42 protein-coding genes, 3 tRNA genes and 1 pseudogene (2 of these 46 only partly in view) are annotated in these 57671 nt (G+C 60.0%); 26 read left to right on the top strand and 20 right to left on the bottom strand.

Going from position 1 to position 57671, the window contains the following annotated elements; translation table 11 throughout:
• A protein-coding gene (folD, locus tag EC919_RS22860; protein WP_133776580.1) for a bifunctional methylenetetrahydrofolate dehydrogenase/methenyltetrahydrofolate cyclohydrolase FolD crosses the window boundary here: on the bottom strand, positions 1-829 show its 5' portion. 26 nt of this gene lie to the left of the window's left edge; only the first 829 of its 855 coding nucleotides appear in the window; the start codon lies at positions 827-829; its stop codon lies off the left edge, out of view.
• 310 nt (positions 830-1139) lie between these two features.
• Between folD and EC919_RS22855 the strand changes: the two genes are divergently transcribed.
• The 9 genes from EC919_RS22855 to EC919_RS22815 all read left to right on the top strand — a co-directional run bounded on the left by EC919_RS22855 (position 1140) and on the right by EC919_RS22815 (position 10426).
• Positions 1140-1216 (top strand) — tRNA-Arg (locus tag EC919_RS22855).
• A 60-nt stretch (positions 1217-1276) separates the two neighbouring features.
• Positions 1277-1352: transfer RNA gene (locus tag EC919_RS22850), tRNA-His, on the top strand.
• Between the two features lie 57 nt (positions 1353-1409).
• Positions 1410-1494 (top strand) — tRNA-Leu (locus tag EC919_RS22845).
• A gap of 373 nt (positions 1495-1867) precedes the next feature.
• The gene (gene tig / locus EC919_RS22840) at positions 1868-3178 is read left to right on the top strand and encodes a trigger factor (RefSeq protein ID WP_133776579.1); all 1311 of its coding nucleotides are present in this window, start codon (positions 1868-1870) and stop codon (positions 3176-3178) included.
• 91 nt (positions 3179-3269) lie between these two features.
• Complete coding sequence (gene clpP / locus EC919_RS22835; protein ID WP_133776578.1) at positions 3270-3911, top strand: ATP-dependent Clp endopeptidase proteolytic subunit ClpP; 642 nt, start codon at positions 3270-3272, stop codon at positions 3909-3911.
• 115 nt (positions 3912-4026) lie between these two features.
• The gene (gene clpX, locus EC919_RS22830; protein ID WP_037013640.1) at positions 4027-5310 is read left to right on the top strand and encodes an ATP-dependent Clp protease ATP-binding subunit ClpX; all 1284 of its coding nucleotides are present in this window, start codon (positions 4027-4029) and stop codon (positions 5308-5310) included.
• 197 nt (positions 5311-5507) lie between these two features.
• Positions 5508-7904 (top strand): endopeptidase La, encoded by a 2397-nt coding sequence (lon, locus tag EC919_RS22825; protein WP_133776577.1) that lies wholly within the window; start codon positions 5508-5510, stop codon positions 7902-7904.
• 135 nt (positions 7905-8039) lie between these two features.
• Entirely contained in the window at positions 8040-8312 is a 273-nt protein-coding gene (locus tag EC919_RS22820) for an HU family DNA-binding protein (protein ID WP_003183171.1), read from the top strand.
• A gap of 239 nt (positions 8313-8551) precedes the next feature.
• A complete protein-coding gene (locus tag EC919_RS22815; RefSeq protein ID WP_133776576.1) occupies positions 8552-10426 on the top strand; it encodes a SurA N-terminal domain-containing protein in 1875 nt (624 codons plus the stop codon).
• Between the two features lie 1080 nt (positions 10427-11506).
• Here EC919_RS22815 and fabI read toward each other — a convergent pair.
• The 9 genes and pseudogenes from fabI to gloB all read right to left on the bottom strand — a co-directional run bounded on the left by fabI (position 11507) and on the right by gloB (position 22456).
• The gene (gene fabI / locus EC919_RS22810) at positions 11507-12301 is read right to left on the bottom strand and encodes an enoyl-ACP reductase FabI (protein WP_108121389.1); all 795 of its coding nucleotides are present in this window, start codon (positions 12299-12301) and stop codon (positions 11507-11509) included.
• 19 nt (positions 12302-12320) lie between these two features.
• On the bottom strand, positions 12321-13931 hold the full coding sequence (locus EC919_RS22805; protein ID WP_133776575.1) for an ABC transporter ATP-binding protein: 1611 nt from the start codon (positions 13929-13931) through the stop codon (positions 12321-12323).
• Position 13932: 1 nt separating this feature from the next.
• Entirely contained in the window at positions 13933-14952 is a 1020-nt protein-coding gene (locus tag EC919_RS22800) for an ABC transporter permease (RefSeq protein WP_074891214.1), read from the bottom strand.
• Between the two features lies 1 nt (position 14953).
• Complete coding sequence (locus tag EC919_RS22795) at positions 14954-16027, bottom strand: microcin C ABC transporter permease YejB (RefSeq protein ID WP_133776574.1); 1074 nt, start codon at positions 16025-16027, stop codon at positions 14954-14956.
• Between the two features lies 1 nt (position 16028).
• Complete coding sequence (locus EC919_RS22790) at positions 16029-17924, bottom strand: extracellular solute-binding protein (protein WP_133776573.1); 1896 nt, start codon at positions 17922-17924, stop codon at positions 16029-16031.
• Positions 17921-19750 carry an extracellular solute-binding protein gene (locus EC919_RS22785; RefSeq protein WP_133776572.1) on the bottom strand — a complete coding sequence of 610 codons (1830 nt, stop codon included), beginning with the start codon at positions 19748-19750 and terminating at the stop codon, positions 17921-17923. The genes EC919_RS22790 and EC919_RS22785 overlap by 4 nt, the downstream gene beginning before the upstream one ends.
• 213 nt (positions 19751-19963) lie before the next feature.
• A complete protein-coding gene (locus tag EC919_RS22780; protein ID WP_432213840.1) occupies positions 19964-21400 on the bottom strand; it encodes a LysM peptidoglycan-binding domain-containing protein in 1437 nt (478 codons plus the stop codon).
• Positions 21401-21468: 68 nt separating this feature from the next.
• Positions 21469-21577, bottom strand: a pseudogene (locus EC919_RS27955) (lytic transglycosylase domain-containing protein); the annotation flags it as partial.
• A 99-nt stretch (positions 21578-21676) separates the two neighbouring features.
• Positions 21677-22456, bottom strand: coding sequence for a hydroxyacylglutathione hydrolase (gene gloB, locus EC919_RS22775; protein WP_133776570.1), 780 nt, complete (start codon positions 22454-22456; stop codon positions 21677-21679).
• A 99-nt stretch (positions 22457-22555) separates the two neighbouring features.
• On the opposite strand from gloB, the gene EC919_RS22770 reads away from it, so the two are divergent.
• From EC919_RS22770 to EC919_RS22755, 4 genes are all read left to right on the top strand, one after another.
• On the top strand, positions 22556-23314 hold the full coding sequence (locus EC919_RS22770; RefSeq protein WP_065986459.1) for a class I SAM-dependent methyltransferase: 759 nt from the start codon (positions 22556-22558) through the stop codon (positions 23312-23314).
• Positions 23315-23359: 45 nt separating this feature from the next.
• The gene (gene rnhA / locus EC919_RS22765) at positions 23360-23812 is read left to right on the top strand and encodes a ribonuclease HI (RefSeq protein ID WP_133776569.1); all 453 of its coding nucleotides are present in this window, start codon (positions 23360-23362) and stop codon (positions 23810-23812) included.
• A 241-nt stretch (positions 23813-24053) separates the two neighbouring features.
• The gene (dnaQ, locus tag EC919_RS22760) at positions 24054-24800 is read left to right on the top strand and encodes a DNA polymerase III subunit epsilon (RefSeq protein ID WP_133776595.1); all 747 of its coding nucleotides are present in this window, start codon (positions 24054-24056) and stop codon (positions 24798-24800) included.
• 90 nt (positions 24801-24890) lie between these two features.
• On the top strand, positions 24891-25460 hold the full coding sequence (locus EC919_RS22755) for a GNAT family N-acetyltransferase (RefSeq protein ID WP_133776568.1): 570 nt from the start codon (positions 24891-24893) through the stop codon (positions 25458-25460).
• Between the two features lie 78 nt (positions 25461-25538).
• Here EC919_RS22755 and EC919_RS22750 read toward each other — a convergent pair whose 3' ends face one another.
• Positions 25539-25751, bottom strand: coding sequence for a hypothetical protein (locus EC919_RS22750; protein ID WP_083232993.1), 213 nt, complete (start codon positions 25749-25751; stop codon positions 25539-25541).
• 340 nt (positions 25752-26091) lie between these two features.
• Between EC919_RS22750 and EC919_RS22745 the strand changes: the two genes are divergently transcribed.
• Positions 26092-26655, top strand: coding sequence for an NADPH-dependent FMN reductase (locus EC919_RS22745; RefSeq protein ID WP_133776567.1), 564 nt, complete (start codon positions 26092-26094; stop codon positions 26653-26655).
• A 174-nt stretch (positions 26656-26829) separates the two neighbouring features.
• Entirely contained in the window at positions 26830-32109 is a 5280-nt protein-coding gene (locus EC919_RS22740; RefSeq protein WP_133776566.1) for a dermonecrotic toxin domain-containing protein, read from the top strand.
• A gap of 63 nt (positions 32110-32172) precedes the next feature.
• On the opposite strand, the gene EC919_RS22735 is transcribed toward EC919_RS22740, so the two are convergent.
• The 3 genes from EC919_RS22735 to egtB form a co-directional block, all read right to left on the bottom strand.
• Positions 32173-33324 (bottom strand): acyl-CoA dehydrogenase family protein, encoded by a 1152-nt coding sequence (locus EC919_RS22735; RefSeq protein ID WP_133776565.1) that lies wholly within the window; start codon positions 33322-33324, stop codon positions 32173-32175.
• A gap of 3 nt (positions 33325-33327) precedes the next feature.
• On the bottom strand, positions 33328-34425 hold the full coding sequence (locus EC919_RS22730) for an enoyl-CoA hydratase/isomerase family protein (RefSeq protein ID WP_133776564.1): 1098 nt from the start codon (positions 34423-34425) through the stop codon (positions 33328-33330).
• A gap of 340 nt (positions 34426-34765) precedes the next feature.
• Entirely contained in the window at positions 34766-36913 is a 2148-nt protein-coding gene (egtB, locus tag EC919_RS22725) for an ergothioneine biosynthesis protein EgtB (protein WP_133776563.1), read from the bottom strand.
• Between the two features lie 468 nt (positions 36914-37381).
• On the opposite strand from egtB, the gene EC919_RS22720 reads away from it, so the two are divergent.
• The 3 genes from EC919_RS22720 to EC919_RS22710 all read left to right on the top strand — a co-directional run bounded on the left by EC919_RS22720 (position 37382) and on the right by EC919_RS22710 (position 41562).
• Complete coding sequence (locus tag EC919_RS22720; RefSeq protein WP_133776562.1) at positions 37382-38554, top strand: XdhC family protein; 1173 nt, start codon at positions 37382-37384, stop codon at positions 38552-38554.
• A 93-nt stretch (positions 38555-38647) separates the two neighbouring features.
• Positions 38648-40327 carry an MFS transporter gene (locus EC919_RS22715; RefSeq protein ID WP_133776561.1) on the top strand — a complete coding sequence of 560 codons (1680 nt, stop codon included), beginning with the start codon at positions 38648-38650 and terminating at the stop codon, positions 40325-40327.
• A gap of 119 nt (positions 40328-40446) precedes the next feature.
• Positions 40447-41562, top strand: coding sequence for an HlyD family secretion protein (locus EC919_RS22710; RefSeq protein WP_133776594.1), 1116 nt, complete (start codon positions 40447-40449; stop codon positions 41560-41562).
• Positions 41563-41618: 56 nt separating this feature from the next.
• On the opposite strand, the gene EC919_RS22705 is transcribed toward EC919_RS22710, so the two are convergent.
• Positions 41619-42161 (bottom strand): cytochrome b, encoded by a 543-nt coding sequence (locus tag EC919_RS22705; protein WP_133776560.1) that lies wholly within the window; start codon positions 42159-42161, stop codon positions 41619-41621.
• Positions 42162-42834: 673 nt separating this feature from the next.
• Between EC919_RS22705 and EC919_RS22700 the strand changes: the two genes are divergently transcribed.
• Genes EC919_RS22700 through cysC form a run of 7 tightly spaced genes read left to right on the top strand, consistent with a single transcriptional unit; the run spans position 42835 to position 48032 of the window.
• On the top strand, positions 42835-43938 hold the full coding sequence (locus EC919_RS22700; RefSeq protein ID WP_166650611.1) for a transaldolase family protein: 1104 nt from the start codon (positions 42835-42837) through the stop codon (positions 43936-43938).
• Positions 43935-44672 carry a sulfotransferase family protein gene (locus EC919_RS22695; RefSeq protein WP_133776558.1) on the top strand — a complete coding sequence of 246 codons (738 nt, stop codon included), beginning with the start codon at positions 43935-43937 and terminating at the stop codon, positions 44670-44672. Before EC919_RS22700 ends, EC919_RS22695 begins: the two co-directional genes overlap by 4 nt.
• Positions 44669-45400, top strand: coding sequence for an SDR family NAD(P)-dependent oxidoreductase (locus EC919_RS22690; protein ID WP_133776557.1), 732 nt, complete (start codon positions 44669-44671; stop codon positions 45398-45400). Before EC919_RS22695 ends, EC919_RS22690 begins: the two co-directional genes overlap by 4 nt.
• Before the next feature lie 44 nt (positions 45401-45444).
• On the top strand, positions 45445-45825 hold the full coding sequence (locus tag EC919_RS27670; protein ID WP_347876991.1) for a hypothetical protein: 381 nt from the start codon (positions 45445-45447) through the stop codon (positions 45823-45825).
• A 6-nt stretch (positions 45826-45831) separates the two neighbouring features.
• Positions 45832-46650 (top strand): hypothetical protein, encoded by an 819-nt coding sequence (locus EC919_RS22685; protein ID WP_347876990.1) that lies wholly within the window; start codon positions 45832-45834, stop codon positions 46648-46650.
• Entirely contained in the window at positions 46619-47401 is a 783-nt protein-coding gene (locus EC919_RS22680; RefSeq protein ID WP_133776556.1) for a class I SAM-dependent methyltransferase, read from the top strand. Before EC919_RS22685 ends, EC919_RS22680 begins: the two co-directional genes overlap by 32 nt.
• A gap of 25 nt (positions 47402-47426) precedes the next feature.
• On the top strand, positions 47427-48032 hold the full coding sequence (gene cysC, locus EC919_RS22675; protein ID WP_432213839.1) for an adenylyl-sulfate kinase: 606 nt from the start codon (positions 47427-47429) through the stop codon (positions 48030-48032).
• A 156-nt stretch (positions 48033-48188) separates the two neighbouring features.
• On the opposite strand, the gene glgX is transcribed toward cysC, so the two are convergent.
• Positions 48189-50408, bottom strand: coding sequence for a glycogen debranching protein GlgX (gene glgX / locus EC919_RS22670; protein ID WP_133776555.1), 2220 nt, complete (start codon positions 50406-50408; stop codon positions 48189-48191).
• A gap of 312 nt (positions 50409-50720) precedes the next feature.
• Here glgX and EC919_RS22665 point away from each other — a divergent pair, with 312 nt between their 5' ends.
• Positions 50721-51965: a porin gene (locus tag EC919_RS22665; RefSeq protein WP_133776554.1), complete on the top strand. Its 1245-nt coding sequence runs from the start codon at positions 50721-50723 to the stop codon at positions 51963-51965.
• A gap of 327 nt (positions 51966-52292) precedes the next feature.
• On the opposite strand, the gene EC919_RS22660 is transcribed toward EC919_RS22665, so the two are convergent.
• From EC919_RS22660 to EC919_RS22645, 4 genes are all read right to left on the bottom strand, one after another.
• Entirely contained in the window at positions 52293-53276 is a 984-nt protein-coding gene (locus tag EC919_RS22660) for a magnesium and cobalt transport protein CorA (RefSeq protein ID WP_133776553.1), read from the bottom strand.
• A gap of 84 nt (positions 53277-53360) precedes the next feature.
• A complete protein-coding gene (locus EC919_RS22655; protein WP_133776592.1) occupies positions 53361-55202 on the bottom strand; it encodes a potassium transporter Kup in 1842 nt (613 codons plus the stop codon).
• 403 nt (positions 55203-55605) lie between these two features.
• A complete protein-coding gene (locus tag EC919_RS22650; protein ID WP_133776552.1) occupies positions 55606-57225 on the bottom strand; it encodes a methyl-accepting chemotaxis protein in 1620 nt (539 codons plus the stop codon).
• Between the two features lie 64 nt (positions 57226-57289).
• A protein-coding gene (locus tag EC919_RS22645; RefSeq protein WP_133776551.1) for a sensor domain-containing diguanylate cyclase crosses the window boundary here: on the bottom strand, positions 57290-57671 show its end. The gene runs 1187 nt beyond the window's last position; the window shows 382 of its 1569 coding nt (coding positions 1188-1569); the start codon falls outside the window, past its right edge — the gene reads right to left on this strand; its stop codon occupies positions 57290-57292.

Raw genomic sequence — 57671 nt, 5'->3', positions numbered from 1 at the left:
ACAGCGTGTTTTCCAGCAGGCAGGCGCGGGTCATGGGGCCGACGCCGCCTGGCACCGGCGTGATCCAGCCGGCGCGGGGCAGGGCGGTTTCGTACACCACATCGCCTACCAGCTTGCCGTCATCCTGACGGTTGATGCCGACGTCGATGACGATGGCGCCTTCCTTGATCCACTCGCCCTTGACCAGACCCGGCTTGCCCGCCGCCACGACCACCAGATCGGCACGACCGACGTGTCCGGCCAGATCCTGGGTGAAGCGATGGGTCACGGTCACGGTGCAGCCGGCCAGCAGCAGCTCCATCGCCATCGGACGACCGACGATGTTGGACGCACCCACCACGACCGCGTCCTTGCCGTACAGATCGACACCGGTGCTTTCCAGCAGGGTCATGATGCCCTTGGGGGTGCACGGGCGCAGCAGTGGAATGCGCTGGGCCAGGCGACCCACGTTGTAGGGGTGGAAGCCGTCGACGTCTTTATCCGGACGGATGCGCTCCAGCAGACTGGAGGATTCCAGATGCTCCGGCAGCGGCAGTTGCAGCAGGATGCCGTCGATGGCCGGGTCGTCGTTGAGGCGATCGATCAGATCGGTCAGTTCGGTCTGGGTGGTTTCACTGGGCAGGTCATAGGCCTGGGAGATGAAGCCGACCTCTTCGCAGTCTTTGCGTTTGTGCGAGACGTAAACCTGAGAGGCGGGGTCGCTGCCGACCAGAATCACCGCGAGGCCGGGCGTGCGCAGGCCTTGCTCGCGACGCTGGGCGACTCGTTGAGCGATCTGCTGGCGCAGGTTGGCTGCGATCGCTTTGCCGTCTATTAGTTTTGCAGTCATTACGCGTGATTAACCATCGGAGGGGGAGGGAAAAAGAGCGCGCATTCTCGCATGACCTGACGCAAGGGCAAAGACGGTTGGTCCGCTTAATAAGCTAACCCCTTTAATTAACTGAATTTTTTTGAAAAAAGTGTTGACGACCTTTTGGGCCGTCTATAAGATTCGTCGCACTTGTCGGGCACAACCCCACACAGGATTAGCCGGAAGCGGCAAATCAGGTCGAAAGGTTGAATAAGTCAGGTAGAGTTAAGATCTGCTCAGCGTGATTGAAAGCTCTTAATTTGCAGTCTCACGAAGGCAAATGAAATAAGTGCCCGTAGCTCAGCTGGATAGAGCATCCGCCTTCTAAGCGGATGGTCGCAGGTTCGAGTCCTGCCGGGTGCGCCATTTAGGCAGCTTTGGCACAAGTAGCATTCAATTTGAATGCGTCGGTTACAACGCGATATGGTGGGCGTAGCTCAGTTGGTAGAGCACGGGATTGTGACTCCCGTTGTCGAGGGTTCGATCCCCTTCGTCCACCCCATATTCGAAAAGGCGCCAGATTCATAATCTGGCGCCTTTGCTTTAAGCGCTTCAAAACGCGGATGTGGTGGAATTGGTAGACACACTGGATTTAGGTTCCAGCGCCGCAAGGTGTGAGAGTTCGAGTCTCTCCGTCCGCACCAGTTAAAAGTCTCGCAACACTTCGGGTGTTGAGGGATGAAAGAAAGCCGCCTTGTGCGGCTTTTTTTGTTTCAACGTGCTGCGTTTTAACGCGGTGCGAGCTTGATGGGTCCATGACACAGGGCTCGTTCGGTGTGCTTCCAGGGACTGGATCATGTTTCGGTCGTCCTTTTGCTTCCTTTATACAGGGGCGTATCAGGTGCGTTCCAGACACCTCCCGCAGGCTGAAACATTCATCTGCGATTCCCGGGCTGCATGCTACCTAATTTACCCTTGTTCAGTAGGGTGACTTCTTGAGTTTGACCCACTAGAATGCTTGCCCTTGATTCTGGGGTCGGAAACGGCCGGCTAACGTCTGTGCAACGAGGAATATCAATGCAAGTTTCTGTTGAAAACACTTCCGCTCTCGAGCGCCGCATGACCATTGGCGTGCCCGCTGAGCGCATCGAGTCTGAAGTCAACAAGCGTCTGCAGCAGACCGCACGTAAAGCCAAGATCCCGGGCTTCCGCCCAGGCAAAGTGCCTATGAGCGTGATCCGCCAGCGTTACGAAGACGGTGCTCGTCAAGAAGCATTAGGCGATCTGATCCAGGCGACCTTCTACGAAGCAGTCGTCGAGCAAAAGCTGAACCCGGCTGGCGCACCTTCCGTCGAGCCTAAAACCTTCGAAAAGGGCAAGGACCTCGAGTACATCGCTACGTTCGAAGTATTCCCTGAATTCACCGTTGCCGGTTTCGAGTCCATTTCCGTCGAGCGTCTGTCGGCTGACGTCGCTGATTCCGATCTGGACAACATGCTGGAAATCCTGCGCAAGCAGAACGTCAGCTTTGAAGTTGCTGACCGCGCTGCGCAAAACGAAGACCAGCTGAACATCGACTTCGTCGGTAAAATCGACGGTGAAGCGTTCGCTGGCGGTTCGGCCACCGGTACTCAGCTGGTGTTGGGTTCGGGTCGCATGATCCCGGGTTTCGAAGACGGTCTGGTTGGCGCCAAAGCCGGCGAAGAGCGCGTTCTGAACCTGACTTTCCCAGAGGATTACCAGAATCTGGAACTGGCTGGCAAAACCGCCGAGTTCACCGTCACCGTCAACACTGTGTCGGCACCGACCCTGCCTGAGCTGAACGAAACGTTTTTCAAGCAGTTCGGCATCAAGGAAACCAACATCGAAGGCTTCCGCACCGAAGTTCGCAAGAACATGGAGCGCGAGCTGCGTCAGGCCATCAAGTCCAAGGTCAAGAATCAGGTAATGGACGGTCTGCTGGCCGCCAACCCGATCGAAGTGCCTAAAGCGCTGCTGGAAAACGAAGTCAACCGTCTGCGCGTTCAGGCTGTTCAGCAGTTCGGCGGCAACATCAAGCCTGACCAACTGCCGGCAGAGCTGTTCGAAGAGCAGGCCAAGCGCCGCGTTGAACTGGGTCTGATCGTGGCTGAAGTCGTCAAGCAATTCGACCTCAAGCCTGACGACACCCGCGTTCGCGAGCTGATTCAGGAAATGGCTTCCGCCTACCAGGAGCCAGAGCAGGTTGTGGCGTGGTACTACAAGAACGAACAGCAAATGAACGAAGTTCGTTCGGTTGTGCTGGAAGAACAAGTTGTGGATACTGTTTTGCAGAAAGCGAGCGTGACCGACAAAGCGGTCTCGTACGAAGAGGCAGTCAAGCCGGTTGAAGCTCCACAAGCCGACTGATTTCCTTCTCTCGTTCGAAAACACCATAAGCCAGCCTTCGCGCTGGCTTATGCGTATTCAAGACATGACTATTTGGGAGTGAATGCGAGACATGTCCCGCAATTCTTATATTCAGCAGAACTCTGACATCCAGGCCGCTGGCGGCCTGGTCCCGATGGTTATCGAGCAGTCCGCCCGTGGCGAGCGCGCCTATGACATCTACTCCCGCCTGCTCAAGGAACGCGTCATCTTCCTGGTCGGTCCGGTTGAAGACTACATGGCCAACCTCATCTCGGCGCAGCTGCTGTTCCTTGAAGCGGAAAACCCGGACAAGGACATCCATCTTTACATCAACTCCCCAGGCGGTTCGGTGACTGCAGGCATGGCGATCTACGACACCATGCAGTTCATCAAGCCGGACGTTTCCACGACCGTCATGGGCCAGGCCTGCAGCATGGGCGCTTTCCTGTTGGCCGGTGGTGCCAAGGGCAAGCGTTTCGCACTGCCGAACTCTCGCGTCATGATTCACCAGCCGTTGGGCGGTTTTCAGGGCCAGGCGTCGGACATCGACATTCACGCCCGGGAAATTCTGTTCATCCGTCAACGTCTGAACGAACTGCTGGCGCACCACACCGGCCAGACGCTGGAAGCGATCGAACGCGACACCAACCGAGACAATTTCATGAGCGCAGAACGCGCTGCTGAATACGGTCTGGTGGACTCGGTCATCGACCGGCGTCAAATGACCAATTGACTGTGTGAAGGGCAATGATCCCGGGCGGTCGGTACTTCCGTGCCGCCTGCGGACTTGAAAAATCGAGCAATTGCCTTCATCTTGTGTTGCAAGCCTACCGGATTGGATCGATCGAATGACTGACACCCGCAACGGCGAGGACAACGGCAAACTGCTTTATTGCTCCTTCTGTGGCAAAAGCCAGCATGAAGTGCGCAAGTTGATTGCCGGCCCCTCGGTATTTGTTTGTGACGAGTGCGTCGACCTGTGCAATGACATCATCCGCGAGGAGGTGCAGGAAGCACAGGCCGAGAGCAGCGCGCATAAACTGCCATCGCCTAAAGAAATCAGCGGCATCCTTGACCAGTACGTCATTGGTCAGGAACGTGCCAAAAAGGTTCTCGCAGTAGCGGTGTACAACCACTACAAGCGACTGAATCAGCGCGACAAGAAAAACGACGACGTTGAACTGGGCAAGAGCAACATCCTGCTGATCGGCCCGACGGGCTCCGGCAAGACCCTGCTGGCCGAAACGCTCGCTCGTTTGCTCAACGTTCCGTTCACTATCGCCGACGCCACCACCCTGACCGAAGCCGGTTATGTGGGTGAGGACGTCGAGAACATCATTCAAAAGCTGTTGCAGAAGTGCGATTACGATGTCGAGAAGGCCCAGATGGGTATTGTCTACATCGACGAAATCGACAAGATTTCGCGCAAGTCCGACAACCCTTCCATCACCCGTGACGTGTCGGGCGAAGGCGTGCAGCAGGCCTTGCTGAAGCTGATTGAAGGCACCGTGGCTTCCGTCCCGCCTCAAGGTGGTCGCAAGCACCCACAGCAGGAATTCCTGCAGGTGGACACGCGTAACATCCTCTTCATCTGTGGCGGTGCGTTCTCTGGCCTGGAAAAGGTCATCCAGAATCGCTCCACCAAAGGCGGCATCGGCTTCAACGCCGAAGTGCGCAGCAAGGAAGAGGGCAAGAAGGTCGGCGAATCCCTGCGTGAAGTCGAGCCTGACGATCTGGTCAAGTTCGGTCTGATCCCGGAGTTCGTGGGTCGTCTGCCTGTTCTGGCGACGCTGGACGAGTTGGACGAAGCTGCGCTGATGCAGATTCTGACCGAGCCGAAGAACGCGCTCACCAAGCAATACGGCAAGTTGTTCGAGATGGAAGGCGTGGACCTCGAGTTCCGTCCGGATGCGTTGAAATCGGTTGCCCGTCGTGCGCTTGAGCGCAAGACCGGTGCTCGCGGTCTGCGCTCCATCCTCGAGGGCGTTCTGCTCGACACCATGTACGAGATCCCGTCGCAGTCCGACGTGAGCAAGGTGGTGATCGATGAAAGCGTGATCGAGGGCACCTCCAAGCCGCTGTTGATTTACGAAAACAGCGAGCCACCTGCCAAGGCGGCACCCGACGCGTAGCCTGCTGGCAACGCACCGGGCGACTGGAAACGAAAAGGGCCCTCGGGCCCTTTTCGCGTTTCCCTCAAGCCGGGTCTGCGTTTCAGCTTTTGCTTTAACTCAAAGCGACGCTTGTTTTTTTAAGGTTCAACCCCCATCTTGATTTTCAGCTTATTTATATCTGTCCATGGCCTGAAGGCCGCCGTAGAGGCGAAATCATGAAGACGACCATTGAACTGCCTCTCTTGCCACTGCGCGATGTTGTGGTTTACCCGCATATGGTTATCCCGCTGTTCGTGGGGCGCGAGAAGTCGATCGAGGCCCTTGAAGCGGCAATGACCGGCGACAAGCAGATCTTGCTGCTGGCGCAACGAAACCCGGCCGACGACGATCCCGGTGAAGAAGCGCTGTACAACGTTGGCACCGTGGCCACCGTGCTGCAGCTGCTGAAGCTGCCGGACGGTACCGTAAAGGTTCTGGTCGAGGGCGAGCAGCGTGGCTCGGTCGAGCGCTTCATTGAGGTCGACGGCCACTGCCGCGCCGAAGTGGCGCTGATCGATGAAGTCGATGCGCCGGATCGTGAATCCGAAGTCTTCGTCCGTAGCCTGCTGGCTCAGTTCGAACAGTACGTACAGCTGGGCAAAAAAGTCCCGGCGGAGGTGCTTTCCTCCCTTAACAGCATCGATGAGCCGGGGCGTCTGGTCGACACCATGGCTGCCCACATGGCGCTGAAGATCGAGCAGAAGCAGGAAATCCTCGAGATCATTGACCTGTCGGCGCGTGTTGAACACGTGCTGGCGTTGCTGGATGCCGAAATTGACCTCCTGCAGGTCGAGAAGCGCATCCGCGGTCGCGTGAAAAAGCAGATGGAGCGCAGTCAGCGCGAGTACTACCTGAATGAGCAGATGAAGGCCATTCAGAAAGAGCTCGGCGACAGCGAGGAAGGCCACAACGAAATCGAAGAGCTGAAAAAGCGCATCGATGCCGCCGGCCTGCCCAAAGACGCGATGACCAAAGCCACCGCCGAGCTGAACAAGCTCAAGCAGATGTCGCCGATGTCCGCCGAGGCCACCGTCGTTCGCTCCTACATTGACTGGCTGGTCCAGGTGCCGTGGAAGGCCCAGAGCAAAGTGCGTCTGGACCTCGCCCGCGCCGAAGACATCCTCGACGCCGACCACTACGGTCTGGACGAAGTCAAAGAGCGGATCCTCGAATACCTCGCCGTTCAAAAGCGCGTGAAGAAGATTCGTGGTCCGGTGTTGTGCCTGGTCGGTCCTCCTGGCGTGGGTAAAACCTCGCTGGCCGAGTCGATCGCCCACGCCACCAACCGCAAATTCGTCCGTATGGCCCTGGGCGGTGTACGCGATGAAGCTGAAATTCGTGGGCACCGTCGTACCTACATCGGTTCGATGCCAGGTCGCCTGATCCAGAAAATGACCAAGGTTGGCGTGCGCAATCCGCTGTTCCTGCTCGATGAAATCGACAAGATGGGCAGCGACATGCGCGGTGACCCGGCTTCGGCGTTGCTGGAAGTGCTGGATCCCGAGCAGAACCACAACTTCAACGACCATTACCTGGAAGTCGATTACGACCTCTCCGACGTGATGTTCCTGTGCACCGCCAACTCGATGAACATTCCGCCGGCGCTCCTTGACCGTATGGAAGTGATCCGCCTGCCCGGCTACACCGAAGACGAGAAGATCAACATCGCGACCAAGTACCTCTCCCCCAAGCAGATCGCTGCCAACGGCTTGAAGAAAGGCGAGATCGAGTTCGAAGTCGAGGCGATACGCGACATCATCCGCTACTACACCCGTGAAGCGGGCGTGCGTAGCCTTGAGCGTCAGATCGCCAAGGTCTGCCGCAAGGCGGTCAAGGAACACGCACACGAGAAGCGTTTTTCAGTGGTCGTGACCGCGGATATGCTCGAGAACTTCCTCGGCGTGCGCAAATTCCGTTATGGCCTGGCTGAGCAGCAGGATCAGGTCGGTCAGGTGACCGGTCTGGCCTGGACTCAGGTCGGCGGCGAGCTGCTGACCATCGAAGCAGCGGTTGTTCCGGGCAAGGGTCAATTGATCAAGACCGGTTCGCTGGGCGATGTCATGGTCGAATCGATCACGGCCGCGCTGACAGTGGTCCGCAGCCGTGCCAAGAGCCTGGGCATTCCTCTGGACTTCCACGAGAAGCGCGACACGCACATCCATATGCCGGAAGGTGCGACGCCGAAAGACGGCCCAAGCGCAGGCGTGGGCATGTGCACGGCGCTGGTGTCGGCACTGACGGGGATTCCGGTCCGCGCGGACGTGGCCATGACGGGTGAAATCACTTTGCGTGGACAGGTGCTGGCAATCGGCGGTCTCAAGGAGAAATTGCTGGCTGCTCACCGTGGTGGCATCAAGACAGTGATCATCCCCGAAGAGAACGTTCGCGATCTGAAGGAGATCCCGGACAACATCAAGGCGGACCTGCAAATCAAACCGGTTAAATGGATTGACGAGGTCCTCCAAATTGCGCTGCAATACGCGCCGGAGCCCTTGCCGGATGTGGCTCCCGAGATGGTTGCCAAGGATGAAAAGCGCGAGTCTGACGCCAAGGGAAGGATCAGCACGCATTAGTCTGGGAGGCCTTCCTTGACAGGTTTTTGGAGCCCTTGCTATAAAGCGGCTCTTCAAGCCTGTTCAGGCCGCTCGTGTTCGTTTGGTTTCACCAAAAAAAACTTAGAAATACTCAAATATATAAGGGGACTTAGAGTGAACAAGTCGGAACTGATTGATGCCATCGCCGCATCCGCTGACATCCCGAAAGCTGCTGCTGGCCGTGCGCTGGACGCTGTAATCGAATCCGTCACTGGCGCTCTCAAGGCTGGCGACTCTGTAGTACTGGTAGGCTTCGGCACTTTCTCCGTCACTGATCGTCCTGCCCGTACCGGCCGTAACCCTCAGACCGGTAAAACCCTGGAAATTCCAGCGGCCAAGAAACCTGGCTTCAAAGCCGGTAAAGCGCTGAAAGAAGCCGTTAACTGAGTTTCTTTTTACTTTGCCCGCCCGGGACAGCGTTGTTTCTGTTCGGGGCGTGAAGCGGCAAGTGCGGTTGATCAAGCGCTGGACTGTCACTCGGGGAACGCACATCGAACCCCGTCCGCTTTGCAAGTTACGAGAAGGCGCATCCTCGGATGCGCCTTTCTTCTATCCGGATTCAACCCACGCTCCGCGTTACCGTGTGCAGCAGCCTGGTGAGTCGAGTACAACCCTCTGGGGGATACATGCTGCAGAATATCAGGGACAATTCACAGGGATGGATTGCCAAAACCATCATCGGGGTCATCATCGCTCTGATGGCCCTGACCGGGTTCGATGCCATTTTCCGGGCCACCAGCCACTCGCAGGATGCTGCGAAGGTCAATGGTGAGGAAGTCACCCAGGCTGAACTGGGTCAAGCCGTTGAAATGCAACGCCGCCAGCTGATGCAACAGCTGGGCAAGGACTTCGATCCTGCGATGCTCAATGAAAAGATGCTGCGTGACTCCGCTCTCAAGGGCTTGATCGACCGCAAGCTGCTGTTGCAGGGCGCCGCTGATTCGAAGTTCGGTTTCTCCGAAGCCGCGCTGGATCAGCAAATGCTGCTGACCCCTGAATTCCAGGTCGACGGTAAATTCAGTGCTGATCGCTTCGATCAGGTCATCCGCCAGCTCGGCTACTCCCGTCTGCAATTCCGCCAGATCCTGGGCCAGGAAATGTTGATCGGCCAGATTCGTGCCGGTATCGGCGGCAGTGCGTTCGTCACTGACGCGCAAGTCGACGCGTTTGCCCGCCTGGAAAAACAGACCCGTGATTTCGCTACGTTGACCCTGCCGGCCGATCCGTCGAGCGTGAAAGTCACCGACGACGAGATCAAGGCGCACTACGATCAGCACGCAAAAGAGTTTCTGAGTCCTGAGCAAGTGGTGCTCGACTACATCGAACTGAAGAAGTCCTCCTTCTTCGACAAGGTGTCGGTGAAGGATGAAGACCTGCAAGCGGCGTATCAGAAAGAGATCGCCAACCTGGCCGAGCAGCGCCGTGCGGCGCACATCCTGATCGAAGTCAACGACAAGACCACGGACGCTCAGGCGAAAGCCAAGATTGAAGAAATCCAGCAGCGCGTTGCCAAGGGCGAAGATTTCGCTGCGCTGGCGAAGGAGTTCTCTCAGGATCCGGGGTCGTCGACCAAGGGCGGTGACCTGGGCTACGCCGGCAAGGGCGTCTATGACCCGGCCTTCGAAGATGCGCTGTATGCGCTGAACAAGGATCAGGTCTCGGCCCCGGTTCGCAGTCAATTTGGCTGGCACTTGATCAAGCTGCTGGGCGTCGAAGCGCCGTCGGTCCCGACGTTCGCCAGCCTGAAGGAGAAGCTGACCCACGAGCTGAAATCCCAGCAGGTGGAGCAGAAGTTCGTCGATGCGAGCAAGAAGCTCGAAGACGCCGCGTTCGAAGCGTCCGATCTGTCCCAGCCGGCTCAGGACCTGGGTCTGAAAGTGCAGACGACCGCGCCGTTCGGTCGCGAGGGTGGCGAAGGCATTGCAGCCAACCGTGCAGTGATTCAGGCGGCTTTCAGCCCGGAAGTGATGGAAGAGGGTTCCAACAGTTCTGCGCTGGAGCTGGATCCTGAGACCGTGGTGGTGGTGCATGTCAAAGAGCACCGTCAGCCTGAGCAGTTGCCGCTGGAAGCGGTGTCTGCGCCGATTCGTGCGCAGCTGGCGAAAGAACATGCCAGCGATGCGGTGAAGACCAAGGGCGAGGCGCTGCTGGCAGGCCTGCGTGACGGCAAGGTGCCGTATGCGGCGACCAAGCAGGAAGGTCAGAGCTGGAAGGTCGTGGAAGCGGCCTCACGCAGCCAGGAGGGTGTTGATCCTCAGGTGCTGCAGGCGGCGTTCCGTATGCCGAAGCCGGAAGGCAAGGACAAGCCGGTTTATGGCAGCCTGACGGCAGCGGATGGCAGCTTTGTGATTGTGCGTCTGAACGGCGTGAATCAGGCGGCTCCTGCGTCGGATGAGGAGAAGAGCCAATACCGTCGTTTCCTGTCATCCCGTGAGGGGCAGCAGGATTTCGCGGCCTACCGTAAGCAGTTGGAAGCAGCGGCGAAGATCGAGAAGTATTGATCGACGCAGAACGCTGTTAACAGAAAGCCCCGACTCGTGAGAGTTGGGGCTTTTTTGTTTGTAGGTGATTGTGGTGGCTTTGCGATGGTGTGGGGCCGTCCGGATTTAGCGGCGCTGATAGGGTTCTGCCAGAGGCAGAACTGTTTCGCCTTCGGCGAGTTACTTGGAAAAGCACCCCAAGTAACCAAGGGTGCCTGCTCCTGGTTGGGCCCTTCCTTCGTCAGGGTTCCTTCACTCCGGTCTCGCTCCGTGGGCCCGCGCCGAACGGACATCCATGTCCTGACGGCGCTCTCGCCGCATCCATGCGGCTCGGCCCACTCCACGAGACCTGCGTTCAGCCTGCACCCAAGTCGCGATTGGCGGTGACTGGACTTCCTGCGTAGGAAGATCAAAAGCAATCAAGATCAACAGCTTCCCGGCTGAAGCCGGTCCCACAGTTGGTACGCGGTGCGTGCTTTTGTAGGACCGGCTTTAGCCGGGAATGGACGCGGAGCGTCCTCGGATGCATTCCCACGCAGAGCGTGGGTACGATCAACAATCACCTAAACAACGCGCACCCCGTAGGACCGGCTTCAGCCGGGAAGCCTTTGATCTGCCTGCTTTGCTTCTGATCTTGATCTTCATGCACATAACGCACAGACGACACCCATCGCGACTTGGGTGCAGGCCGAACGCAGACGATGCGCAGTGGGTCGAGCGGCATGGATGCCGCGAGAGCGCCGCTAGGACATGGATGTCCGTTCGGCGCGGGCCCACGGAGCGTCGTCGGAGTGAGGGAACCCCGAGGAACGAGGGGCCTAGCCAGGAGCAAGCACCCTTGGTTACTTGGGGATGGTGCGACTTTCGACTTTTCCAAGTAACTCGCCGGAGGCGAAATATCTGCCATTAGGCAGATCCAGTCAGCGCCACCGTGATCTCGAATTCTCACGTCGAAAGCACCGCCAAACCCAGGACGAAAAAAAACGGCAGATCATCCAGCCACAGGGCCGTCTGATCCACCGCTTTCGCCAGCTAGCCAGCGCTTACAGGTCTTGCGCCTGCCTTCAGAGCGTCATCGCTCTGAAAACGGCCAAGCAACCCTCAACCTTCCAGATCACCCATCGCCGTGGTATTGAAACCGCCGTCGACGTACATGATCTCGCCACTGACACCGGACGCCAGGTCAGAACACAGGAACGCGCCAGCGTTACCCACTTCTTCAATGGTCACGTTGCGACGCAGTGGAGTCTGCGCCTCGTTCGCCGCCAGCATCTTGCGGAAGTTCGAAATACCCGAAGCGGCGAGGGTACGGATCGGACCAGCCGACACCGCGTTGACGCGCGTGCCTTCCGGGCCGAGGCTGCGGGCCAGATAACGAACACCGGCTTCAAGGCTGGCCTTGGCCATGCCCATCACGTTGTAGTTCGGCATGGTGCGCTCGGCGCCCAGGTACGACAGGGTCAGCAGGCTGCCGTTGCGGCCCTTCATCAAGTCGCGGCCGGCTTTGGCCAGGGCCACGAAGCTGTAAGCGCTGATGTCGTGCGCGATACGGAAACCTTCACGGGTGGTGGCTTGGGTGAAGTCACCGTCCAGTTGGTCGCCCGGCGCGAAGCCGACGGAGTGCACGATGCAGTCCAGGCCGTCCCACTTCTTGCTCAGCTCTTCGAAGACCTTGGCGATTTCTTCGTCGCTGGCGACGTCGCAAGGGAAGCACAGCTCAGCGTTCGAACCCCAGCTCTCGGCGAATTCCTCGACGCGCTTCTTGAGTTTTTCGTTCTGATAGGTGAAAGCAAGCTCAGCGCCTTCACGGTGCATGGCGGCAGCGATACCGGATGCGATGGACAATTTGCTGGCGACACCGACGATCAGGACGCGCTTACCGGCGAGAAAACCCATTGTTTTGTTCCTCTTCAGGTTAATCGACAGCTGCCGGCGCCAAGAAGGCGGCCTCCAGCAGCTGCTGTGTATAAGGATGTTGCGGTGCGGCGAAGATGTCTTCTGCCACACCCTGTTCGACCACTTGGCCTTGTTTTACCACCATCAGTTGGTGGCTTAACGCCTTGACCACCGCCAGATCATGGCTGATGAACAAATACGTCAGGTTGTACTTGGTTTGCAGGGAGCGTAACAGCTCCACCACTTGACGCTGAACGGTGCGGTCGAGGGCCGACGTCGGCTCGTCCAGCAAAATCAGCGCCGGTTTTAACACTAATGCCCGGGCAATGGCGATCCTTTGCCGTTGTCCCCCGGAAAACTCATGGGGGTAGCGGTGCCGGGTCGCCGGATCCAGACCCACTTCCTTGAGCGCTTCGATCACCGCCGCTTCCTGCTCCACCGACGTACCCATCTTATGGATTCGCAAGCCTTCGCCAACGATGTCACACACCGACATGCGCGGGCTGAGGCTGCCGAACGGGTCCTGAAACACCACCTGCATCTGCCGCCGCAGCGGCCTGACCTGATGCTGATTCATCCCGTCCAGCGCTTGCCCGTGAAAGCGTATCGCGCCTTCGCTGCGAATCAACCGCAGGATCGCCAGGCCCAGCGTCGATTTGCCCGAGCCGCTCTCGCCGACAATCCCCAGCGTCTGGCCCTTGGGCAGACTGAAGTGGATGCCGTCGACGGCCTTGATGTGATCGACCGTGCGCTTGAACACGCCTTTCTTGACCGGAAACCATACTCGCAGGTCTTCGACTTCCAGCATCGGCGCGCCCGGCGGGTTGCTCGCCGGCCCGCCTTTGGGCTCGGCGCTGAGCAGTTCACGGGTGTACGGATGCTGCGGCGCGCGGAACAGCTCTTCGCACGATGCCTGTTCGACGATGCAACCGCGCTGCATGACACATACTCGGTTGGCAATTTGCCTGACGACGTTCAAATCGTGGCTGATCAGCAGCAAGGCCATGCCCAGCCGGGCCTGCAACTCCTTGAGCAGCTCAAGGATTTTCAGCTGCACGGTGACGTCCAGCGCGGTGGTCGGTTCGTCGGCGATCAACAGCTCGGGCTCGTTGGCCAGGGCCATGGCGATCATCACGCGCTGGCGCTGACCGCCGGACAGTTCGTGGGGCAGGGCCTTCAAGCGCTTGGCCGGCTCCGGAATGCCCACCAGCTCCAGTAGCTGCAGCGTGCGTCGCGTCGCGGCTTTACCGGTCAGGCCCTTGTGCAGGCCGAGCACTTCGTTGATCTGCTTTTCGATGGATTGCAGCGGATTCAGCGACGTCATCGGCTCCTGGAAGATCATCGCGATGCGATTGCCGCGAATACCGCGCAGGCGCTTCTCACTGACTTTCAGCAGGTCATCACCGGCGTAACGAATCGTCCCGGTCGGATGGCGTGCGAGGGGGTAGGGCAGCAGTCGCAGGATCGAATGGGCGGTGACTGACTTGCCCGATCCGCTTTCGCCGACCAGCGCCAGGGTTTCGCCCTTGCGGATGTCGAAGCTGATGCCTTCGACCACCCGCTGCACGCTGTCGCCGTTCACGAATTCGACGGAGAGGTCGCGGATCTCGACCAGATTGTCCTGATTCATCTCATTTCCTCGGGTCGAATGCGTCGCGGGCGGATTCGCCGATGAACACCAGCAGGCTCAGCATGATCGCCAGCACGGCGAAGGCGCTGATGCCCAGCCACGGCGCCTGCAGGTTGGATTTGCCCTGGGCCACCAGTTCGCCCAGCGAAGGTGAGCCAGCGGGCAGGCCGAAGCCGAGGAAGTCCAGCGCGGTCAGCGTGCCGATCGCGCCGGTGAGGATGAACGGCATGAAGGTCATGGTCGACACCATCGCGTTGGGCAGGATATGGCGGAACATGATCGCGCCGTTCTCCATGCCCAGCGCCCGGGCGGCGCGCACGTATTCCAGATTGCGGCCACGCAGGAACTCGGCGCGCACCACGTCCACCAGGCTCATCCACGAGAACAGCAGCATGATGCCCAGCAGCCACCAGAAGTTGGGCTGCACGAAGCTGGCAAGGATGATCAACAGATACAGCACCGGCAGCCCGGACCAGATCTCCAGAAAACGCTGGCCGATCAGATCGACCCAGCCGCCGTAGAAACCCTGCAGGGCCCCGGCGATCACGCCGATGATCGAGCTGAGGATCGTCAGCGTCAGGGCGAACAGCACCGACACCCGGAAGCCATAGATCACCCGGGCCAGCACGTCGCGCCCCTGATCGTCGGTGCCCAGCAGGTTTTCCCGCGAGGGTGGGGCAGGGGCCGGGACTTTCAGGTCGTAGTTGATGCTCTGGTAGCTGAACGGAATCGGCGCCCACAGCGTCCAGCCGTCTTTGGCCGCCAGCAGCTCCTTGATGTAGGGGCTCTTGTAGTTGGCCTCCAGCGGGAATTCCCCGCCGAAGGTGGTTTCCGGGTAGCGCTTGAACACCGGGAAGTACCACTCGCCGTCGTAGCGCACGGCCAGGGGTTTGTCGTTGGCGATGAGCTCGGCACCCAGGCTGGCGCCGAACAGGATCAGAAACAGCCACAGCGACCACCAGCCGCGCTTGTTGGCCTTGAAGCGCTCGAAACGGCGTCGATTGAGAGGGGACAACGTCATATCAATGATCCCTGCGGTCGAAGTCGATGCGTGGGTCGACCAGCGTGTAGGTCAGGTCGCCGATCAGTTTCACCACCAGCCCCAGCAGGGTGAAGATGAACAGCGTGCCGAACACCACCGGGTAATCGCGGTTGATCGCGGCTTCAAAACTCATCAGCCCAAGTCCGTCGAGGGAAAAGATCACTTCGACCAGCAGGGAACCGGTGAAGAAGATGCCAATGAACGCCGACGGGAAACCCGCAATCACCAGCAGCATGGCGTTACGGAACACGTGGCCGTATAGCACGCGGCGCTGGGTCAGGCCCTTGGCCTTGGCGGTGATCACGTATTGCTTGCCGATTTCATCGAGAAAGCTGTTTTTCGTCAGCAGGGTCATGGTGGCGAAGTTGCCGATGACCAGCGCGGTGATCGGCAGCACCAGGTGCCAGAAGTAGTCACCCACTTTGCCCAGCCAGCTCATTTCGTCGAAGTTGGTCGAGGTCAGCCCGCGCAACGGGAACCAATCGAAGTAACTGCCGCCGGCGAACACCACGATCAGCAGAATGGCGAAGAGGAACGCCGGGATGGCGTAGCCGACGATGATCGCCGAGCTGGTCCAGACGTCGAAATGGCTGCCGTGTCGCGTGGCTTTGGCGATCCCCAAGGGAATCGACACCAGGTACATGATCAGCGTGCTCCACAGTCCGAGGGAGATCGACACCGGCATCTTCTCGACAATCAGGTCGATGACCTTGGCGTCGCGGAAGAAGCTGTCGCCGAAATCGAGATGGGCGTAGTTCTTGACCATGATCCACAAACGTTCAGGCGCCGATTTGTCGAAGCCGTACATGTGCTCGATTTCTTTGATCAGACCAGGGTCCAGGCCCTGAGCGCCGCGATAGGTCGAGCCGGCCACCGAGACTTCGGCACCACCGCCGGCGATGCGGCTGGTGGCGCCTTCGAAGCCTTCGAGCTTGGCGATCATCTGCTCGACCGGACCACCCGGCGCGGCCTGGATGATGACGAAGTTGATCAGCAAGATGCCGAACAGGGTCGGTATGATCAGCAGCAAGCGCCGCAGAATGTAGGCCAGCATGTTATTGCTCCGTGCCTTTGGCTGACTCGGCGTCGGCCGGCATCTGATCTGGCGCGACTTGCACAGGAATGGCCGGCGTCGCGTCGGGTTTGACCCACCAGGTCATGGTGCCGATGTCGTAGAGCGGGGTTTTGCCCGGGTGGCCCAGGTGATCCCAATACGCCACGCGCCAGCTCTTGATGTGCCAGTTCGGAATGACGTAGTAGCCCCACAGCAGCGCGCGGTCGAGGGCACGGGTGTGATCGATGAGGCTCTGGCGCGAGTCGGCGTTGATCAATCCGTTCACCAGCGTGTCGACCGCCGGGTCCTTGAGGCCGATCACGTTGTAACTGCCTGGCTTGTCGGCGGCGGAAGAATCCCAGTATTCACGCTGTTCGTTACCCGGCGAGCTCGATTGCGGGAAACTGCCGACGATCATGTCGTAGTCCCGTGAGCGGCGGCGGGTGATGTACTGGGAGACGTCGACCCGACGGATTTCCAGGTCGATGCCAATGTCGGCCAGGTTGCGTTTGTACGGCAGCAGCACGCGCTCGAATTCGGTCTGGGCGAGGAGAAACTCGATGGTGACGGGCTTGCCTTCAGTGTCGACCATCTTGTCGCCGACGATCTTCCAGCCGGCGTCCTTGAGCAGCTGGAACGCCTTGCGCTGTTGCTCGCGGATGATGCCGCTGCCATCGGTGACCGGCAGCTTGAATGCCTCGGTGAACACCGATTCCGGCAGCTTGCCACGCAGGGGCTCGAGAATCTTCAGCTCGGCAGGCGTCGGCAAGCCTGTGGCGCCCATGTCGGAATTGTCGAAATAGCTCTTAGTGCGGGTGTAGCTGCCGAAGAACAGCTGCTTGTTGGTCCACTCGAAGTCGAGCAACAGGCTGAGGGCCTGACGCACGCGCACGTCCTGGAACATCGGCTTGCGCAGGTTGAAGATAAAGCCTTGCATGCCCTGGGGATTGCCGTTGGGGATTTCTTCCTTGATCAGACGGCCTTGTTTGACGGCCGGAACGTCGTAGGCCGTCGCCCAGTTCTTCGCCGCCATTTCCTGCCAGAAGTCGAAAGCGCCGGCTTTCAGGGCTTCGAGGGCCACCGTGTTGTCGCGGTAGTAATCGGTGGACAGCCGGTCGAAGTTGTAGAAGCCCTTGTTGATCGGCAGGTCCTTGCCCCAGTAATCCTTGACCCGCTCGTAGCGCACCGAGCGTCCGGCCTTGACCTCGACGACCTTGTACGGCCCGCTGCCCAGCGGAATTTCCAGGTTGCCCTTGCTGAAGTCGCGGGTGGCCCACCAGTGTTTTGGCAACACGGGTAACTGGCCGAGGATCAGCGGTAATTCGCGGTTGTTGTTGTGCTTGAACTTGAACAGCACCGTGGTCGGGTTTTCGGCGACGGCCTGATCGACGTCTGCGTAGTAACTGCGGTACAGCGGCGAGCCGTCCTTGATCAGGGTCTCGAAGCTGAACACCACGTCTTCGGCGCGCACCGGATGACCGTCGTTGAATTTCGCTTCGGGGCGCAGGTAGAAGCGCACCCAGCTGTTGTCCGGGGCTTTCTCGATCTTCCCGGCAATCAGGCCGTATTCAGTGAACGGCTCATCCAGACCCTGGCGGGCGAGGGTGTCGTAGATCAGGCCGATGTCGTCGGCCGGCACGCCCTTGCTGATGAACGGGTTGAGGCTGTCGAAGCCGCCAAACCCGGCGCTGCGCAGAATTCCGCCCTTGGGCGCGTCCGGGTTCACATAATCGAAATGCTTGAAGTCCGCCGGGTATTTCGGCGCTTCGTTGTACAGGGTGATGGCGTGTTGCGGAGCCGCGTGGGCTGCACCGGTCACGCCCAGCAGCAGCGGGGCCAGCACGAACGGGCTCAGAAACAGGCCGCCGGCGCGAGTCAGGGAGCGCAAGGCAGTCATTGGGTTTTCTCCGAAGGCTTGAGCCACCACGCACGCAGGCCCAGGGTATAGGGCGGGGTGGTGACCATGGCGAACCGGTTGCGGTACGCCAGACGATGATTATTGAGGTACCAGTTGGGGATCATGTAGTGCTGCCACAGCAACACGCGATCCAGGGCGCGGGTTGCCGCCACCTGGTCATCCCGTGTCTTGGCGGCCAACAGCTGGTTGAGCAGGTTGTCGACCACCGGGTTGGCGACGCCTGCGTAGTTTTTGCTGCCTTTGATGTTGGCCTGGCTGGAATGGAAATACTGCCATTGCTCCAGCCCCGGACTGAGGGTCTGGTTCAGGGTCATCAGAATCATGTCGAAATCGAACTGGTCCAGCCGCTGTTTGTATTGGGCGCGGTCGACGGTGCGCAGGTGTGCGTCGATGCCGATCCGCGTGAGGTCTTCGATGTAGGGCTGCAGGATTCGTTCTAGGTTGGGATTGACCAGAAGTATTTCGAAACGCAACGGCTGCCCGGCGCTGTTGGTCAGGCCGCGTTCAGTGAACGTCCAGCCCGCGTCGGCCAGCAGCCCCAGGGCCTTGCGAATGGAATCCCGGGGCACGCCGCCGCCGTCGGTTTTCGACACGGCGAAGGGCTGGGTGAAGAGCCTGGCGGGCAACTGCTCGCGGTAGGGTGCGAGCATCAGGAACTCGCGGCCGGCGGGCAGTCCGCTGGAGGTAAATTCGCTGTTGGGGTAATAGCTGGTCGAGCGCATGTAGGCGTCGTTGAACAGCGTGCGGTTGGTCCACTCGAAGTTGAACATCAGCCCCAGGGCTTCGCGCACGCGAATGTCGGCAAACGCACCGCGACGGGTGTTCATGAACAGCCCTTGGGTCTGCGTGGGGATCTGGTGCGGGATCTGCGCCTTGATGACCTTTCCTTGGGTCACCGCCGGAAAGTCATAACCGGTGAGCCAGTTCTTCGCCTGATGCTCGATGTAGATATCGAACTCGCCCGCCTTGAAGGCTTCGAACGCCACGTCGGCGTCGCGGTAGAACTCCACCTCGACGCGGTTGAAGTTGTACTTGCCGCGGTTGACCGGCAGGTCCTTGCCCCAATAGTCCTTTACGCGCTCGAACACCAGGCTGCGCCCCGGCCGCACCTGGGTGATGCGATAAGGGCCGCTGCCCAACGGGGCGTCGAACGTGGTGGCCTTGAAGTCGCGGTTCTTCCAGTAATGTTGCGGCAGGACAGGCAGCTCGCCCAGGCGCAGAATCAGTAATGGATTGCCGGAGCGCTTGAACACGAAACGAATGCGATGGCGGTTGAGGATGTCCACCCGCTGCACTTCCTGCAACGCGGTGCGGTACTGCGGGTGACCGTCCTTTAGCAGTGTTCTGTAGGAAAACGCCACGTCATAGGCGGTGATCGGCTTGCCGTCGTGAAAGCGTGCTTCGGGGCGCAGGTTGAACACCACCCAGCTGCGGTCGTCGCTGTACTCGACGGTCTTGGCGATCAGGCCATAGCTGGAGGTGGGTTCATCGCCGGAGGGGTCGTACTGGCCGGTGCCGACCATCAGCGGTTCATTCAGCTCGCTGACGCCGTACTGGCCGAAGTTGGCCGTCGAAATCGGGCTGCTGCCCTTGAAGGTGTAAGGGTTGAGGGTGTCGAACGTGCCGTTGGCCATGATTCGCAAGGTGCCAGCTTTCGGCGCCTCAGGATTGACCCAGTCGAAATGCGTGAAGCTGGCAGGGTACTTGAGGACGCCGAATTGTGCGTAACCATGGCTTTCGCTGATGGTCGCGGCGGCTGTCGTGCTCAAGACCAGGCTGAAAGTCAGCAGCAGGTGACGTATCAAGTCGGCGGTCGATCCAGGCAGCGGTCGGTCACAGTAACAGCTTGTATCGGCTGGAAAAAGGGTGGGGCGGGGGGGGCATCTTGAACGTTGCACGACCTGTAGGAGCGCGCTTGCCCGCGATAAAAGTGTGTCAGGCAGCACAGCAGTGTCTGAAACACCGCGTTCGCGGGCAAGCGCGCTCCTACAAAGAGCGTTGGCGTTGCCTGCGACCAATCAATGCGGCAGGTACACCGTCAGCGTCTGACCTGGCTTGAGGGCCTGGCCGCTGCGCGGGTTCCAGCGCTTGAGGTGCTGCATTTCGACATTGAAGCGCTTGGCGACGAGGTACATCGAATCGCCTTTCTGGATCTTGTATTGCATCGACTTCTTGCCGGCGTCCTCGCCTTTGGCGCCGCTGTCAGCCTTGGCGACGGCACGGGAGCTGGCTTTTGCCGGTTTGCTGTTGTCCTGCATAACCAGTGTCTGGCCGACCTTGAGGTTCTGGCCGGACAGCTTGTTCCAGTGCTGCAAATCCTTGACGTCGACCTTGTTGATGCGCGCGATCTGCCCCAGGCTTTCGCCTTTCTTCACCCTGTAGGTGCGGGTGCGCGCAGGCTTCTCGTCCACCTCGGCGACTTCTTCGAACACCGGCATCGCAAACTGCATGCCCGGTTGCACTGGAATTGTCAGCGCCTGGCCGCGTTTCACCTGGTTGCCGGACAGCTTGTTGATGTCTTTGAGGGTGCTGGTCGACACTTTGTAGCGGCTGGCGATGCTGGCAAGGCTGTCGCCCGGACGCACGCGGTATTGCTGCCAGTCGACCAGCTCTTCAGGCTTCATGTTCGACAGATTCGCCGTCAGCAACTGGGATTTCGAGGTCGGCACCAGCAGGTGCTGCGGCCCGTCGATGGTCAGGCGCTTCTTGAACGCCGGGTTGAGCTGCACCAGCTCGTCTTCGTCGATGTTCGCCATGGCGGCGACTTTCGACAGGTCCATGCGCTGGTTCAGCTCGACCACCTGGAAGTAGGGCTTGTTGTCGATCGGGTTGAGGTTGACGCCATAGGCGTCCGGCGACATGACCACCTGGGACAGCGCCAGCAGTTTAGGCACGTAGTCGCGGGTTTCCTGCGGCAGCGGCAGGTTCCAGTAGTCGGTGGGCAGGTTGAGCTTTTCGTTGCGTTCGATGGCGCGGCTGACCGTGCCTTCGCCCGCGTTGTAGGCCGCCAGTGCCAGCAGCCAGTCGCCGTTGAACATGTCGTGCAGCTTGGTCAGGTAGTCCAGCGCCGCCGTGGTGGACGCGGTGATGTCGCGGCGGCCGTCGTAGAAATTGGTCTGACGCAGGTTGAAGTAGCGGCCGGTGGACGGAATGAACTGCCAGATCCCCGCCGCATCGCTGCGCGACAACGCCATCGGGTTGTACGCGCTCTCGATCACCGGCAGCAACGCCAGTTCGAGGGGCATGTTGCGTTCTTCCAGGCGCTCGACGATGTAGTGCATGTACAGGCTGCCGCGATTACCGGCCGTTTCAAGGAACGACGGGTTATTCGCGTACCAGAGGCGCTGCTGATCGATGCGCGGATTGAGGTCGTTGCCGTCTTGCAGCTGGAAACCCTGACGCATGCGCTCCCACACATCGTGGGGCGGGGCCAGGGGCACAGGTTTGCGTGCGATATAAACAGGTTTTGGTTTGGTGCTGGCGACGGGATGAGCGGCGCTGGCGCCGTGCTCGGATTCCAGACCGCCGGTGCTCTGGCAGCCTGCCAGTGTCGCGCTCGCGACCACCGCGATCGCCTGGGCCAACCGAGTCAATGTGTCGGAATTGAAGGTTTTACGTATAGATGACGACATTGGCTGGGGGATAGTTCCAGGCGAAAATGTCGGGCGATTCTAGAAAGTGGCTGCTGAACGGTCAACCTTTCAGAATTTCCGTGCTGATTCGCAGCCTGTTTAGAACTTATCTTTCCATGCCCGCAGCACGGCAAAGACCTCTGCAGGCGTTGCGTTGAGGGTTCCGCTCCGTTCGTCTGCTTTTTGTTTCACGGAGATGACGGCGGCCCGCAGAAAGGGATTGGTCTTGCGCTCCAGTGCCAGTGTCGACGGCACGCTGATGCGATTTTGCGCACGCCATTGCGTCACTTGCTCGAAGCGTTGCAACACCTCGGCATTGTCCGGCTCGACCGCGACGGCAAAGCGCAGATTGCTCAGGGTGTATTCGTGGGCGCAGTAGACGAGGGTGCTGTCAGGCAGCTCGGCGAGCCGGCTCAGGGAATGATGCATCTGCTGCGGGGTGCCTTCGAACAGCCGGCCGCAACCGGCGGCGAACAGCGTGTCGCCGCAGAACAGCAGCGGCTGTTGGGCGTCGGCATGGTAAAAGGCGATGTGGCCCAAGGTGTGGCCGGGGACTGCATGGACGTTGAATGTCAGGCCGAGTACGGTGAGCTGATCGTTGTCGGACAGGGCCACGTCCCGCGCCGGAATCTTCTCGTTGGCCGGGCCGTAGACCTTGGCGCCGGTCAGCGTTTTAAGTTGCGCGACGCCGCCGGTGTGGTCGGCGTGGTGATGGGTGATGAGAATGTCGGTCAGGCGCCAGTCCGGGTTGCGCTCAAGCCAGGCAATGACCGGAGCGGCATCACCCGGGTCGACCACGGCGCAGCGTTTGACGGCATTGTCTTGTAACAACCAGATGTAGTTATCGCTGAAAGCGGGCAGGGCATCGACCTGTATCATGGCGCGGTTCGCTTGGCTGGAAACATAGAGAAGCATCTTAGGGTCTGAACAGACTCGAGGCGAGTCTCTATCGCAATGACCCTCTCATGGAGACCGGAAATGACCGATGAAGCGTTCGCCCAGGCCGATCCCGAGTGGCTTGAGCTGATCAGCGCCGCCCGCGACTGGCTGTCCGGGCCTCTGGGGCAGTTGTTGCTGGAAGAAGAAAGCCGTGTGCTGGAACAAGAGCTCGAGCGTTTTTTTGGCGGCTATCTGGTGCACTACGGCCCGTCCGCGCAAACCCCGCCGGCGGCGAAGCAAGTGCAGCGCAACGTGCGACTGGGTGCGCCGTTGCCGGGTGTGGAGATTGTCTGCGAAGAGCAGGCCTGGCCGTTGAGCGAGCACGCTGCCGATGTGGTGGTCATGCAGCACGGCCTGGATTTTTGTCTGTCGCCCCACGGCCTGTTGCGCGAAGCCGCCAGCAGCGTGCGTCCCGGCGGGCATCTGGTGATCGTCGGCATCAATCCGTGGAGCACTTGGGGCATCCGTCATTTCTTCGCCAACGACGCCCTGCGCAGGGCGCGTTGCATCTCGCCTTCACGGGTCGGCGACTGGCTCAACCTGCTGGGCTTCGCGCTGGAGAAACGCCGCTTCGGGTGCTATCGTCCGCCGCTCGCTTCGCCCAAGTGGCAGGCTCGTCTGGCCGGACTCGAACGTCTCGGCGATGGCTGGCAAAGTCCCGGCGGCGGCTTCTATCTATTGATCGCGCGCAAGATGAGTGTGGGGCTGCGGCCCGTGCGCATGCCGCGCCGCGAGCCGATGGGCAAACTGCTGCCGCTGCCGATGGCCAAGGTCAATCGGCGCACGCCCGAGCCTTGATTCTCCGGCTGGCGCCACGCTTTCTCAATTTCTGGAAACATCGTAATGAGCGATACCGTAGAACTCTTCACCGATGGCGCCTGCAAGGGCAACCCGGGTCCCGGCGGCTGGGGCGCGTTGCTGGTGTGCAAAGGCGTCGAAAAAGAACTCTGGGGCGGTGAAGCCAACACCACCAATAACCGCATGGAGCTGCTCGGCGCCATACGCGGGCTCGAAGAACTGAAGCGGCCTTGCGAAGTGGTTCTGGTGACCGACTCGCAATACGTGATGAAAGGCATCACCGAGTGGATGGTCAACTGGAAGAAGCGCGGCTGGAAGACAGCGGCAAAAGAGCCGGTGAAGAACGCCGATCTGTGGAAGCAGCTGGACGAGCAGGTCAGCCGCCACAACGTGGGCTGGAAGTGGGTGCGCGGGCACATTGGCCACCCCGGCAACGAACGCGCTGACCAGTTGGCGAACCGTGGCGTGGATGAAGTGCGCGGTATCAAGCACGCCTGATCAGTACACTGGCCTGGTGACGCTGGATGTTGACAACTATGGGAGCCAGCTTGCTGGCGAATGCATGCGTTCAGCCGACATCCTCATCCCTGACACAACGCGTTCGCCAGCAAGCCGGCTCCTGCAGAAACAGTGTGCGCGCGCCGCCAGAAGGCGATAGCCGCGCGCGCACAGCCAAAAAAAGCCATGCTAATATCCGCGCCTGAAGCTGAGGCGGTAGGCAATGACTGTACAAAATATCATCACTGAACGAAGGGTAGTCCTCGATACCGAGACCACCGGTATGCCCGTCACCGACGGCCACCGGGTCATCGAGATCGGCTGCGTCGAGCTGATCGGCCGGCGCCTGACCGGGCGGCATTTCCACGTTTACCTGCAACCGGACCGGGAGAGTGACGAGGGCGCCATTGGCGTTCACGGCATCACCGACCAGTTCCTGATCGGCAAACCGCGTTTCGTTGAAGTCGCCGACGAATTCTTCGAGTTCGTCAAAGGCGCTCAGCTGATCATCCACAACGCGGCGTTCGACGTCGGCTTTCTGAACAACGAATTCGCCCTGATCGGCCAGCACGATCGCGCCAATCTCAGCAGCTACTGCACGATTCTCGACACCCTGGCCATGGCCCGGGAGCGTCATCCGGGCCAGCGCAACAGCCTCGATGCGCTGTGCAAACGCTACGACGTCGACAACTCCGGACGCGAGCTGCACGGCGCCTTGCTCGACTCCGAGATTCTCGCCGAAGTCTATCTGGCAATGACCGGTGGCCAGACGACCCTGTCGCTGGCCGGCAACAACGATGGCGAGGGCGGTGCCGACCGTCCCTCCGAGATCCGCCGCATCGCCAACCGCACGCCGGGCCGCATCATCATCGCCAGTGAGTCCGAGCTGGCCGAGCACGAAGCGCGTCTGGCCGTGATCGCCAAATCCGCCGGTGCTCCGGCCCTGTGGACCCAGTTGCTCGAAGCGCAGACCCAGGCCGAAGCCTGACGGCGCCCGCCGCGCAAAAAGGCCGTGCTTGCGTCAAGCGGCGGCCTTGATAGAAGGTGATGTCGATCCCGGTAATGGTGCAGGAGGCCCATGGTGAACACGTCCAGCCCGACTTTCAGCATTCGTGTCGCTGACGAGTGCTTCGAAGATTACATCCTCAACAGCGAATTCACGTTCACCGTCAACGGTTATGCGCGGGTGCAGATCGGCGAGCCGGTCGCGCACTGGCACGTCGATGCCGTCGAGCCTTACTTGAAGAACTACGGCATCGATTCCGAAGAATTCTGCAATTATCGGGACGCCGCCGACAGCACCGTGCTGGTGGCCTGGCTCGATGAGCAGCCGGTCGGGCACGTGGTGGTCAGTCAGCACTGGAACGGTTTTGCCCACATCGATGAACTGGCGGTCGACACCGGGGCGCGGCGCAGTGGTGTGGCGCAAAAGCTGCTGGACGTGGCGCAGTTCTGGAGCCGCAAGCGCGGCCTGCCGGGCATCACCCTGGAGACCCAGAACAATAATCTGCAGGCGTGCCGGTTATATGAGCGCTATGGTTTTGTGGTCGGCGGGGTGGATCATCTGCGTTATCGCGCGATAGATCCGTTGACGCAGGAATCGGCGATTTTCTGGTACCTGCTGTTCGACACGCCGGGCGTCGATTGAAGCTGCAAGCCCGTCCGATCTGACTCGCCGCCGCGCGAAGGGCGACAAGTCTGGAAAGAGTGGGCTTGCAGCGGTGTCTCAGTGCTCTCGTATGAGCTTGACCTTGCCCTGAATCAACTCGAATTCCTCTCCGCCCAAATGTTTGACGCGGTCGCCAATGGCCAGGCGATAAGTGGAAACGGGCTCCTTTCCATCAGCCTCGTCAGGCTGTGATTCACGGAATTCATGCACCGAGTAAACGCGTCCCTCCGCATCCCTCGCATGAAATTGCCCAACTAGAACTGAAGCCATTTGCTTTGTAACCTCTGGAAATAACTGCTCGTTTTCGCTCGCATCCTAACACCGCGAGTGAATAAACCGTGTCCGCTTGTAAGGTAATTCCCAAATTTCTATGGGGACCTTATTCGCCTAAGGCAGTCAGACCGCCGTTTTCGGGGGTAGTTTTCGCTGCGTTAAAAAATAGTCGCGACCAACGGTAGTGGCGTCCCTGCGCGGTCAGCGTAAGAGCCACGCAAAAGGCGAATCTCTCAGCATCGAACCCTTCGATGATCAGCAACGGAAAAACAACGCAGAATCTCGCACATGTTTCATCTATAACTGTTGTCTCCTCCCACAGCAGAAGGTCCGCTTCATGAGCCAGCTTCATTCGATTGCAGTCATCGTCGGCAGCTTGAGGAAAGATTCCATCAACCGCAAAGTGGCCCGTGCACTGGCCGAACTGGCCCCGCCAAGCCTGAAGCTGAGCATCGTCGAAATAGGCGACCTGCCGTTGTACAACGAAGACATCGACGTCGATTCGCCGCCCGCTGCGTACACTGCCTTCCGTCAGGCGCTGCAGGGCGCAGACGGCTTCCTGTTCGTGACCCCGGAATACAACCGCTCGGTGCCGGGCGCACTGAAAAACGCTATCGACGTCGGCTCGCGCCCCTACGGTAAAAGCGCGTGGGGCAGTGCGAAACCTGCGGCAGTGGTCAGTGCGTCGCCGGGAGCGATCGGCGGTTTTGGCGCCAACCAGCATTTGCGCCAGTGCTTCGTGTTCCTTGACGTGTTGTGCATGCAGCAGCCGGAAGCGTACCTGGGCAACGCAGGCACCTTCTTTGACGAACACGGCAAGCTGAACGAGAAAACCCGCCCGTTCCTGCAGAACATCATTGATGCCTTCGCCGGCCATGTGGCGCGCACGCTGAAGGTTTAAGGGGGAGGGCGGGCGATACCGATTCGCCGCGTCTTCGCCAGTTAAGCCTGAATTTCAGTCACCGTGTACAGCATTATTTAACGCAGATGCCCCACGGTTATTCCCTACGCTTCTTGCATTCCTGCCCATGCCCGGCTGACCGCCGGGCGTGGGCGTTTTGCTCAAGGAGCGGCAATGTCCACGGTTACTCCCCTTTATTTCCACAGCGCGTCCCTCAGGCAGCGTTTCATTCATGAACTTGATCGCGCCACCGACGCCGGTCGTCTGCAGCCTGAAGAGCTGGCGTGGCTGAGAAAGCTGACACTCTCGCCGCCCGGCCAGCGTGCAGCGGCTGACCCTGACCCGGTGCGGGTTGATCGTCTGGTTCTCAACGACGGTTTGCCCACCTCCCTTGAGGTGTCGGCGGCATTGTTATTCAGCCATTCCCAGACGGCTGACTCGAGAATTTACCTGCTCACGCTCGCTGACGGCCTCGCCGTGTTCGATGATCGTCCATCGCTGCTGACGGGGCTGTTCGCGCGATTTGCGGGCGGCAATGCATCGACGGGCTTTGAATACCAAAAGGTCGAAGGCGATGCATTCCTCGCCCAGATGCGGGCTATCGTTGAGTTTCAGGCCGCCTCGACTCGACAGCTCACGGCGCATCTCAGACTGACGCCGACGCTGTTCGCTGTGTTGTCCGACACGCTGGCGCTGCAGTTGCGCCGATTGTCGCCGCTGCTGCCCATCGATCCGCTCACACACTTGATGCGGATCGTGCAGCCCGCTTCCGGCGCCGACGAGGAACGCGTGTTGATCACGCAAACCCTTGCGCAAACGGCGTTCGAAGATTTTTGCGGCTTCCGTCAATTACCGGGCGGTAGGCGGCAGTTTCTGGATGCGCAGGGCCGGTTGGTCAGCGAGCAGGATGCCGTCAATATGGCCCAGGCGCTGTGCGATGCTGTCACACAGTTGCCCGAGCACTATTCGCAATGGCTGGGGCGGTTCTGGAACGCCCCGGCGCAGGGTCGTCCCTTCCGTGAGATCGCCACCGAAAGCTACAGGACCAGCCTGTCACACGAGCTGTACAGCCGGGTCCGGGACGGCACCCTTTCAGAGGCGCAGTACCAGGCCATGAGGCCTGCGGATCGAGGGGCGTCCAGTGCAATCGACGCTGATCTGCCCGGCAAGCAGATCGTCCTGCAATGGGCGGATGGCACACGAAAAACCCTGGCCGGCACCTTTGTCCTGGACGTCCGATCGACCGGACCGGGGCCACTCTTCTGGTTCTCGCCGGACCACGAGCTCAAACCGTTCGAGAGCCTCTCGGCGCTCACGGCGTTCTGCTTGACCCCTGAAGGCGGCGAGATTCTAAGTGCTGGTCTGGATCTGGCGGATCAGTCACTTCTTCTGCGGGCGGATGAGTTCGAGCTGCTGCTTGAGGACATCGTCGGGCCGTTGGTCGCCGAGCGGGTGGAGTCAATTTTCACGATGCAGCTTCGTAATCTGCAGCACGTCTGCCGCTTGAAGACACGGGCCGAGAAGATGTCGGCCATGTTCGACGATGCGCTGGACGTGCGTCGGTTGATCGACCCGCGGCAGCAGCATTTCAGTGTAGGGCGATGGACGTCGAACGTGCCGCTGAATTTCAGCCGAACGTGGGAGCAGAGTGAAACTGACGACCTGGTTCTGGTTGACTCAGTCAGCGACCCCGACGAGACCGCACTCTTTCCTGACGACAGAACCCGGGATCGCGCGCCGGCTCCGCAACAACTCGCACCGTCATGGCTGGAGCGAACCCAGGTTTCCGACGCGGGCGCCGAGCATTTGCGCGAACTGGACAACGCGTTGGTTAGCTACGCCGAAACGGCGCTTCAGGCTTATATCTGCGTCGCTTCACCCACGCAGCTGCTGGCGCGAGATGTGCGAGTGCGTTGGTTGCAGTCATCGCCGCTCGATTCATCGGATGTGGAAATGAACTCGGTTGCGGTGAGTGAATCCCTGCGAGTCTTCTCCAGCGACCTGGTGTCGTTGCTGCTCGAACGCGTGAGCGGTCATCGCCGCAGCCCTCTTGCACACACTGCTCAGATCATCGTGCCGTCAGACAGTGATGCGGCGAACTTTGACATGGAGCTGGTGAATTTTCTGATTGAGCGGGCGGCCACGGATTTTGCTGCACGCTATCTTGAGCACTTCCGACAATCACAAATCGGCAACGCGCGTCTCGGAGATCGCCAGCTTCAGCCGGTGGCGATGGCCTTGAGCTTACGCGAGGATGCCTTGCGCCTGGACTTGGCATTGATGCAGCGAAAGGCAGAGCTGAGCGCTGCGGCCTCAGCCATGGTGAGTCAGGTGCTCGACTCGCCCCTCCGCTCCCTGAGGTCAGGGGCGGGCGCCACTGTCACCGAAGTGTTTGCTTTGGCGATCGTGTGCGACAACGCGCCCGGCGCAGCGATCAGCGACGTGCTCGTGCTGTCGCAGCCAGCGAACCCGTCGGCGGGCGCGATGCTGTGGGTCGGCCCGCGGGGCTGGCAGCATTTCGCGTCGGTCGAGGTGCTGATTGAACGCATCCTCAAGGCGCTCAGGGGACCACGGGCTGAACGCTTGCTCAGTCTGCTCAGCGAGGGTGATCAGTTACTGCTGCGCAATCACTTGGCGTGCAGCCCCGCCAAACCGATGCGCGTGGACATGCAACGGGTGGACGGGCACGCGATCAGAGCCCTGCAGCAATCGGTGCTGGATCGACAACTGAAAAACCTTGAACAGCTGTGCGCACGTGCCGTGCGCTGTCGTTTCGAAGCACAGCTGTTTATCGAACTGGCCAGATCGACCGAGCTCGACGAGCAATTGATCCGCACGCTCGATAACATGGCCGTGCGCATTGACATTACGCTGTTCGAGGAGTTGTTGCCGCAATGGCTGAAATCGGCGTCAGTCGCCGACATGAAAACCTACAACGAAATCTGGCGTCGTTATTACGTGGTCAGCAGTGGCCATGAGAGTTTCCTGTTCGACATTCCCAGCCTGAAGGACTACTCGCGGGACCGGCTGATCGAGCAGTTCGCCAAGGACTTCCCGGGCCGGCAATGGGACCCGGATCACATCACGGTCACCCTGCGCCGCTACGTCCCGGGGTTTCCCGGGGTGGGCCAGATCCCGTCGGGCATCCCCGCTGCCACCTTGTCAAACAGCGAATCGCTGACTGATTACGCGGTCAACCGCTTCGTCGATATTCAGGACGGCATCCTCACAGTGTCCTCCGTCGAACATCCGGATGTGATGGGTCTGCTGACCGCCAATTACCTGCGCAGCATGACCCGGAATCTGGACGTCGGCGCGAGTTTCATGGTGATACTGCGTCAGGCGCTCAATCCTGCGAACCCCGACTGGCCAAGGCGTTCCCGACTCTACGCCGAGCAACTGCCGCCGATGATGCAGGCGGTGGCGATGCAGCAAAAACTCGAAGGGGGGTTGAGCGCGCAGGCGTTCACCTACATCTCACGGGTTGTGGAGATGCCGGACGGCATTGCGCGGGAGCCGGTGGGCGAAACCCATGTGATCATCAGTCCTCTGCGATTGGTGGCTGACGACGGCATGACCCCCGATACCGTCAAAGGCGCGTATGTGATCTGCCCACGCGGAGCCGACCGAGGCCCGGTGATCCTGCACGCGATCATTCATCCGGCCTTCGTCTTCCGTGAATACCCCGACCTCGGGGCACTCCTGGCCGATATCCGCAGCGACGAGGCCTTGCAAGGGATGCTGCTGGAGCGGATGGATCCAGAGGTCCGGAAACGCTACGACCGCGGAGGGTTCGTTGAGCCACACCTGCCGTTCGCTGCCGAAAGCTTTGGTGACGTGCCCACGCATACGCCGGGGCCGGTGACCGTGTCTCTGGCTGAGGTGAAGGGCAACGCGCTGCAGTTTCTGCTGGCCGACACCGTGAACCTGCTGATCGATCTGGGAGTGGCGAACACCGTCACCACCGCCCAGGCCGATCAAGCCTCATTGAAGTTTCTCGGCATGCTGGGCCTCGAACAGGTGCTGAGCATAATGCCCGGCAAGCTGGCCACGATGGTCGCCCTCTGGCAGAGCCGTAGCCTGTTGCAAGCGTCGGCAGCGTCAGCGTCGGGCCGCCGCTGGGGCGAGGCCATTTCCGAATTTTCTGCCGCGCTGGGCGTGATGGTCACGGCGCGGGAACAGGCTGAGAAAGATGACCTGATAGAAGGCGAGCTGGCGACGGGCGAGGAGTTGCCGCCTACAACGTTTGAGTGGGCGGGCGTGAAACTGACCGCCGACCAGTTGAAGCGACTGCGTGCCCTGGAAGCCAGGAACGTTTCGTTGAATGACCTCAAGCGGGATGACTTGCTCAGCCTGTATCGCGACAGCAAGACCCAGACGCTTTATGCAGCGGTCGGGGGCACTGTTTACCAGATTCAGCGCCGGAGCGAAGACGGGCAGTGGATGATTGTGGGCGAGGACGGTACGCCCGGACCGCTCGTCCGGCTTGACGGTCGTCAGCGCTGGCAACTGGACATCGGCCTGAAGGGCGGAGGCGGGGTGTTGACCCGAATGCGCGCCGAGGGTGCGCGGCGAAGTGCCGAAGACGCCTTGATCATTGAGGCCACCGGGATGCCGGAAATCCGCACGCTTTATCGGGACAGAGCGTTGAGCATCGGTGAGGCGCATCTTCAGGCCAAGCGTTACCTGGAAAACTGCCTGGACAACCTCAACGTGCACGCGCCCGGGACGCCGCCGGATCCTCGTGTGCTCGAGATCCTGGGTGACTTTTTCGGAGTGAACCCACCTGGCCAGGATCTGTTGATCGAGACCGAGCGCGCGGTCAAGTTACTGTTCGATGAGGTGATGGACGCCTCGCTGTCGCCTTACTCATCGCCGCGGTTCGTCGTCGGATCCACCCGTCCCGGTCATGAGAGTACGCTGGCCTTCATCATCAAGTCGGACCCCAAAAAGCGCCTGTTTCTGACCGAGCGGTTTTTTCGGGTGCCGCCGTATCGGGTCCTGGCTGAGCCGCAGGGCTTTGACTTGCCTGCGCACTATCGTGCGGCCGTGCTCATCCATGAGCTGTCCCACCTGGTGCTGCGCACCCACGACATTGCCTACCTGGAAACCAACGCGCCGTTTCCGGACCTGCTGTTGGGCAACAGTGCCAACGAGATCAAGTTCAGGTCCGATCTGGAGCGTCTGCAACGTGAGGGGTTGTCACATCTCAGCCAAAGGGACAGCCTGTTCCTGCACATGAAAGACGGCGAATGGTCGGATCTGGACTCGCAAGACGGCGAGGCCTGTACGGCCGTCCTGGATCTCACGAAATCCATGACGCTGGACGAGGCGCGGGACGAGTTTCTTCACGATGTGAAGAAACGAAGTCGGGTACTGATGAAGAACGCTGACTCGGTGACCTTGCTGATTCTGCGGCTGGGCCGGCAAAATTTCGTCGTGCCGGGCCATTAAATGATGCAGGGCTGACCGGCAGACGCTGAGCCCTGGCAAGGCTCAGCGCTGCTTCGTCTACGCCTACAGCGCGTAGTGGCGCAGTTCGCGGGCGATCAACAAGCGCTGGATTTCGCTGGAGCCTTCGTAGATCTGGGTGATCCGCGCGTCCCGGTAGTATCTCTCCACCGGGTAGTCTTCCAGATAGCCGTAACCGCCATGGATTTGTATCGCCTTGGAGCAGACCCATTCGGCCATTTCCGAGGCGAACAGCTTGGCTTGCGACGCTTCCGACAGGCACGGCTTGCCGGCCGTTCTCAGGCGCGCGGCGTGCAGGACCAACAGGCGGGAAGCGTTGATGCGGGTGTGCATGTCGGCCAGCAGATTGGCGATGCTCTGGTGTTCGATGATCGGCTTGTCGAACTGCACGCGATCGCGGGCGTAACCCAGCGCAGCCTCGAACGCCGCCCGCGCGATGCCCAGGGCCTGGGCGGCGATGCCGATGCGCCCGCCTTCCAGATTGGACAGGGCAATGGACAGCCCCTTGCCACGTTCACCCAGCAGGTTTTCCGCCGGAATCCGGCAGTTGCTCAGCGTGACGGCGCAGGTGTCGGAGGCGCGGATGCCCATCTTGTGTTCCAGGCGATCGACGCTGTAGCCGGGGTTGTCGGTGGGCACCAGAAAGGCTGACAGGCCGCGCTTGCCCAGCTCCGGGTCGGTCACCGCAAACACAATCGCCAACTGCGCGCGCTTGCCGTTGCTGACGAACTGCTTGGCGCCGTTGAGCACCCATTCGCCGTCTTTCAATTCGGCACGGGTGCGCAGGTTGTGCGCTTCGGAGCCGGCCTGAGGTTCGGTCAGGCAGAAGCAGCCGATCGCCTGGCCGCTGGCGAGTTTCTCCAGCCACTGTTGTTTCTGCCCGTCGCTGCCGTAGTTGAGCACCGGCCCGCAGCCTACGGAACTGTGCACGCTCATCAACGTGCCGGTGGCACCGTCGGCGGCGGAGATTTCTTCGACGGCCAGCGCGTAGGCGACGTAGTCGATGTAACTGCCGCCCCATTCGTCCGGCACGATCATGCCGAGCAGGCCCAACTCGCCCATCTTGGTCACCAGCGCGTCGTCGATCCAGCCGGCTTTTTCCCAGGCCTGGGCATGGGGCGCGATTTCATTGCGCGCGAAGTCCCGCGCCATGTCGCGGATCATCACTTGTTCTTCGGTCAGTTCAAAATCTTGCATAAGTCACCCCTCATGACCGCTGAAGAAGCTTGCCACGTGCTCGGCATCCAGGGCCTGCACGCTGGAAGGGCTCCAGTGCGGTTTCTTGTCCTTGTCGACGATCAAGGCACGAACGCCCTCGATCAGATCCCCGCGTTCAAACCACTGGCGGTCCAGGTGCAGCTCCAGGGCGAAGCAACGCTCCAGCGGCAGATGCCGGCCGCGTCGCAGCAGCTCCAGGGTGACCGCCATTGCCAGCGGTGAACGGGTTTGCATCAAGTGCGCGGTTTCGATGGCCCAGGCATGGGTGTCATAGACGCTTACTTCCAGCAGTTGTTCGACGATGCTCGGCACGTCCGGCAGGGCAAAGAAATGATCGATGGCCGGCCTCAGCTTTGCCAGCGGCGGGGCGGGGAGGTGCTGCACGCCGAGTTTCGCCAGCGCGCCCTGAACATCCTTGAGCGGAGTCAGGCTCCACTTCAGGTTATCCAGCTGCAGGTCGAGGTCATCAAGGCGTTTGCTGTCGAGGTACCAGTTCGCCAGCCCGCAATACAGCGCATCGGCGGCCTGGATCTGCACGCCGGTGACGCCCAGGTAAATCCCCAGCTCGCCGGGCACCCGGGACAGAAAGTAGCTGCCGCCTACGTCAGGGAAGTAACCGATCGCCACTTCCGGCATGGCCAGACGGCTGCGCTCAGTCACCACGCGCAGGTCCGCACCCTGGGCCAGGCCCATCCCGCCGCCCAGCACGAAGCCGTCCATTAAAACGACGACGGGTTTGCGGTAATGATGAAGGGTGAGGTCCAGCGCGTATTCTTCGGCGAAAAAATCCAGGTGCCCGGTTCGGCCGGCCTGGAAGCTGTCGTACAGCGAGCGGATGTCGCCGCCGGCGCAGAACGCCTTTTCGCCGGATCCGCGCAGGACCACGGCGTAAACGTTGTCATCCTTTGCCCAGGCGTCGAGCTGAAACTGCAACTGCCGGACCATGTGCAGGTCAATGGCGTTGAGGCCATGGGGGCGGTTGAGGGTGAGGTGGCCAATGTGATTGCGTACATCGGACAGAACGCTTTTGCAGGCTGATTGCTGGCCCGCGTATTCGGCAGGTAGGACCTGAGCCGTCATCGCTGAATCCCTGTTGATTATTGTTGTACTCAATTCCCGGATGATTAGCCGGAATCCGTGAGGGTGCTAACGGATGCTACCAGCGCCATTTTGCAAATGACAATGAAGAATCCTGAGGGGTTGCGTCCCGCGCTTGACGCAGATTGATGTAGGAGCGCGCCACGTGCCTATCTGCAAATGACCCTGATCCGTAGCAGCCGGCTTGCTGGCGAACCGCTTCATCCGCCCGCCACCAATGTGCCTGACCGGGCGGGTTCGCCAGCAAGCCGGCTCCTACAGGCGCGTGTCGTGCACGAGCTTTTCGGAAAAGACCTCAACCGGAGGAACCGGTCCGCTGTGATTACGCCTGCAAGCTGAACAACGCCATCTCCGGCGCGTCGCTGATCCAGCATTCGCTGACAGTCCATCCCGCGCGGGCTGCCAGTTCGGTGAACGACTCAACCGTATACTTGTGGGAGTTCTCGGTGTGCAGTCGTTCGCCGGCGGCGAAACGGAAGGTGTGCCCGGCGACAGTGACGCTCTGCTGTTTGCGGCTGACCAGGTGCATTTCCATGCAGGCCTGCTCGGCATTCCACACCGCCAGATGATCGAAGGCGGACACATCGAAGTCGGCGTTCAGCTCGCGATTGATGCGGGTCAGCAGGTTCTTGTTGAACTGGGCGGTCACGCCTTCGGCATCGTCGTAAGCCGCCACCAGCGTCTGCTCGTCCTTGACCATGTCGACACCGACGATGAAATGCGCGTTTTCCCCCAGCACCCCATGGGCGCTTTGCAGGAAATCCACGGCCTGATCATGGCTGAAGTTGCCGATGGTGGAGCCCGGGAAGAAACCCACGCGAGTGTGGCCCTCGGCTTCTTCAGGCAGCGTGAGCACGCGGGTAAAGTCATCGACTTGCGGCGCGACGGTCAGCGACGGGTAACGCTGGCGCAGTGAGCGTGCGGCCTTGTTCAACGCGGTTGCACTGATGTCGATCGGCACGTACACAGCGATGTGTGGCGCAGCGTCCAGCACCAGACGTGTTTTTTCGCTGGCACCGCTGCCGAACTCCACCAGTGCTGCGCCCGGAGGAATGGTCGCGGCGATCTGCCCGGCGATGCGTTTCAGCAGCCCGGTTTCGGCGCGCGTCGGGTAGTACTCCGGCGTTTCGCAGATGGCCTCAAACAGGTCGGAACCCGCTGCGTCATAGAAATACTTGGGCGACAGGGTTTTCTGCGGGGCGCCGAGACCGGCCACCACGTCGCGGGCGAACTCGCTGTCGTTCGGGTCAACCACCCCGGGCTGTCGGCTGTCACGGGCCAGGCGCAGGCCCGACACCATCCAGCGTTTGTCGGCGTGAAAGAAGTTGCGATAGGTCAGGCGGCAATGATCGGGAGAGGTGACGCTGGCGCCGCCGCGCAAGACCATCTGATTGACCATGAATTTGCCGTTGTACTCGCCGACCGCACCCACCGATGGCTTGAAACCGGGGTAGGCACTGTAGCCGCTTTGCGTCCACTGCCAGGCGACATCGTCCACTTGCTCCAGCAGACCGGCGCGGGCGGCGGCTTCCCATTCGGCTTCGGTGGGCAGGCGCGCGTCGGCCCACAGCGCAAACGCAGCGGCTTCGTAATAACTGATGTGGGTGACCGGCGCCGACGGGTCGATCGACTCAAGGCCGCGCAGGCTCATGCGCTTCCAGCCGTTCTCGTCGTGCTGCCAGTACAGCGGCGAATTCCAGCCGTTTTCCTGCACCAGTGTCCAGCCTTCGGACAGCCACAAGGCGGCGGTGTGATAGCCGCCGTCGGCAATAAAGCTCAACCACTCGCCATTGGTCACCAGCCGGTCGCTGATCTCGAAGGACTGCAGATACGTGGTGTGGCGTGGGCCTTCGTTGTCGAACGAAAAGCCGTCGCCGTCGTGGCCGATTTCGGTCAACCCTGCGCTCAACGGCTTGAAGTGACCGCGACGGCCCGAGAGGTCTTTGGGCCAGCGCGGGCTGTAGGCGGGCTTCAGGGACGACAGGCTGAACAGATGAAGGATGTCCATCAGCAGCAGTTCCTGATGCTGCTCCTCGTGGGCCAGGCCGAGTTCGATGAGGCCGGTCATCTCGTCGCTCAGCGGCGTCATCAGCAGCGTCGTCATGTTTTCGTCGACGTGCCTGCGGTAGGCCAGCACCTGATCGACGCTGGGCCGGGTCATCAACCCGCGTTGGGGACGGGGATGACGCGGGCCGACCGCTTCGTAATAGGAGTTGAACAGGTAGCCGAATGTCGGATCGAAGGCTTCGTATCCCGGCAGATTAGGCGCCAGCAGAAAGGTTTCGAAAAACCATGTGGTGTGCGCCATGTGCCATTTGGCCGGGCTGGCATCGGGCATCGACTGCACCACCATGTCCTCGGCGCTCAGCGGCTCGACCAGAAATTCGGTTCGGTCGCGCACGCTTTGGAAGCGCTGGCACAGGGTGTGCGTGGAGGATGTTTCGCGAAGCTGGCGTAATTGGCGCGTCATCAGGTGCTCTCCGGCGTAGCCGATGCCCGGTGGACCCGGTGGAGTGATTCCACGCAGCCAGGCGGTACGGCGATTCAGGGTTTGAGGCTCGCGTTGTGCGGAATGTTCAACCGAAATATCCAAATGAAGGATGGACGCTACCCATGAATATGCTGATGCCTTTGATCATCCGCGTATTCATGGATTTATTGGCAAGCACCGAGTGTAGCCTCGGCAGGGTTCCGGGGTGGGCTCATCCTCTGGGTCGGTAACCAATGGCCATTGGGCCCTGCGTATGCGGTACCCTGCACGTCAATCATCCCGATGCGCCGTGAACGACGCAGATCTCGCAGGCGAAACCTGAACCTGCGCGACAACTGACAGTCAGCACAACAGCGCATTGTCCGAGAGGGCAGTGGCGCTTCAGGGTAGGTGTCAGGTTAGAAAGTGAATCACGCCAGATGAATGAACCGTTTTTTGGGGACGCGCATGAATGATCTATCCAGTCTGCTGGGGGCGCTCGATGAGGCGCAGACCGGGCAGCAGGAAGTGGTGATCGCCACGGTGGTCAAGGTCGAGGGCTCGGCTTACCGTCGCCCCGGTGCGCGGATGCTTATCGCACCGATGGGCGAAGCGACCGGCACCGTCAGCGGCGGCTGCCTGGAAAGCGACGTCAGCAAAAAGGCCTGGTGGCTGACCGCCAATGGCAAGCCGTCCCTGCGTACGTACAGCACCGGCGAGGACGATGACGAACTCGAAGACGCCGAACTCAGCTTCGGTCTGGGCTGCAACGGCACGGTGCATATTCTCTTCGAACGGATAGATCCGCAGGCGGCGAGTCTGGTGGTCGACGTGTTGCGCGAGGTCAAGGCCAGCGGTATCGGCGCTGCGCTGGCGACGGTGATCGGTACCCAAAGCGAACGCCACACGGCGCTGGGCGAGCGGGTGGCGATCCGTTCATCCGGGCAGGTGCAGAATGAAATGCGCGAACGCTGGCTGGCGACGGCCGTGGCCGAGGACCTCAAAACGGTGCTCGACGCCCGCCGCTCGGCCACACGCACCTACGACAGCGCGGACGGCGCCGTTGAAGTGCTGCTCGAATACATCGCCGCGCCGCGCCGGTTGGTGGTCTTCGGTGCCGGGCATGACGCGATGCCGCTGGTCAGCATGGCGCGGCTCCAGGGCTGGCACATCACGGTGATTGATGCGCGCTCGCACTTCGCCCGGCCCCAGCGTTTTCCGGAGGCTGATCAGGTGCTGTCCGCGCCGCTGCTGCCAATGCCCGAACTGCACGGGATGGTTGCCGACGCCGCCGTGGTGGTGATGACCCACAGCCTGAGTCAGGATCGTCACTGGCTGGGGCAGGTCCTCGAATCCACACCGCGCTACATTGGCCAGCTTGGGCCGCGCAGCCGCACCGAGCGTCTGCTCGACGAACTGCCGGAGCAGGTGCGTGAAGCCGCAGCGCAGGCCAGCCTGCATTACCCGGTGGGTCTGGACCTGGGCGGCGACGCGCCGCACAGTGTGGCGCTGTCGATCCTTTCGGAGATCAACGCGGTGTTCAACGGCCGCAGCGGCGGGATGCTCAAACACCGGCAAGCGAGTATTCACGCGGTGAATGTCACCCTCGAACACGCGCGAGAGCTGAGAATGATCAGCTGAGAATGATCAGCCCGCTTTGACGGGAGCGGCTCTTGCACGTGCCGCCCCATCGTTTTTCAGTGACATCGGCACGGCATTCATCAGGTCCGCTCAATGAACGACAAGTACAGACCCCACGACTGGGCCCCCCACGAGCGACCGACGCTGCCGGGGTCGCCGTCGACGCCCCTGCACGCGACGCCCAAGCGCTGGGCCTATGCCATCGTCGGGGTGATCGTGGCGTTGACCGGCGGGCTGGGCAACGCGCTGGTGGTCGCCAACCTTCAATACCTGCAAGGCTCCCTGGGCGCCACCCAGGCCGAGATCGCCTGGCTGCCTGCTGCTTACGTCATGACCAACGTTTCGATGAACCTGCTGCTGGTGAAGTTTCGCCAGCAATTCGGTCTGCGCGCTTTCACCGAAGTGTTTCTGGTGCTGTACGCGTTGGTCACCTTCGCGCACCTGTTCGTCAACGACATTGAATCGGCCATTGCCGTCCGTGCCGCCCACGGCATGGTCGGCGCGGCACTGAGTTCGCTGGGCCTGTACTACATGATTCAGGCCTTCCCGCAGAAGTGGCGGATGAAAGCGCTGGTGTTGGGCCTCGGCACCGCGCAGCTGGCGACACCGCTGGCGCGGCTGGTTTCCGAAGACCTGCTGCAGATTGCCGAGTGGCGCGGGCTTTACCTCTTCGAACTGGGCATGTGCCTGCTGTCGCTGGGTTGTGTGCTGATTCTCAAATTGCCGCCGGGCGATCGCTTCAAGGCCTTCGAAAAACTCGACTTCCTGACCTTCGCCCTGCTCGCGTCAGGCTTTGCAGCATTGTGTGCGGCGTTGTCGCTGGGGCGGATCGAATGGTGGCTTGAAGAGCCGTGGATCGGCATTGCCCTGGCGTCGTCCATCGTGCTGATCCTGGCCGGGCTGTGCATCGAGCACAACCGCACCCGCCCGCTATTGATCACCCGCTGGCTGGGCAGTGGCCGGATGATCCGCTTTGCCTTCGGCGTGCTGCTGACGCGCATCGTGCTGTCAGAGCAATCCACCGGCGCGGTCGGTTTTCTTCAAGGCCTGAATCAGGGCACCGAGCAGTTGCACACGCTTTATATGTTCATGCTGCTGGGCAGCGTCGCGGGCCTTGCGGTCAGCGCGCTGACGATCGATCCTCAGCACCTGTTCAAGCCTTTGATTATCTCGCTGGCCCTGATGGCGATCGGTTCAAGCATGGACAGCTTTTCCACCAGCCTGACCCGTGGCCCGCAGATGTATTTCAGCCAGTTTTTACTGGCGTTCGGTGGCACCTTCTTCTTGGGACCGACCCTGGTGCTGGGCATCAGCGGGGTCATCAGCAACCCGCGCAACATGGTCAGTTTTTCGGTGATGTTCGGGATCACCCAGAACGTCGGCAGCCTGATCGGCTCGGCGTTGCTGGGCACCTTTCAGGTCTGGCGCGAGAAATTCCATTCCGCGCACATCGTCGAGCACGTCACGCTGATCGACGCTCAGGTGCAGTCGCGCCTGCAAAGCGCGAGCGGTGCGTATATTTCCGCCATCGCCGACCCGGCGGCGCGTACCAGTCTGGGTATTCGCTCGCTGGCGACGGCCGCCACCCGCGAAGCCAACACGCTGGCCTATAACGACGTATTCATGCTGATCGCAGTCATCGCGGTGCTGACCATGATCTGGATCACCAGCCGCGCCACCTGGCTGTGGATCACCACCGAGCCGGTCGCGCCGTTTACGCCGGCGACACCTGCGGCATCTCCCTTAACACCTTCTGGCGCTCAACCTTCATGACAGACCCCGTCAAACCTTCCGACAACTCTCCAGATAGCTCTTCAGGCAGCTCTTCTGGCAGTGCAGCGGCCAGCTCTGCGCCGTCACAGCCGAGCAACGCAGCGCCCGCGCCGGCGGTGATGCCGGCGACCACGCAACCGCGTTCGGCGCGCATACGCCTGGTGTCATCGATTCTGTTCGGCGGCATTGCCCTGGCGGGTGTTCTCATCGTGCTCTATGCATGGCAGTTGCCGCCGTTCAGCAGCCCGATCGAAAGCACGGAAAACGCCCTGATTCGCGGGCAGACCACACTCATTGGCCCGCAATTGAGTGGCTACGTCTACGAAGTGCCGGTGCAGGATTTTCAGTGGGTCAAGCAGGGCGATCTGCTGGTGCGCCTCGACGACCGGATCTACCAGCAGCATCTTGATCAGGGCATTGCGCAATTGGGCGTCCAGAAGGCTGCGCTGGCCAATAATCTGCAACAGCGGCGCAGCGCCGAAGCCACTATCGCCCAGCGGCAGGCCGCTATTGCGAATGCCCAGGCGCAGAGTGACAAGGCCGCTGCCGACCTTCGCCGCGGTCAGGCACTGGTGACGGATGGCTCGGTGTCGAAAAGCGAATTCGACGTGACCCGCGCCGCAGATGCGCAAGCGAAGGCGGCGCTGGCCGAGGCCAAGGCGGCGCTGGAGATTTCCCGCCAGGACCTGCAGACGGTGATCGTCAATCGCGGCTCGCTGGAAGCGTCGGTGAAGAATGCCGAGGCGGCCATTGAGCTGGCGCGGATCGATCTGACCAATACGCGCATCACCGCGCCTCGGGACGGTCAGCTGGGGCAGATCGGGGTGCGCCTGGGGGCGTACGTCAATTCCGGCGCACAGTTGATGGCGCTGGTGCCACGCCCGCGCTGGATCATCGCCAACATGAAAGAAACCCAGATGGCCAACGTGCGCCTGGGCCAGCCGGTGAGTTTCACCGTCGACGCGCTGGAAAACCTGAAGATGCGCGGCCGGGTGCAGCGTATCTCGCCGGCGGCGGGATCCGAGTTCAGCTTGTTGCCTGCCGATAACGCCACCGGCAACTTCGTCAAGATCGCCCAGCGTATTCCAGTGCGCATCACCATCGACGACGACCAGCACGACGTGGACCGCCTGCGCCCGGGGATGTCGGTGGTGGTCAGCATCGATACCAGCCAGGACGGCGCCGTGCCGCCGGACCCGGTGGATGGAAGGGTGGACTCAGCTGATCGGCGCTGAGCCGATCCACTGCCGGCCCCTGTTGCCGATGACGGGGGCGCCGTGCAAGCAATCGCTTACACCATCCGTTTGACAGTATTGTCCTTGCGCACGAAGTGGTGCCAGATCGCCGCAATGACGTGCAGCCCGATGACGTAATAGAAAATCGTGCCCAACAACACGTGGTAGTGCTCCAGCGTTTCGGCGGTGTCCTTGGACATATCGAACGGCGCGGGGATGCTCAGGGACGTCAGAGGGATGGGCAGGGCACCGCGCTCCAGCAGCACTGTGAACAGACCCAGCAGGGGTTGGGCGAACAGAAAAGCGTACAGCGCGTAATGGGACAGCGTGGCAGCCAGGCGCAATACGCCTTCCAGGGGCGGGGTGATGCCCGGCGGTGTGTGGCGGTGGCGCTCGGCGACGCGGAAAAACGCCATGACCAGCACGACGATGCCGACCCAGAAATGCGTTTGCACGACGAAAGTGCGCGCGTCGCTGCCACGGGCCAGTTGGGTACGGCTGAGTATCAGCGCATAGGCAAGCACGATCAGGATCGCCATCACCCAGTGAAACCAGCGGGCTTTGTAGCTGTAGCGTTCGGTATCGGAAGGTTTGCTCACGGTCAGGTCTCTTGGTTGTTTTTTTGACTGGCGCGGTGCAGTAACCGCCCTGCGCCTTCATAACCCAATGACTGACCGTCGTCGAGGGGCACGTGCGCTGCGCCCGGTGAGGGAACCGCAGCGACTCCGCGCCCGGGCCACACCTTACGTATTACACCTTTGCAATATGCTTATAACTAACTGGCGAGTTAATAAGTTGTTTTGATTTTCAAAAGGGGGTGGAACGGGGTGAGTAGTGGCTGTCTGATATTTAACACTTCTTCGTCGTTATATGAATTGGACGTTACTTCATTCGTTTGAATTCCTTCAAATTGAGGCACAAAGTCGCACACCCGTCTCGCTACGTATCAGGAATAAATGAGTGCTTTTTTTATTCCTATTCGGCATCAAAAATCCGGCTAATTGCATTTGACAGGGCATCTGATCGGATCCATCTTAATGCCTCCAAGGCTCAGATACCTGACTATCAGTTTGAAAAAGCTGGCATTTTGCCCGTGCTTGCCCGGGGCCTTGAAGTTTAGTGAATCAACCGAAAAGGAAGGGCATTTCCATGGATGCTTCGGGCTTCGTTCAAACTTTAAAATGTAATAACTCCGATTCGGAAGTCTGGTTCGATTCATCACCCACTGTATATAAAGAGTGCCAGGACAAATTGCTGCGGGCCTATCCGGAGATGCGCGAGCTTATTACCGGATTATTGCCCACTGAACCGGGTCGCTCGGAGGCCAGCGTCAGCGGCGCCACTACCAACCCGGCACTGATCAGTCACGCGGTCCTGAGCCATGCGGCCCATTACCGGGACTTTCTCTACACATTGCCGGCGTCGATGCCGACGGACGCTCGCTTTCGACAGCTCTACAACCAACTCATCATCGACAGCGCACAGCCGCTGCTCCCCTTGTTCCGGCAAACGAAGCAGCAGGCGGGCTGGCTGTCCGCACAGATCGAGGGCGGGCACTGGATGAATCAGGACGCACTGGTTGCCCGGGGGCTGGAACTGGCCGCGCTGGCGCCAAACATCATGATCAAGATTCCGGGCAGCGCCCAGGGCTATCGCGCCATCGAGCAACTGGTGGCCCGGGGCTGCTCGATCAATAACACCTTCTGTTTTACCGTCTCCCAGCTGGATGCCTGCCTCAAGGCCATTCACGCCGGGCGCCGGCGGGCGCTCGCCAATGGCGTGAACACGGAGCGGGCGCGTTACGTGGTCAGCTTCATGATCGGCCGGCTGGGTGCGGCACCGGAATTTGAGCGGCAGGCGCGGGCCAGTCGCATTCACCTCAGTGCCACGGATAAGCGCTGGGCCGAGCTTGCGGTCTATCAGGCGATGCAGGCCCTGATGCGACGGCGCGAGACACCGGCGCAACTGTTGCTGTGCAGCATCAAGATCGACGCTGACGCGCGCGGTCGCGAGCATTGCTGGCACCTGCAGCGCACCGGCGCCGACACCACGCTGTACACGCTGACGCCCCGGCTCATCGAATTCCTTGTACGTCGCCAGCAGGCCGGTCGCAGCATCGCACCGGCGACGGATTGGGTGCAGATTCCCGGCAAAGTCCTCGACCGCCTTCTGGCCATCCCTTATTTCAACCAGGCCTACTTTGAGGGCGGCCTGACACCGGACGAATACGCCCGTCATCCGGCATTCCTGACCGCAGGCAATGACGTGCGCCTAGGCGTGGAGCGCCTGCACGGGTTCATCGCCGACACCCTTGATCCGCCGGGTTTCACGCCTCGCACTGCGCGTCGCCAGACGACCCTGGAGGGGCGGGCATGAACCGCATGATTGGCCTCTGGGCCCACCCGCGCTCGCGATCAACGATCCTCGAAAGGGTATTCATCGAGCGCGGTGACTTCGAGGTTTTTCACGAGCCGTTTTCGCACATGGCCTTCGACGAACAGTCCGCCATTCCCCATGGGGACCTCAACTGCGGCGTGCCCCGTGACTATGAAGCGATCAAGGCGCTGTTGCGCGACGCCCGCCAGCGCGCTCATGTTTTCCACAAGGATATGGCTTATCACTGCCTCACCCCGTTGAAGGACGACGCCGCGTTTCTCGAGGAGCAACAGAACGTCTTCATCATTCGCGACCCCGCCCGGGCGATCCTGTCCCATCACGCCATCTTCCCGCAGATGCCGGCGCACGCGATCGGTCACCAAGCGCTGTACGACCTCTTCTGCGAGGTCAGACGGCTGACCGGCAAAACCCCTCACGTGATCAACGCAGAGGATCTGGCCAGCCGACCGGAAACCACGCTGCGCAGGCTTTGCGACCACCTGCAGATGGATTTCATGCCAGAAGCGTTGAGCTGGAATGCGAGTTGCCCCGAGCAATGGAAAGCCTGGCGCAGCTGGCACACGGATGCCGAAAACAGCACGACGATCATGCCGGGCAGCGCCGACTTCGACCCGCGTCCTCTGCACGCCAATCCCCACCTGATGACGTATTACCAGCTGCATCAACCTTTCTACGAGCGCATGAATCAGTTCACGGAGCAGGGACAGCCATGAGAAAAATCGTTATCACGGGCGCCGCCAACGGCATCGGCAAGGCCACCGCCCTTGCCTGCGTCAAGGCGGGCTACTACGTCATCGCGGCGGACAGCGACAGACTGGGCCTGCAGTCGCTTCAGGCAAGCCTGCCCCTGCACCGACTGGAAACCCACCTGGCGGACTTCTCCCAGGCGCACGTTTATCAATCGTTTATCGGCGATCTGTACGACCTTCACAAACATCGGGCGCTGTATGCGCTGGTCAACAACGCGGGGATCTATCACGGCAAAAGTGTGTACGACTACACCGACGCGGAGGTGGACGAGATCTGGGCGGTCAACCTCAAATCGCTGGCGTACCTGTCCCGGGACTTTGCACGGCGGGAGCCGGCGACCGGCTACTTGCGCAGCATCGTCAACATCACCTCGGTGGCAGGGGAGGTCGGCAGCATGGATGCGTGGTACGGCGCCACCAAGGCTGGCGTGATCGGACTGACCAAATCCAACGCCTGGAATTTCAGCCCCGGGGTCAGGGTGAACGCCGTGTCCCCGGGGCTGATTCGCGACACCTCGATCCATGACCGTATTCCCGAGCACCGACGCCGAGAGTACGAGCGCCAGGAACTCATCAAGGAACCCATTGAGCCCGACGGAGTAGCCGACGTCATTCTGTTCCTGCTGTCGGAGCAAAGCCGTCACCTGACCGGAAAAGTCATCGCAGTGGATAACGGCGCCTACCCGCGCTAGTCGTCGTAATCAGAAGGTCTTCACGCATTTCAAGGAGTAGCACCATGCACCGCAAAAAACTGCTCATCGTTGGCGGCGGCAACTTGTGCCTGCAAATTCTGCAGATTCTGGCCCCGCGCAATCAGTTTGAATTCCACCTGGCGAGCCGCGATATCGAGAAAGCCGCGCGGATGTGTAACTTGATCCGCCTGGCGGCGCTGCAACAGAACGTGACGGTCGAAATCCACAGTCACTGCATGGACCTGCGTGAAGCGTGCATCAGCCGCAATGCCGAAACGCTGTTGCAGATCCGGCCTGACATCATCCTCAACTGTGCCTCGCTGCAATCCTGGCGAGTGATCACGCAATTGCCGGCCGAGCGCTTTGCGGCCCTTGATCAGGCGCAACTCGGGCCCTGGCTGCCGATGCACCTGGCGCCGGCCTAGGCCCTGATGCGAGCCGTCAAACAATCCTGCCCGAAAAGTCTGGTGATCAACGCGGCGTTCCCGGATGCGGTCAACCCGATTCTCTACAAGGTTGGCATGGCGCCGGACGTCGGCATCGGCAACATCGCCAACCTGATCCCGGCCACGCGCTCCGCCATTGCGCGTCTGGCGGGCTGCCTGCCTGCGCAGGTGTGCGCCAAACTCGTGGGCCATCACTATTTCAGCCACAGCGTGCCCCGCCACGGCCTGCCGCCGCAGCGGCTGGACGCCAGTTTCAACCTGACGTACTGGATTGACGGCGAAGAGCGCACAGGTGAACTCTCGGCGGAGGCTATCTTCGCCTGCGTCGCCCGTGAATTCAGTCGGCTCGGCGGCGTCGACGGGCAGTACCTTACCGCCATGTCGGCGGTGACGGTGCTGGAAAACCTGCATGCCGAGCACGAGGTGCGGGTGCACGGCCCGGGTCCACAAGGCCTGCCCGGCGGTTATCCAGTCAAGGTCGGCATGGGCAAGGTCCTGCTCGACCTGCCTTACGGCGTGACCCGGGAGGAAGCCATCAAGGTCAATGAAGCAGGGCAGCGGCTGGATGGCATCAAGCTGATTCGCGCCGACGGCACGGCGGTGTTTGGCGAGGCGCAGATGCAGGTCATGCAGCGCGAACTGAATTTCGACATGGCCGAGATGCGCGTGTGCGACGCCGCCGCCTGGGCAGAGGAGTTGGGCAGCAAATACCAGGCGTACGCCCAGGGCAGCCAGCACAACAACAACAACCATCACACAGGAGTCGCCGACCATGCCGCCGCTAATCGCGCTTTCGCCTGCTGACCCATTGGCACTTGCCGAACACGATTACGCCCGGCAGTACGAGGCGGACTTTGTCGAGCGCTGGGACGAACTCATCGATTGGGAAAAGCGCGCGGCCGGCGAGGGCTCCTTCTTCTACGATTTGCTGCGCAAGGCCGGCGCCTGGCGTGTGCTGGACGCCGCCACCGGCAGCGGCTTTCACGCGGCGCAGTTGCGCAAGGCCGGCTTCGACGTCACCGCCAGCGACGGCAGCCCGACCATGGTGGATCGCGCCCGACGCAATTTCGACCGGCTGGGGGTTGACGTGCCGGTCCACCGTTATGACTGGCAAGCGCTGGACGCTCGGGTACTGGGCACGTTCGACGCGGTGCTGTGCCTGGGCAGTTCGCTGTGCCACCTGTTCGACCGCGAGGCGCGCATCGCCGTGCTGAAACGGTTTCGGCAGATGCTCAAACCCGGTGGGCTGCTGCTGATCGATCAGCGCAATTTCGAAGCGATTCTCGCCGGCCGCTTCACGTCTTCAGGGCGCTATTACTACTGCGGCGACACCGCTCGCGTCACCGTGGGTGAACTGAATGAATCGGTGTGCGAGTTCGTCTATCGCTTCGCCGACGGTGCGCAGTATCGGCTGCGGGTGTGTCCGATCCGCCCGCGTCAGTTGCAGGACGAACTGCGCGCGGCAGGTTTCAGCGCCCCCCATGCGTATGGCGATTTCAAACCGGTCTACGACGTCATGAACGTCGACTTCATCGTCCACCAGGCCCACGCCTGACGCTGACTCAAGGAGGAGCATTGTCATGATCAACCACACCCCTGGCCTGATGCCGCCCAACAACCTGGTGCCATACCCGTTCAGCGAGACCGGCACGGCCCCGTCCTCCCCCCGACCGCGAGTTATCTGGTTGACCGGTCTGTCGGCGGCGGGTAAATCCACCATTGTCGACAGCCTTAACCCGGTGCTTCGGGCACGAGGGCTGAACACTTGCATTCTGGACGGCGACTCCGTGCGCACCGGTCTGTGCCGCGACTTGAGTTTCTCCACCGAGGATCGTGATGAAAACGTGCGGCGGGTGGCGGAAGTGGCGGCGTTGATGGTTCAGGCGGGGTTGACGGTGATGGTGGCGTTGATCTCGCCCACCCGCGCGGCCCGAAAGCTGGCCCGTTCGGTTGTGGGCAGTGCGCGGTTTGTGGAGGTGTTTGTGGATGTGCCACTGGCGGTGGCTGAAGCCCGGGACCCGAAAGGGCTGTACCGCAAAGCCCGGGCCGGGAGGATTCCGGGTTTTACCGGGGTGGATTCGCCCTACGAACCGCCAGTGTGTCCGGAACTGCATATTCGCACTGATGAAGTGGAGGTGGGGCGGGCGGTGAGGATGATTGATGACTGGTTGTTGGCGCGGGGGTAGGGGGCCGGGACTCGAGCTTGTCCAGGGAGCCTGTCCATTCATGATGGACGGGCTCCTTGTGCGACCGCTAAACACGTACTGTCGCCGAGAGGGTCACCGCTAGCAGATGGGCGCATGCGTCATCACCGATCAACCGATGTCCGGGGAAGCACGCCGCTATTTCTTGCGTCTGCTGTCGCCCGGACGCACCTGCCGTTTCTTGTTTATAGACAGCTCAAATAGCAGCGTTGAACGCCCGGTGACTGGATAGCTGTCGCCAAACATGAATCTTTCCTCACCGCCTTCCAGCTCCGGCTGATGGGTATCCAGTTGCGATGTCCAATGCTGGCCCAGCGGTACCTCGGGCAGAACGAAGTCGACGACATCAAAATGGGCGTTGACGATGATCAACAGGGAGTTCTCACCACCCGCTTTACGGATGCCCGTAGGTTGTGCGCGGCCATCGAGCAGAATACCCATGCAGCGATTGTTGCCATCATTCCATTGTTCGAGGGTCATCTCCTGACCATTAGGCTGCACCCAGCTCACGTCTTTGATGTCCAGGTGTTCGTTGTACACCCCGGTGAAGAAACGGTTGCGGCGCAGCAGCGGATAACGCTGGCGAAGCTGGATCAGGTACCGCGTGAAGTCTTGAAGTTCGGCGCCTTTCTGACCGATGTCCCAGTTGAGCCAACTTGTCTCATTGTCCTGGCAATAAGCGTTGTTGTTGCCCCGTTGAGATCGGGCGAATTCATCCCCGGCCAGCAGCATGGGTGTGCCCTGAGCCAGGAACAGTGTGGCGAGCAAATTGCGCATCTGCCTGTAGCGCAAATCGATGATCTCGGGATCATCCGTGCCGCCCTCGACGCCGCAGTTCCATGAGCGATTGTCAGAATGGCCATCACGATTACCTTCACCGTTGGCCTGGTTGTGCTTGTCGTTATAGGACACCAAGTCGTGGAGCGTGAACCCGTCGTGGGCCGTAATGAAGTTAACCGAAGAAGCAGGCTCTCGGCCCCGTCGGTTGAACTCATCGCCGGAGGCCAGGAAGATTTTGGCAAAATCACCGAGTCGATCCGCATCGCCCTTCCAGAACGCGCGGGAAATATCACGAAACTTATCGTTCCATTCCATCCACCCCGGCGGAAAGTTACCGACCTGATAACCGCCCGGCCCGCAATCCCAGGGTTCTGCGATCAACTTGACGTGATTGAGGGTCGGGTCCTGGCGACAGGCATCGAGAAAGCCGCCGCCTTCATCAAAGCCGTGGGGTTCGCGGCCCAGTATCGTCGCCAGGTCAAAGCGAAAGCCGTCCACCCCCATCTCATTGCTCCAATAGCGCAGCGAGTCGGTGACCATCTGTAATACGCACGGGTGACTCATGTTCAGCGTATTACCCGTACCTGTGTCGTTGATGTAATAGCGCGAATCGTCAGGCATCAGGCGGTAATAGTTGGCGTTATCGATGCCCTTGAGGGACAGCGTCGGCCCCCTCTCATTGCCTTCGGCCGTGTGGTTGTAAACCACGTCGAGAATGACCTCGAGCCCTGCTTTGTGCATCCGCGAGACCATCACTTTGAATTCGCCGATCGACGCGCCGGCCATGTAGCGGGCATGGGGCGCGAAGAAGGCCAACGTGTTGTAGCCCCAATAATTGCGCAAGCCTTTCTCAAGCAGGTGATGGTCATCCAGGAAGTAATGGACAGGCATCAATTCTACGGAGGTCACGCCGAGCCACTTTATGTAGTCAACCACGTCACTTTCGTGGAAGGCGGCGAACGTACCGCGCACTGCCTCTGGCACGCCGGGATGCTGTTGGGTGAAGCCGCGCACATGGGTTTCGTAAAAAACGGTACGCGCCCAGGGCACATTGGGTTTGGGCGTGTTACCCCAGGTGAAGGCCGGGTCAATGACCCGACAGCGCGGCATGAAAGGCGCACTGTCGCGCGCGTCGAAGGACAGATCCGCATCGGGGTGGCCGATGGTGTAGCCGAACAGCGCATCGTCCCACTGCAACTCACCGACGATTTGCTTGGCATAAGGGTCGATGAGCATTTTGTGATGGTTGAAACGATGGCCCTTGTGCGGCTCGTACGGCCCGTGCACTCGATACCCGTAAAGGGTGCCCGGCCGTGCATCGGGCAGGTAACCATGCCAGGTTTCGTTGGTGAATTCCGGCAGTTCGATCCGCTCGATTTCTCCCTTGCCATCGGCATCGAACAAGCACAGTTCGACCTTGGTGGCGTGGGCCGAAAAGATCGCGAAGTTAACCCCGGAACCGTCCCAGGTCGCTCCCAGCGGATAGGGCTGACCTTCCAGGATGCGTGAGTGCGTCTGGTTCCGGAAGGCGTCATAAGCGCTGATTTTGGCCTCGTTCTCAGGCGTCTTGGCGGTCATATACATGGCTCATGTTTAGCGTCTTTCGTTCCTGTCGGGTCGAAAGCGCTATTTGAAGAGAAGAAGGGCGGGTGCGGGCATCGTTTGATATCGATGCAACTTCACTGGTCTTCAACGCCCTCGATGACGTGCAACAAAGATGAGTGGATTGAGGGGCAACGGAATCAGTCTGTTCAAACTGAGCCTTGCGCGCCATGGCAACAGTCTGATTTTTATTGAATTTTTACGCTGACTTTAAAAAAGACAACGATAACTTGATGCCCGAATAAGTAGGCTTGCTCGCAGTTTATTCAAGGTATCGAGAGCATCACTATGAAGCAGTGCGTCACGTGTCATTCGAGTTCTGTTTACGGTTTCGCCGAGGGCCAGAAGCGTTCTGTACATGCCCGACTGTTCCATCGTATCTACGGCGGGGTTGCCTTAGTGCTCGTCGCAACCAGCGCTACAGCGGATCCACTGGCTGCGCCCAGTCTTTCCAGTACCTTGCAGCCCAATGACAACCCCTTTGCCATTGATGCCGGACCCCTTGGGAAAGTCTATGTCAGCGGGCAACTGTCGGGGATAGGGCTCTGGCAGAACCATGTGGTGGATGCCCCCGACACGGGCAACTCCACGTCGCTTTCAGATGTCAGCAATGCTCAGGTAGAAGTACAGAGCACCGAGGGGCCGCTGCAGTTTTATATTCAGGCAGGGTCTTATTCGCTACCGTCGCTGGGTACGCCATACCTCAAGTCTGACAAGACAGTGGACAGACTTTACGGCGACGTGCCAGTTGGTTATCTGAAGGCGGTTATCAGCCCGGAATTCTCCGTCATGGCCGGGTCGCTGCCCACCCTGATTGGCGCCGAGTCGACCTTTACGTTTCAGAACATCAACATCCAGCGCGGACTGCTGTGGAATCAGGAACCTGCCAGCAGTCGCGGTGCGCAGGTCAACTATTCCAGCGGCAACATAAATGCCGCCCTGTCAGTGAACGACGGTTTCTATTCAGGAAAGTACAACTGGGTGACGGGGTCGTTCTCATACGCGCTTGATGCGGCTAACACGTTAAGCGTCATTGGCGGTGGAGATTTTTCCAGTAATTCGAAGTCGTCGGTTGCAACGCCCACTGCTCAGAACAACAGCCAGATTTACAACCTGATCTTTACCCACACAGACGGCGCGCTTGTTCTCACGCCCTACCTGCAATACACACGGGTCGATGAAGACTCACACGCCGGGATAGATCGCGGGGCTGAAACCTACGGTGCCGCATTCCTGGCCAAGTACAGTTTCTCGACTCGCTGGTCGATTGGCGCCCGTGCCGAGTATCTGGACAGCAAGGGCGGGGACTGTTCAACCGACGAAGATTGCTCGCCGACAAACTTGCTGTATGGGGCAGACTCCAACGCCTGGTCGCTGACGGCAACGCCTACCTATCAGGACGGTCGTTTCTTCGTCCGGGGTGAGCTCGCTTACGTGCGTGCCGAAGATGCTGCCTCGGGTTCGACCTTCGGTGACAACGGTACCCGGCGCGATCAGGTTCGGGTGCTTGCGGAGACCGGCGTGCTGTTCTAACCGGCGTAAAGGGGCAAAATCCATTAGTGCAATAACAAGCGTCGGGCGGGTAACTAAAGGTCCAGTGCCGCCCGATGCCGTGCGCCACCGTTCGCTTATATAACGTCAGTCAAGAAACCGTAAAGAAACCTCACGGCCACTTGTTTTATCTGTCAATTAACTCAGCATGCACACTCCAACGAAGGCAGGTGGGCGAAATGAATCATTCCGACTTGGGCATGATGATTATTTTATTGATCGGTGTATTCGGTCTGGCAACCTTCATCTTTGAAAAGTTAGGCGCACACTATTCGAAAAGATCCAAAAACCGTCGGTGACCATGGAGCACTATATCCAGCCGACCTTTCGCAGCTTGCGGTAGAGAAACGAACATCCCAGGATGACGCCTGTGAGTGCCGCCGGATAACCGTATTTCCAACCCAGCTCAGGCATGACCTGGAAGTTCATCCCATACAGGCTGAATACCATGGTGGGCACAGCGAGTATGGCGCCCCAGCCCGCGAGCTTCTTAACCACTTCATTCTGACGGATCGTGATTTGCGCCAGAGCCACCTGCATTGCCGCGGCGATCATCTCTCGCATACGATCACAATCGGCTGTGATGCCCCCGACGTGATCCAGAATGTCTCGGTAATAAATCCGTGACTCTTTGGGAATGATATCTCCATGAAACCTCAGTAGCCCCGTGCAGATTTCAGCCAAAGGAACCGCAGCGGCTTCCAGCACCATTATTTCGTTTTTCAGCTGATAGAAGCTTTGGAGATTATCCTTGGGCGGCAGCACGCTGAACAACTCCTCCTCCAGACGCCGAAACTCTTTCTGCAGGTGCTTCAGGCAAGGCTGGTATTGATCGACAACGAAATCGATCAGCGCGTACAACACATACCCCGGGCCTTGGGCCAATTTGTCGGACGTGTCCTCGCACCGTTCACGGACAGATCGATAACTCAATGCATTGCCATGCCTGACCGACAGGATGAACGTGGCGCCAATGAAGAGATGCGTCTCGCCAGTCACTATTTTTCCGTCTACCAGTTTGGCCGAATACAAGACAACAAACAGCGTGTCTCCATACTCTTCAAGCTTTGGACTCTGATGAGCGTGACGGGCATCTTCCACAGCCAAGTCATGAAGGCCGAACTCTTCCTGCATTTTTGTCAGCAACGCATCATCGGGTTCAAGCAGCCCCACCCACACAAATGTATCGGGCCGGCTCATGACCTCGCTGATGTCATCAATAGGGAAACTCTGCGCCTTGTGCCCCTGTTTGTAGGCGGCGCAATTAATAATACTGGCTTGCTGATCAGACATTGAGCACCGTCAGGGCGAATTCGCGGATGGGCCAGCGAGTCATTTTGACCGGCGACCGCTCTGCACATTGATCGATTGCACAGGTCACATCTCGACCTGCGTTCCAAGCTCAATCACACGGTTGAGCGGCAGCTTGAAGTACTTCAGGTTGCCATTGGCATTCTTTAACAAAATCGAAAACAGGCCCTCTCTCCAGCGAGACATGCCTGTGCGACGGGTGGAAATAACGGTTTCGCGACTGACGAAAAACGTCGTTTTCATCGGATCGAAACGCAGGTCTGGCAGTTGGCACAGCTTCAACGCTGCAGGGACATCAGGTTCCTCGATGAAACCAAAATGCAGACTGACCCGGTAGAAGCCTTCTCCTTGCCCATGGACTTCAAATCGTCTGGCCGGCGATACCCGGGGCGTGTCTTCCGACACCACGGTCAGCAACACCACGCGCTCATGAAGCACCTGGTTGTGCAACAGATTGTGCAGCAGCGCGTGGGGCACGCCATCGGCCTTGGCTGTGAGGAAAACCGCTGTGCCGCGCACACGGTGGGGGGACTGTGCGCGGATGCTGTCGATGAACGCGGGCAACTGAAGCGATGTTTCATCGAGCCTCTCGAGGACAATCCTGCGGCCCTTCTTCCATGTCGTCATCAAGATGAACAGAACGATGCCCGCGACCACGGGAAAAGCGCCTCCCTGGAGAATCTTGGCCGCGTTGGCACTGAAGAAAAGAATGTCGACCAGTAAAAACCCCAACAACATGGGAATCGCAAACCAGCGCGGTGTTTTCCAGAGCAGCAACACGACTGAGGAAGCCAGAATCGTGGTGATCAGCATCGTGCCCGTCACCGCTACGCCATAAGCGGCCGCCAGGGCACTGGACGATTCAAAGCCGATGACCAGCAGCACAACGCCCGCCATCAGCGTCCAGTTAACGGCGCCAATGTAGATCTGCCCCTGTTCCTGACTTGAAGTGTGCTGGATGAACATCCGCGGCACATAGCCCAGTTGAATGGCTTGACGCGTGAGTGAGAACGCGCCGGAAATTACCGCTTGAGACGCGATGATGGTTGCCAGCGTCGACAGCGCGACCATTGGCAGCAGGGCCCACTCGGGCGCCAGCAGGTAAAACGGATTTCGCACAGCTTCCGGGTTGCCCAGTATCAGCGCGCCCTGCCCAAAGTAATTCAGCGCCAGGCCCGGCAGTACCAACAAGAACCAGGCGCGCGAAATCGGCTTGCGTCCGAAGTGCCCCATGTCGGCATATAAGGCTTCAGCACCCGTCAGGGCCAGCACAACTGCGCCCAGTATGGTGATGCCTATGCCTGGATTGGCCGCGAAGAAATGGACTGCCCAGAATGGATTCAACGCCCGAAGCACTTCCGGGCGCTGCAAGATGCCGTAGATGCCGAGCGCCCCCAGCACTGTAAACCACAGCACCATTATCGGCCCGAACAACACGCCGAGGCGCGCCGTGCCGTGCTTCTGTATCAAAAACAAGCCGACCAGGACCACTACAGACAGCGGCACCACCCAGCGTTCTATACCGTCAAAAGCGAGTTCCAGCCCTTCAACGGCCGAGAGCACGGAGATGGCCGGCGTAATCATGCTGTCGCCATAAAACAGCGAGGCGCCGAAGACCCCGAGCAACACCAGGGTTTTGCCGAGCAGGGGATAGGGTGCGGCCGCACGCCGTGCCAATGCCGTCAACGCCATGATCCCGCCTTCGCCTTGATTGTCTGCGCGCAGGATGAACAGGACGTATTTCGCGGACACTACCCAGATGAGGGACCAGAAAATCAGCGACAGGATACCCAGCACACTGGCCTCGTTCGGCTGGACACCGTAATGACCTGAGAAGACCTCTTTGAGTGTGTAAAGGGGGCTGGTTCCTATATCGCCGTACACCACGCCGACTGCAGCAATCAGCATCGCGGCGGCTGACGTTTTTGGCGCATTGGTTTCAGCAGAGCTCGTTCGGTTATCACTCAATTTTTGCGTCTCGAAGGGGCTGGCCGAAGCGCAATTTCATGGGATTCAGAGCCAAACTGGATGGACCCGCCGCACAGGTCGCCATGCTTGGCTGGCGACGCAGATGGCAGGCAACCGCGGCTAAAGCTGCACAGTCGCCTTATTGCACGGTGACAGGGGGGTGGAAAATATTTGCCCATTATCGGTATGGACAAAGCATGCGCCGTAAAAAAACCGTAAAAATCTGAACGGGACTTTTCTTCGGTTGCTTTGTTGAAAAGTCGTGGGCTGCGGAGGGTGAGATGAACATCGCTTGAAACGAAGCATTGTTGAGTACACGGCGTTTCAGTGATCTGCCTTTGGTTCACACCACGAATTTGTTGACCAACTGATTTAAGTTAACCGCCAGCTTTGACATTTCGCCACACGCGGTTGCTGTCTGGGCGGCGCCCGCAGAACTCTGAATCGCAAGCTCGCGGATGCTGACCAGATTCCGGTCGACTTCTCGGGCAACGTGGGACTGCTCTTCAGAGGCTGTTGCGATCATCAGGTTACGTTCATTAATTTGAATAATGGCCGTGGATATCTGATCCAGTGAGGTACTGGCTTCTTGGGCAACACCCAGTGATTCGGTCGCCAGATCCCTGCTTGTGTTCATCGCCTTCACGGCCAGGTCGGAATCGTTCTGGATGGCCGCAATCATCTGCTCGATTTCCTGGGTTGAAGCCTGGGTACGATGGGCCAAGGCCCTCACTTCGTCAGCCACCACCGCGAAACCACGGCCTTGCTCGCCGGCGCGGGCAGCTTCGATCGCAGCGTTCAACGCCAACAGATTGGTTTGCTCTGCAATGGCCCTGATCACTTCGACCACCTTAGTGATGCTCTGGGCACGCTCTGACAATCCTTGAATCTGTACGCTGGTGTTTTCAACGTTACCGTTCAGCTTCTGGATGGACATCAGCGTCTGAGCCACGCGCGCCAGACCCACCTCGGTATAGCCCTGGGTCCGCTTTGACTCCTCGGAAGCCGACTCCGCGTTACGTGCGACCTCATCAACGGCTGCGCTCATTTCGGTGACCGCTGTGGCCGCCTGATTGACTTCGTCGTTCTGGGAAACCAGGCCCCGACTGGATTCCTCAGTCACAACCGTCATCTCTTCAGACGCAGACGCCAGTTGGGTGGAGGAGTCGGATATCTGCAGGATGGTGGCGCGAAGGTTTGTCTGCATCTGAGAGAGCGCCTTCAACAGGCGCCCGGCTTCATCAGTGCCGCTGACCAAAACTTCCCTGGAGAGGTCACTGGCGGCGATACGTTCGGCGACAGACAGCGCATCATTGATCGGGTTGGTAATGCTTTTGGTCAGTAGTAATGCCAAACCAATCGTCAGGATGACGACAGCCGTGATCAGCCCGACCACCAGCCATAGGCCGTTGTCATAGAGTCCGGTTGCGGTTTGTCCGGCCTGCGCGGCGCCTTCGTCATTGAAGAGGGTCAGTTCTTTGATCTGTGTTTCCATCGTGTTCGTCAGCGGGCGGATGCCGGTGCTCACGAGGTTGACGGCTGCCGCTATATCGCCCTGTCTCATTAACGGCGCGAGAATATCCAGTTGCTTGGCGTAAGCATCGGCGCTGTTTTTTACCGGGGTATAAAATGAACGCTCTTTATCACTGGCGATGAGTGGCTCATAAGCTGTGACCGCGTCGGTGAACGCCTTGCGATAGCCCGCGAAACTTTCAATGTTCTTTTCGATGGACTGAGGGTCTGCAAGGCCTCGCTGGGTTTCGAGCCTGAGGCGAAGGGCGGCATTGTTCATCAACGCCGTTTGTCGAATGCTGGCCATCCAGTTGAGTTCGACGTCTTTCTCGGAGTCCCTCAGCTTGCCCATTTGCAGGACGGCGAATACGCCCAGCACACACACCAAAATGATGATCGAAGCGAAGAACAGGGCCGCCCGTGGAGCGAGGTTGAGGTTTCTAAGTCGCATGCGTGATTCCTGTCTTCAATAGTATCTAGGTGCTTGAAACACTATCGACTCAGGGTTGTAAACTTTAGGCATCTCGTCGCAAAAGGATTAAGTTGGCAGCGAAACCGTCGTTTTCGAGCAATTGCCCCTCGACACGGTTGCGGCCTTTGGTTTTGGCGCGATACAGAAGCCGGTCTGCTTCCTCCATGGCGGCTTTATAGCCCTCCTTTCCGGGCGCGTTGATTGCCACGACACCGGAACTGATGGTCACATTGCCCAGGGGGCTGGTGGCGTGTGCGATGCCCGCGCTTTCAATAGCCGACCTGACCTTTTCGGCAATGATCAGGGCCCCTGCCAAATGTGTTTCAGGTAACAAAATCACAAACTCTTCGCCGCCATACCGTGCCGCCAAGTCGCTGGGCCTGTTGATGCAGCTCCCGATAATGCCTGCGACCTCGCTCAGGCAG

It is taken from the genome of Pseudomonas graminis, assembly GCF_004364335.1.
GTDB classification, from domain to species: Bacteria; Pseudomonadota; Gammaproteobacteria; order Pseudomonadales; family Pseudomonadaceae; genus Aquipseudomonas; species Aquipseudomonas graminis_D.
This window is presented reverse-complemented; position numbering and strand designations above follow the sequence as displayed.

Excerpts from the sequence above, each read along its gene's own strand:
- EC919_RS22795 (WP_133776574.1), bottom strand. The coding sequence starts at position 16,027 with ATGCTGGCCTACATTCTGCGGCGCTTGCTGCTGATCATACCGACCCTG.
- EC919_RS22685 (WP_347876990.1), top strand. The coding sequence starts at position 45,832 with ATGCGAGCCGTCAAACAATCCTGCCCGAAAAGTCTGGTGATCAACGCG.
- EC919_RS22730 (WP_133776564.1), bottom strand. The coding sequence starts at position 34,425 with ATGACGGCTCAGGTCCTACCTGCCGAATACGCGGGCCAGCAATCAGCC.
- EC919_RS22695 (WP_133776558.1), top strand. The coding sequence starts at position 43,935 with ATGAACCGCATGATTGGCCTCTGGGCCCACCCGCGCTCGCGATCAACG.
- EC919_RS22770 (WP_065986459.1), top strand. The coding sequence starts at position 22,556 with ATGACCGATGAAGCGTTCGCCCAGGCCGATCCCGAGTGGCTTGAGCTG.
- EC919_RS22690 (WP_133776557.1), top strand. The coding sequence starts at position 44,669 with ATGAGAAAAATCGTTATCACGGGCGCCGCCAACGGCATCGGCAAGGCC.
- EC919_RS22720 (WP_133776562.1), top strand. The coding sequence starts at position 37,382 with ATGAATGATCTATCCAGTCTGCTGGGGGCGCTCGATGAGGCGCAGACC.
- EC919_RS22755 (WP_133776568.1), top strand. The coding sequence starts at position 24,891 with ATGGTGAACACGTCCAGCCCGACTTTCAGCATTCGTGTCGCTGACGAG.
- EC919_RS22750 (WP_083232993.1), bottom strand. The coding sequence starts at position 25,751 with ATGGCTTCAGTTCTAGTTGGGCAATTTCATGCGAGGGATGCGGAGGGA.
- EC919_RS22790 (WP_133776573.1), bottom strand. The coding sequence starts at position 17,924 with ATGACTGCCTTGCGCTCCCTGACTCGCGCCGGCGGCCTGTTTCTGAGC.
- clpX (WP_037013640.1), top strand. The coding sequence starts at position 4,027 with ATGACTGACACCCGCAACGGCGAGGACAACGGCAAACTGCTTTATTGC.
- EC919_RS22680 (WP_133776556.1), top strand. The coding sequence starts at position 46,619 with ATGCCGCCGCTAATCGCGCTTTCGCCTGCTGACCCATTGGCACTTGCC.
- EC919_RS22660 (WP_133776553.1), bottom strand. The coding sequence starts at position 53,276 with ATGTCTGATCAGCAAGCCAGTATTATTAATTGCGCCGCCTACAAACAG.
- EC919_RS22740 (WP_133776566.1), top strand. The coding sequence starts at position 26,830 with ATGTCCACGGTTACTCCCCTTTATTTCCACAGCGCGTCCCTCAGGCAG.
- glgX (WP_133776555.1), bottom strand. The coding sequence starts at position 50,408 with ATGACCGCCAAGACGCCTGAGAACGAGGCCAAAATCAGCGCTTATGAC.
- EC919_RS22710 (WP_133776594.1), top strand. The coding sequence starts at position 40,447 with ATGCCGGCGACCACGCAACCGCGTTCGGCGCGCATACGCCTGGTGTCA.
- EC919_RS22715 (WP_133776561.1), top strand. The coding sequence starts at position 38,648 with ATGAACGACAAGTACAGACCCCACGACTGGGCCCCCCACGAGCGACCG.
- EC919_RS22650 (WP_133776552.1), bottom strand. The coding sequence starts at position 57,225 with ATGCGACTTAGAAACCTCAACCTCGCTCCACGGGCGGCCCTGTTCTTC.
- EC919_RS27670 (WP_347876991.1), top strand. The coding sequence starts at position 45,445 with ATGCACCGCAAAAAACTGCTCATCGTTGGCGGCGGCAACTTGTGCCTG.
- tig (WP_133776579.1), top strand. The coding sequence starts at position 1,868 with ATGCAAGTTTCTGTTGAAAACACTTCCGCTCTCGAGCGCCGCATGACC.
- fabI (WP_108121389.1), bottom strand. The coding sequence starts at position 12,301 with ATGGGTTTTCTCGCCGGTAAGCGCGTCCTGATCGTCGGTGTCGCCAGC.
- cysC (WP_432213839.1), top strand. The coding sequence starts at position 47,427 with ATGATCAACCACACCCCTGGCCTGATGCCGCCCAACAACCTGGTGCCA.
- EC919_RS22665 (WP_133776554.1), top strand. The coding sequence starts at position 50,721 with ATGAAGCAGTGCGTCACGTGTCATTCGAGTTCTGTTTACGGTTTCGCC.
- EC919_RS22800 (WP_074891214.1), bottom strand. The coding sequence starts at position 14,952 with ATGACGTTGTCCCCTCTCAATCGACGCCGTTTCGAGCGCTTCAAGGCC.
- EC919_RS22805 (WP_133776575.1), bottom strand. The coding sequence starts at position 13,931 with ATGAATCAGGACAATCTGGTCGAGATCCGCGACCTCTCCGTCGAATTC.
- egtB (WP_133776563.1), bottom strand. The coding sequence starts at position 36,913 with ATGACGCGCCAATTACGCCAGCTTCGCGAAACATCCTCCACGCACACC.
- EC919_RS22815 (WP_133776576.1), top strand. The coding sequence starts at position 8,552 with ATGCTGCAGAATATCAGGGACAATTCACAGGGATGGATTGCCAAAACC.
- rnhA (WP_133776569.1), top strand. The coding sequence starts at position 23,360 with ATGAGCGATACCGTAGAACTCTTCACCGATGGCGCCTGCAAGGGCAAC.
- gloB (WP_133776570.1), bottom strand. The coding sequence starts at position 22,456 with ATGATACAGGTCGATGCCCTGCCCGCTTTCAGCGATAACTACATCTGG.
- EC919_RS22655 (WP_133776592.1), bottom strand. The coding sequence starts at position 55,202 with ATGCTGATTGCTGCAGTCGGCGTGGTGTACGGCGATATAGGAACCAGC.
- EC919_RS22735 (WP_133776565.1), bottom strand. The coding sequence starts at position 33,324 with ATGCAAGATTTTGAACTGACCGAAGAACAAGTGATGATCCGCGACATG.
- EC919_RS22700 (WP_166650611.1), top strand. The coding sequence starts at position 42,835 with ATGCGCGAGCTTATTACCGGATTATTGCCCACTGAACCGGGTCGCTCG.
- clpP (WP_133776578.1), top strand. The coding sequence starts at position 3,270 with ATGTCCCGCAATTCTTATATTCAGCAGAACTCTGACATCCAGGCCGCT.
- EC919_RS22745 (WP_133776567.1), top strand. The coding sequence starts at position 26,092 with ATGAGCCAGCTTCATTCGATTGCAGTCATCGTCGGCAGCTTGAGGAAA.
- lon (WP_133776577.1), top strand. The coding sequence starts at position 5,508 with ATGAAGACGACCATTGAACTGCCTCTCTTGCCACTGCGCGATGTTGTG.